The following is a 44098-nucleotide window of genomic DNA, read 5'->3' on the forward strand; positions in this document are numbered from 1 at the left end:
GGGCAGGAGAGCGTTTCTTGAAAGTTGCAGCGTGCCGATGCCAGCCAGCGCGGTTTCATTAGTAGCACATACTGATACTGATTACCGAGTGAAGCGACGGCCGCCGCTCTGATCCACCAACCTTTCAAGTGATCCGGGCTAATGGGTATCGGCGGGTGATAATCTTGCCAGTGGGCATAGGGATAAAACAGATAACCACGTAGCAGTAATGAGTGCCGTTCGGGTAGCAGGCCAAGGGCTGTGGCTCGGTCTTTACCCGCCTCGGTCAGGGATAGCTGCAGTTGATGACCGGTGAGACGCTGCCATTTTTTATCCAATCGATCGGAGCGGTTAGGGCCAATAAAATCGTCCAGTGCGCAGTGATTAGGGTCTTCTGAGGTGCATAGATAAAACTTTACGGCGGCTTCAAGGTGGGCTTTTATGCCATCTTTAAGAGCCATCAGAAAGTCATATTCACCCACGGTCGTTTTGTCTCTTGAAACTTGTATATTACATTTAAGATCAGTGGGTTGTATAAATGTGCTAAGATAGATTCTAATCAAATCTTCAAAGTAATAACCGAGTCTAAACTTCGCCTGTTGGCGTAATGCGTTAAGCAGTGGTTGGGGATTGCGATCCAGGTCGGCAAGGTATTCATCGATGGCAGGGTGATTGAATAACCAATCCGGCAACTGCTTGTGTGGTAACTGCATCAACGAGGGACTATGGATTAGCCAGTGGAGATCGCGAATGATCTCATGCTGATAGACCGAAGCGGATTGATGAGCGGAAACGAGACGGTCATCAGATGGATGATTTGAAGATTGGCTCATAGCTTAAATATTCACATTAATGTGAAAAGCTCATAAAGTAATAAGATACCATTAACTCTACTCCACTTTTTTCAGGATGTCTCATGGCAGCAAATAAACGCGCGGTTGATTTGAATCATTCACTCACGGAGAAGGATCGCCATCCCCTGATGAGCGATTCTGATATCAACACCATTATGCTCAATGGCGCAATGATCTCCCTCTCTAAGTTGAAACGGGCGCAAAGCTTTAATGCCCGGCTCTATTACTATGCTGAAATCAGTGTGTATTTGGAGGTTAGTCTGTCACGGGGGGCCGGCATTTCAGATGATACCCGTCAGCAATTGGAAGAAATTCATCGCGAAGCTACCCATTTCCATATGGATGCTAATAAGTTATTGAATCTCCTTGAGGAGTAGAAGGGCGCGCAGTTAGAATAGCCGCATGAATGATACTTCTGATAATGACTCCCTCGCGGCGCTGAATAGCCAATCAGATCAGCCCGTCGCTGCATCTTTTGATAGCAAGGAGTTTCTCTCCCGTTTAACTCGCCGGCCCGGCATCTATCAGATGTTTAACCGTGAGGGAGAGATTCTCTATGTCGGTAAAGCGAAAAACCTTAAGAACCGTGTCAGCAGCTATTTTCGGCCCACTGGGCTAAATATTAAAACCCAGGCGCTCGTCAGTCGGATTACTGATATTCAGGTGACGGTAACGAATAGCGAAACCGAAGCGCTGCTGCTCGAACAGAACCTAATTAAAACCAATCGTCCGCCCTATAATATTTTATTGCGTGATGATAAATCCTATCCCTACATCTTTGTCTCAACTGGTCAGGAATACCCTGCGGTGCGCTTTCATCGCGGCGCAAAGCGGCAGAAAGGGCGCTATTTCGGCCCATTCCCCAGTAGCGGTGCGGTACGCGATAGTCTTGCGATTATGCAGCGAGTGTTTCGTATACGTCAGTGTGAAGAGAGTTTTTTTAAAAACCGTTCACGTCCTTGCTTGCAATACCAGATTAAGCGTTGCAGTGCGCCTTGTGTGGGCCTGCCGACAGCCGAAGCGTATCAGACAGATATACGTCATGCGATGATGTTTTTGGAAGGTAAGAACAGCACTATTATGAACGAGCTGGCTGAGCAGATGGAGCAGTCTTCCCAGGCGCTGGATTTTGAAAATGCGGCTATTTATCGGGATCAGATTTCCAGCCTACAGCAAGTGCAAGAGCAGCAGCATGTGAGTGGCCAAACCGGCGATGCTGATGTGATTGGTTGTGCACAGCAATCGGGTTCCGTTTGTATGCATATGCTGTTTGTACGTGGTGGTCGAATAATCGGCAGTAAGGTTTATCATCCCCGTTTTGGTATTGAAGAGACACCTCAGGAATTGCTATCGGCCTTTATCGCCCAGTGGTATCTCGGTGGAGGCCGTGAAATTCCGCCGGTATTGATTACCGTTGAGGAAGCCGCCGATCATGATGTTTTAGAGGAAGCTCTTAGCGAGCGGGGCGGGCGTAAAGTAACCCTCGTTCACCGGGTGCGCTCTGATAAAGCGGCGTGGCAAAAGCTCGCGCAAACCAATGCCGAGCAAAATCTACAAAGTCACCTCGCCAGCAAACAGAGTATTTATAATCGCTATCTGGCACTGCAAGAGGCTTTGCAATTGGATGCGATCCCGCAGCGGATGGAATGTTTCGACATCAGTCATAGCTCGGGTGAAGCGACCGTAGCTTCCTGCGTGGTGTTTGACCGTAACGGTCCTCTGAAATCTGACTATCGTCACTTTAATATTGAAGGCATTACCGGTGGTGATGATTATGCGGCTATGCATCAGGCGTTAACTCGCCGCTATACTCGGTTAAAAAAAGGTGAAGGCAAGCTGCCCGATATTCTTTGGATTGATGGCGGTAAAGGGCAGGTGGCCCAAGCGGTCGAAGTGTTGGCTGAGTTGCAGATAGAAGAAGTGCTGATTGTGGGGGTGGCCAAAGGAAGTGATCGTAAAGCCGGGCTAGAAACCTTGATCATGGGGGATAGTGGTGTCGAAATTGCGCTGCGCGCGGATTCTCCCGCACTGCATCTGATCCAGTATATTCGTGATGAATCGCACCGGTTTGCCATTACAGGCCACCGTGCTAGACGTGGTAAAGCGCGGCGTAAATCGTCTCTCGAAGGCATTCCCGGCGTTGGTCCGAAACGACGGCGGGAGCTGCTGAAGCATTTTGGTAGTGTGCCATCGATAGAGACAGCAAGTGTTGAAGAAATTGGAAAAGTCTCTACTATAAGCCGCAAAATTGCAGAAGATATTTATGCAGCGCTACATCACGACCCTTAAATCACAATGAATACCGTGGTTATGGTCGTTCTACTCACTCAAGTTCCATTGAACAGGAAAATTTGAACATCAATGAAAATACCCAATATCCTGACATTGCTGCGCATCATTCTGATTCCTGTATTTGTTTTAGTCTATTACTTGCCCTACGCTTGGGGCCCGATGGCCGCGGCGTTCGTATTTGCCTTCGCCGCAGTAACGGATTGGTTTGATGGCTATTTGGCTCGTAAACTAAACCAGACATCGCCCTTTGGTGCATTTCTCGACCCGGTCGCGGATAAGCTTATGGTGGCGACTGCGTTGGTGTTATTGGTGGATACCTATTCCGTTTTTTGGATTACCGCCCCGGCGATTGTGATTATTAGCCGAGAGATTGTAATTTCGGCGTTGCGAGAGTGGATGGCGGAATTAGGCAAGCGTGCGAACATTGCGGTTTCTTATGTCGGCAAGTTAAAGACCGCACTACAAATGCTGTCTATCATGATTATGCTGGGCTTTGAGCCCTATACAACATTGGCGTGGGTCGGTATTGGTGCGCTCTATTTGGCATCAGTGTTGACCCTTTGGTCGATGTACATCTATCTAAAGGCGGCATGGCCAGACCTGACCGAAGATATTTGATCAATCGTTATACAGATCTAACTTATTAATCTGATTGCACTTTTTTACACTGAAAAGTTGTTGACATAAAAGGAGAGCTGTCTATAATACGCACCACTTCTTAGGAAGACGCGGAATTAGCTCAGTTGGTAGAGCGGAACCTTGCCAAGGTTCAGGTCGTCGGTTCGAGCCCGATATTCCGCTCCAATCCTTGCGATATAGCAGGGTTGGATGGTAAATTAGTTTACCAATTAGGCGCGGTGGCAGAGTGGTCATGCAGCGGACTGCAACTCCGTGAACGCCGGTTCGATTCCGACCCGCGCCTCCATGTTTTATGTTTGCCCGGATGATGGAATCGGTAGACATAGGAGACTTAAAATCTCCCGACTGAAAGGTCGTGCCGGTTCAAGTCCGGCTCCGGGCACCATTTGTTACTCGATCTAATCGACAGTAAGTGGTGATAAAGCAAGTGATGCGGAATTAGCTCAGTTGGTAGAGCGGAACCTTGCCAAGGTTCAGGTCGTCGGTTCGAGCCCGATATTCCGCTCCAGCTTCACTTGTTATTCTTTTCTATACCTCTTCGATATACCTCATTTATGAATATCTATTTCTGACTTTAATAGTTTAGAAGTTAGTTCTGTGTTTCAGTCCTTTCTTGTCATCTTTCCTTGCTAGTCACTGCTCAACAGGTTCGTTCTACAGGCTTGATTGCAAAAATAACTATACTCTGGGCCTTGCCAGGTTTATCGGTTAAAGCGCATCAATGCTTCGATTTTATAGAGAATCTAGCTTTAGGCTGGGGTTCAGGTGTTCGTTGTTAAAGAGAGCGGTGGCGATCGCCTAAGCGATCGCGCGAGGGGGTGTTGTGTTATTGATCGCGAAAGATTTCGAGCGTGGTATCGAGCATTCTGTTGGAGAAGCCCCACTCATTGTCATACCAAGCAAATACTTTAACGAGTCCGTCCATCACATGGGTCTGATTACTATCGAAAATAGATGATGCTGGATGGTGGTTAAAATCCACCGATACTAATGGAAGCTCATTATACTCGAGTATATTTTTTAAACTGCCTTGTGATGCTTGTCGCATCAATTGATTGATCTCCTCGACTGAGGTTTTACGACTAGGTTTAAAGCACAGATCGACGAGTGATACGTTGGCTGTCGGTACTCGCACGGCAAGTCCTGTCAGTTTGCCTTTAAGCTCAGGCATTACAATGCCAACGGCCTCGGCGGCGCCGGTACGAGTCGGGATCATTGATAGGCCGGCGGCACGCGCGCGATAGATATCATTACTGTAAACATCCAGCAGGTGCTGGTCGTTTGTATAGGCGTGAATGGTCGTCATGATTCCTTCGGTAATGCCGATATTGTCGTTTAAAATTTTGGCGACAGGCGCTAGACAGTTAGTGGTGCAGGATGCGTTGGAAATGACTCGATGCTCTGATGTTAGGGTGTCGTGGTTGACACCGTAAACAATGGTTGCGTCGGCATTCTTGGTGGGCGCTGAAACGAGCACCCGCTTGGCGCCTTGGTCTAGATGGACAGCGGCGGCGTCGCGGCTGGTGAAATGCCCCGTGCATTCATAAACAATATCAATATCCAGCTCAGCCCATGGTAGGGCATGAGGGTCGGCTTGGTTCACGATTTGAATGATATCGCCGGCGACGGTCATGGTGTTCCCTTCGGCGTTCACTGGGAAGTTAAAATGTCCATGCACACTGTCAAACTCAGTGAGATGGGCGTTGACCTTGCTACCGCCAAGATCATTAATGGCAATAATCTTAATTTGTTCACTCTTGCCTGATTCGTAAAGGGCGCGCAGAATATTGCGCCCGATGCGACCATAACCATTAATTGCGACTCTAATCGGCATGGCGTGCTCCTGATGTTGCATAAGTATAATTTCAGCATAAAACGATAATCGTATAATGCAATGTTGGCGGCTAATTAAAGTCAAAACGATTGTTTGACTAAGAAGTCTCGGTTAACGCAAGGCGATTAGGCGTATAGCGGTAGTAACCAAAGGATAGTACTGGCTGCAAAAGACTTAGTGGGTTAATATCAATACCTAATATGTATTGTGTATTTTTAATATCAATGTGATCCGCTAATGACGCCAACAACACAGCCAAAAACCTATGGAAAAGTATTTGAGATTGCTGATAAACTTCTCGCTGAAGGGCGCAAGCCGACCCAGCAGATGGTGCGTAATGAGTTGGGTTCCGGCAGTCTAACGACCATCAATAAAGCGCTGAACGATTGGTGGCAAGGGCTGGGGAAGCGACTGCTGGAGCAAAATGCCCGGCCCGATATTCCTGAGCCGGTTTTTGTAAGTGCTAATACACTCTGGCAGCAGGCGCTGGCCTATGCCGAACACCAATTATCTGGCGAACGGGAACAGCTGCAACAGCATTATGAAGCGCTTGAAGCGGAGCTAAAAGGGCAGCAATCGGCGGGCCGTTATGATCTACGTCGTCTTCAGGACTTATCCGACAAACTAATGGCTGAAAATCAGCGCAACCTTGCGTATATTGCTGAGCTACAAAAAAAGCAGCTCGCACAGGATGAGCGTGAGATGCGGCTTGAGGCGCAAAACCGCGATTTTAATCGTCAGGTCAAAGAGTATGAGATAACGCTTGAGCAGCTAGAGCGTAGTGGTGGCGGTAATCAGCAGCAGGAATTACTGGAGTATCGGCATAAAACTCAGTACCTTGAAGGAGAGTCTGCTCGGCTAGAAAAACAGTTGCAGACCTTGCAAGATGAAAACCGTCAGCTCAGAGACTCGCTATTTGCTGTCGAACGCAGCAGCATCAAAGAGAAGCATCAGCTTGAGCAAGTCATTAGTCAGCAGGATCTGCGCTATCAAGAGCTAGAGCAGCGACTCTCCTCAGAGTCAGCTGAACCCCTGCTGGAAGCCAGGTTAAAAGAAAAAGAGAGTGAAGTTGAACGGCTTCATTCTTTATTAGAAAGCTTTAAGTTAAAGTCATAATTTATTGAATTATAGGGATTATGGATACATATCTGGATAAAGGCTCTGCGTACGGAGAGATTCTTGAGGGGATTAAAAGTTGCGATCCTGACGGGTCTGTTTGTTGTACGGATGAAGCGGTGTTTAATCTTGGCAAGATCGTTTTGGTTAAAGAAAAACTTGCAGGCATTACGTTACAGCTGGTCGATGAGCAAGGCTATGCGATACGTCAGGTAACGAGTAAGCGGCCCGCTGACGATAAGCCCAGCGATCGACACCTAAGCACACGCCAGGCGGCGGTCATCAGAGCGCTTGAGAAGGTGTTGATGCACTGTAAGAAAGAGGGTATTCAGCTAGTAGGCTACAGTGACGAACTGGTTGCGATGCCGGTGGTGGTGCGCTCAGATGATGTCTCACCAGCGGTAGCGTTGGACATTGAGACTCACGGTGTCTATCGGGGCGCGGATAGCATGATCGAAAGCGATAACAATTGATCTGATCGCTATATTCTTGATGATTGATTGGTATAATCACTGAATATGATAATCAAATGGATCTGAGTTAGACATGAGTGCGATCAAAGTATTATTAGTCGATGATCATCCTGTTGTTAGGGCGGGGTTTCAGCGCTTATTAGATAATGATAGCCAGATTGATATCATTGCTGAGGCCAGCAGTGGCCAAGAGGCCGTAGAGAAGTATTTTTCAAAGCGCCCGGATGTGGTGATTATGGACCTATCCATGCCAACGGATCCTGCTGATAGTGGTGGTATCCAGGTCTATGGCGGCCTCGAAGCAATTCGTGTTATCCGCGCCAAGGATCCTGACGCCCGCGTACTGGTGTTGACCGTTATGGAAAACCAGCCATTTCCAGCCCATGTAGTGCAGGCTGGAGCCTCTGGTTATCTAACCAAGCGCTGCGCGCCTGACGAGTTACTAAAGGCCGTGCATATGATTTCAGAAGGGCGCACGTACTACGCGGAAAGTATCCGGGATATGATTGTTCCCGGTGGTAACGATTCCGGTTCACCCTTTGTCAAACTCACTAAACGTGAATTCCAGGTGTTCTCTTGCTTAGCGCAAGGACAGTCTGCGGCACATATTGCCGAAGAGATGTTTCTCAGCCCTAAAACCGTTCACGCTCATCGTGCTAATATTCTGCGCAAACTGAGTATCAATAACAATTCTGAACTTGTACATCTGGCAATTCGACATAATATTGTAGAAGCCTGAAAAATCTGTTTCGGGCTGCGAATAGCTTATCAGTAGTTGCTGCTGGGTTGTTCCTACATGTTTATCTGAGGCCCAATTTATGTATAGTCAGGATCAATCTGAGCTTATCCTCGAAGCTGATTTCCTTTGGCGTGAAATAAACGTCGGTGATGAAATCTATCTTGATGCCGATTTTTATAACGCTAATCGACGCTTGTTATGTCGGGGGGCGCCATACCAAGTACTTGCTAAAATGGACAAAACCTGTGGTGCTCAGGAGTTGATTGTACAGTCCTATGAAACCCAAGAACTGGTCGCTGTATCGCCATATTTAGTGTGTAATTATGAGTGTCCAGAGCAGCCCGTTTTAATCTCATAAGCGCCAAGTTAGCCTCCTTGAAAGCGCTCTTCGATAGAGTGCTTAGGCAGTTCTAAACTGCTAATTCCTACCACCTCAATCCTTTCCAAATATACACCCTTAAACCTAGCTAAGTGCTTAGAGTAGGCTGCTATTGAGAGTCTAGCTTTATATCCACTAGCGTTTGAATTTCATGAATCTTAAAAGTAATTCAGAGCATGCATGTGCAACATAAGCTTTGGCGATGATGGCTGCCAAAAGCGTCGAAATTTTCACATAGTGCACGCTGATTCTTAGTGTTAATTCCTTTAGTAATGCCAAAGTGAAGTGAGTAATAGCAGTCTCTAAAACATCCAAATAGCGGTTATTTCCATAATTATATAACTTCGTATAATGTATATTATGTTAAATAGAATAATTATTAATCGGACTACCTGAGCAGGTTATGCCGTCTTGCTTCACCTCTACTCTATTTAACGTAATCTAAGTTATGGGTAGTAGATTTATTCTTGTCACCTACCGAGTAGATTGTTCTATATCCTGTTAATTCTGTTTGAATTATTTGAGCGTATGTAGAGGATGTTGTTGTTTTGCATTGGTGCGAAAATCAGTCGTGCGGAGAAGCCCGCTAAATCTTTTTTCGTGGGTAAATAGCCTGGTTTCAGGCACACAGCGCACATCATTTTTTAATGCTGCTATTCCGTCAGCGGACAACTGTCAGCTTGCTGTGTTTTGTCATGAATGAGCCTGAGTGTTGCCTGACTATGCCAAGAGCGGTTTGTTACTTGTTTCGACGCTAAAGTCGCTAATCGCCTTGAGCGGCATTCTGTAAACGTAGACCTGCTCGTTACCCAGCTGCTTAACTCTTCTCTTAAACTTATGTGTCAGAGGACCAAATAGTTTTTCAGGTGAGCGTTGCTGTTTAGCAACCTGAGACAGTCACCCCATTGTTAAATCTCAACATGTTAACGATCGAACAGTCCTGAGGAGAAATATTTTCAGTCATCAGATAGCCGAACCTCAGCATAAGGTAATCATGCTAGTCGTAAACGCAGTTATAAGACATTGTGTCTCACTTCCAGTAGTAAACACTACTGGAAGTGAGATCGTCTAATCGCTATAATAGCGTCCATCCTACATTGCTCATTGAGGCTCAAGCCCGTGTCGAACAAAAACTTTCCCGGCATACCCTTGTTTGATTCTGCTAAACACTTTAATCAGATTCCTCGCAACGCGACATTTCCCGATCAGTCACCTGCGGTTGAGGACTTTGTATTAAACGTTGGTGTTGATGATGCAATAGATGATTACCGCTATACCAAAGACTTTCTCTGTAGCTATAGTAAGAAAAGTCGAGATACCTATGATAAGTTCAGAGGCGATGCTGAGCGGCTTCTCCTTTGGGCTTGGTTAATCAAAAAGCGATCCATTGCCACATTGCGGCGTCGTGATTTGGAAGAATACATGGACTTCGTTGCCAAGCCTGACCCTTTATGGCAATCACAACATATTGAAAAACGCTTTATTGATAGCCATGGACGGCGTCAGCCGAACCCTAACTGGCGACCCTTTCGTCTTGTTGGTGCAGGCATGGGCAGACTCAACACAAAATCCTGGCAAGGTTTGTTCTCTAATCTCAGTGTGCTGTTTAACTATCTAATGGCTGAAGATTATGCTCCAGGCAACCATATTCCGATTGTGAAGAAAAACTGCCCCTATCTACGTCAAGAAACCGGTATCAACACCGCTCGTCGCTTATCCGAATTGCAGTGGGAATATCTGCTCAGTGCCGCTAAAGCGATGGCTGATGGTGATGCCGAACATGAAAGAACACTGTTTGTGGTGGCCACGCTTAAATCCCTTAAGTTACGTATTTCTGAGCTTTCTGAACGACCTAACTGGTTGCCGGTGATGTCCCACTTTCATCGGGATCACGAGGGCAACTGGTGGTTTCGCACCTATGGTAAAGGCTCTAAAGAACGGGATGTGTCGATTTCTAACGAATACATCCAATTCCTACAGCGCTACCGTCTTTATCGAGGTCTGAGCCCCCTTCCCTCAAAAGACTCCTCAGAGCCGGTGATTGAGTCTCGTGTTAAAAATCGAGGCATTGGTAGTCGTCAGTTGCGTAACATCGTTGAATGGGCGCTGCAAGAAGGTTGTCATGCCCTTATTCAGGATGGCTTTGATGTCGAGGCTTCAGAACTTCGTGCTGCTACCACCCATTGGTTAAGACACACCGGTGCTTCAATGGAAGTGGCAGCCGGTCGTAACCTTGCGCATGTTCAAGCTGATCTAGGCCACGGCAGTATCAGAACCACCGATGAGCTTTATGTTGATTCTGACAATATGGAACGGGCTTCGAGCGCCAAAGATCAAGGTGTTTAATTAATGAATCATTAATCTTTATAATCATATAACTATATCAATTTATTAATGTTAATTATTGCTTTTTAATGGTTGCTTGTCTGTTTTTTGGACGTTATTGCTGTTTTTTTTTCTAGCCCAAAGTATTAATCCCTCATAAGCCCTTCCGGTTAGCGCTATTGGTGTTCTAGCGCAATGTTATCTATGAAACGGCATTTTTTCATTCCCGTTTTTCCTGCGTTTATCGCGTTTTTTTCAACAAAAACAATCACTAATAATACTGTTCTTCGATTAAGTTTCGATTGCGAAATAATGATATTCATCTACTATTGTTAGGGTATGACTAGAGCAAAGGATTCTTTATGTCAGAGTTAGAATTATTCCACTTCTCGGAAGACTCAAGCTTCAGTGAAGTGGCCGCCTCACCTTGGAAAGTGCTTAGTGTCGAGGATGATGTTACCTACCAAGCGTCTCTAATCTATAGCTTAAAAGATTTAACTGTTTACGGTCGTCCGGTCGAGGTGTTAACCGCTAACTCTATTAGTGAAGCGGCTGAGGTTATTTCCCATAACAGCGATATCTGCGTCATTCTGCTTGATGTGGTTATGGAAGAAGATGATGCTGGCTTAAGGTTGGCTGGGACTATTCGAGATGTTCTGGGTAATTCAACGGTGCGCATTATACTCGTCACGGGGCAACCAGGGATGGCGCCCCGTAATGAGGTTATGGCCCAATATGATATTGACGAATACTGGAATAAATCTGATCTAGTGCAGGATACCCTGCATACCGTGGTTAGCAGTCATATCCGTACTTGGCGTTATCTTTCAGAGCTGATTGAGGCCAAGCATGGCCTACAGATGGTGGTTGATGCAGCCCGTAGTATCAGCAACAAGCAAAACCTAACCAGCTTTACTGAAACGGTTCTTAATGAAATCGGGCGTATCATTGGGATTCAGCAAGGCGGCATTGTTTGCTTCTCCTATCAGGGAGGTCAGTTCTCCCCTGATGCCCGAATACTCGCTGTCAGTGGCAGCTTTAGTGACTCTGGTCAAAAATATAAACGCCTTGCAGAACTGCAACTCGAAGAATATCACCCGGCATTTGTTATGGCTTCTGCCGAACGCCGCCACCTGTTCAATGAAAACTATACCGTGTTGCATTTCGATACACCGAAAGTCGACACCACCCATTATATGTTATTGGTGCGCACCAGTAACAAACTCACCGATAGCCATATCAATCTGCTGCAAGTTTTCAGTGAAAATATCAACAGTGGCTTTACGGCGGTGGCTTTGGTTAACCGCTTAACTGATCTTGCTTATCGTGATCAGGTGTTGAAATCCTATAATCGTAACTGGCTGTTGCGTGAGTTATCAGCCATGACCCTTGAGGAAAAGCAGCAAAGTGAACTTATGGTCGTTGTCATTAATGACTTTACCGGCATGATGGTGACTTTTGGCGAGCGTTACTGTGAAGATATCTTGGCCGCCCTACTCAGTAATATCTACACCCTTTTTCCTAATAATGTTATTGCCCGTACGGGTGACTGCACTTTTGCTATGCTGCTGGGTAAAGATAAAACCCTGAGTGAAGAGCATCTGCTCAACATTATCGATCAACGATTGACCCTCAATCATACCATTCATCGCTTAACCTTAACTGCTGCGCGGGTCGATCTCAGCCTGCTGACGGAACTTAAGGCCGAACAGATCCTACAACTTTCTGAATCGACCGTGAATATGGCTCACCTTAAGGGGCTACGGGTGATTAACTATGAGCCGGAAATATTAGGCTCAATCTTGGCTAGTCACCACCTGCTAATGGATCTGCATAATGCTATCGATCATCATGAATTTTTCATTATGCTGCAGCCCAAAGTTCATATGGGTAGTGGCAAAGTAGCCGGTTTTGAAGCCTTACTTCGCTGGCGTAAATCCGATGGACAGATTATTCCACCGGATCGTTTTATTCCTCTCGCTGAAACAGCAGGTCTCATTAGTCACCTTGATCTTGAGGCGGCTAAGCAAACCATAGCTGCGGCCACCCTGATACAGCAGGCCGGTTTTAACCTACCCATATCGTTCAATGCCAGTTGTGCCGACTTAAACCAGAAAGATTATGTCGATACCTTGTTAGATATGATTGTCGCCAGTGGTCTTGATGGTCGATTACTCGATATCGAGGTAACTGAATCAAGTGCGATGCTCAATTATGAGTTTATTAATCCAATTCTCAAACGGTTTTCTGATCGTGGGCTTGGAGTGAGTATCGATGATTTTGGTACCGGCTATTCATCCCTCGCTCATGTGGCTAACTTGGCGGCAACCACCTTAAAAATCGATAAAAGCTTTATCGACCATCTGGGTGAGGATAGTGCTGGCGATCATGTGGTTGAAATGGTGGTTCAACTCGGTGAGCAATTTGGTTTTGCCATTGTGGCAGAGGGCGTTGAAACGGAAATTCAGCGGCAACACTTGTTGAGTCGAGGGTGCCATATTGCCCAAGGGTATCTATTTGCCCATCCGATGCCTGTCGATGAAGCGCTTGAGTGGCTGAGGGCACAGCAGAATCTATGAATACATCGGTCTCAAGGATTGACACCGCTCAAGCGAGTGATGCCCAGGAATGGCAACAACGGTTTAACCGTAAGCGTCTGACTTTTGCTGCTGCATTAGTTTTATTTGCACTACTCAGTGGCGTGATGCTGTACAACACTATCAAAGAGGAGCGCACCACGGCGCTACGAGAGCAGCATGAAGAACAGATCACCCTTGCGGTCATTGATATTAACCGAGAGCTAGGTGATATACGTAATATTCTGCGGTTGCTTTCAACTGATAGCGATATCTTGGACAGCTTGTCGCAACCCTCCCCTGACATCGACCGTATTGCAACGGTGTTTAATCAGTTTGGCCGAGCGGTTGATCACCTTTTGCAGGTGCGCTGGCTTGATAGCCGGGGTTATGAGCGTGTCAGAGTCAATATCAATAAGGGCAAAACCGAAATCGTCACGGCGAGTGCCTTGCAGGACAAAAGTAATCGGTATTATTTTCAAAGTGCCATGCAGGTGCTTCCGCCAAACATCTATATCTCACCAATTGATTTAAATATCGAAAACGGCCAAATCGTCAAACCTTTTCAACCGGTGGTGCGCATTGGATTTCAAACCACTGACGCAGATGGGTTACAGCCTGGCGTACTGATGATTAATTACGATCTCACAACGCTGATTGCGCAAATTAGAGCGTTGAGCACCGAACATGCTGAGATTATGTTGGTGGATGCTTGGGGTAACTGGTTAGAACACCCCAATACGGATCTTGAATGGGGTGCGCTGCTAGGCCAACCCAAGCATAGCCTCAAGCTAACCGACCCACAGCTCTGGTCACGTATTAGCCGTGAGAAAAGTACCATCCTTCAACCTTACAACGGTGAGCTATATAGTTCCCGGCGAATCACTCTTTCCAGCAAAGATGCGCCCGAGGTAGCTGAAAACGTTTATATGGTGGTTTGTACTCCAGGCGAGATGGTCAAAGATATTCAATGGGCAGCGCTTCAGCCTACCCTATTGCTCGAACTATTTATTCTCTTGGTGGGTGGACGCATATTGTGTCGTGATTTCAGTATGCAAAATAGTTTGCATGATTTAACCCAAACACTGGAGCATGAGAAGCATGAGCTTAAACTACTTAATGATGAGCTAGATAGTTCATTATCGAGGCAACAGCTATTACAAAACGAACTGGTTGAAACTCGTAAATTATCGTCATTGGGAATGATGGTAGCAGGTGTTGCCCATGAGCTAAATACGCCGATTGGAGGGGCTGTTATTGCTAATTCAAGTTTACAAAGCGTGCACCGTTCGTTGAAACAATCCATCAATGAGGGGCTTAGTCGCCAAGCGCTCGACAACTATTTAATGAATACCGATGAAGGACTAAAGCTGGTTGATACCAACCTAAAAAGGGCCGCGGGTTTAGTTAAGAGTTTTAAACGGCTGGCATTGGATCGAGCCAATGAAGAGGTGCTTGCGTTCAGTCTGACTCAGGTGGTCAACGACCTGCTTTGCACCCTTAGTCCTAAAATTAAAAAATCCCCCACCCGAATAACCAACCATATCGAAACCGAGTTCACCCTGATTGGCTATCCCGGCATCGTTTCTCAGATTTTACAAAACCTTATCATTAATGCCCTCACCTATGGTACGGCGGCTATGCAAGGCGGCGAAATTATCTTAGATGCCAAACTCAAACATGATTGGGTGGTTATCACAGTGACAGACAATGGCAGTGGTGTCGCTTTAGAGCTAAGAGATAGCTTGTTTGATCCCTTTGTTACCAGTGGTCGTGGCTTGGGCCATACTGGGCTAGGATTACATCTAGTGCATCAATGGGTGACGGATTTAATGCATGGCCGAATTAGTGTTGAATACCCCGATGCCGGTGGCACCCGCTTCGTCATTGAACTGCCACAACAAATAGAAGCAAGGCCCCAATGTATTTAGCATGTGCGCTCACACCGAGTCCATAGAACATGATTTAGCGGATTAAATAAACCGATAGACCAATAATCATCGTGAACACCGCGTTTCAATATGTTTAATTTCAGGATTATGTTTCAGGCAAATTCAATGCGGTTACGGCCTTTCTGTTTAGCGCTATACATTGCGCTATCCGCCTCTGAGATGATGTGATTGATGGTATGGCTAACGTTGTGGTCCGACTCGAAATTAACCGTTGTAACACCAAAAGACGCGGTCACAGAGATAGTTATTTCACTGTCTAACGCGATAGAAAGCGATTCTATCCCCTGCCGTAGTCGTTCGGCGGTCTGTGCCGCTGCTTCAGTACTGCTTTGTATGAGTAATACGACAAACTCTTCACCGCCCAAACGCGCGAGAATGTCGGCCTCGCGAAGGGTGCTTTGACTGATAGCGGCAACTCTTTGTAGCACCAGATCACCAATGGCATGTCCGTAGGTATCGTTGACCTGCTTGAAATGATCTAAGTCGAACATAATGAGCGACAACTGATTATGGTAGCGACTGGCAATGGTCAGTTCACGGTTCGCCAGTTCAAAGAAATAGCGCCGATTAATCAGTTGGGTTAAGAAGTCTGAGCGGGCCTGCTTTTCAAGCTTTTGTTCCATCTCGTGATGCAAGGTGACATCGCGGCCAATGGCGAGTGCCCCAGTACCGGTTTCATGTTCTTCAGCCACGATGCTGAACATGAGATAACGCTGGCTCGAACCAGTAGGAATCTTGATCTCCACTTGTTGAGGTACACCGTTACCAATCACGCGGCGGATGACCGAGTGGTAACTTTCCAGAAAGCTGTTATCCGCCGTAGGTATATAGGTAAAGGTGAATAAGGCATCGAAATTGGGGTTGGTATAGATCAGCTTGGCATGCTGATCATAGCGAGCGATAGCATCAGGGGCGTTTTCCGCCAAACTGCGATATGCGAGTTCGCGTCGGCTCAACTCTTCATGGTTATGAAGGTTTTCAATCGCCAGCGCTGCTAGGTTGGCGGCAAAGGAGATGCGTTCAATATCATCGTCATCGGGTGTACTCGGTGTTGCATGGTAGATTGCAAAACTACCTAGCACTTTCCCTTTAGAGGAGATAATCGGCTCAGACCAACAGGAACCCAGACCGGCACTGCTGGCCAACTCACGATAAGGTGTCCAGTATCGGTGGGTGCTGATATCTTCGACGATAACGCGTAGGCCTAAAAAGGTGGCGGTACCGCATGAGCCGACACCCTCGCCTATTTCGATGCCATTAATCGCATCACTATAGAAGGCCGGTAAACTTGGCGCAGCACAGCTCAGTAGGTGTTTTCCTTCTGCATCTAATAGCAAGATACTACAAAGATTGTCGGGTGCATCCGATTCAATATCAGTGATCAGCTGATACATGATGTCATTAAGCTCTTCACCCTGGGTCACCCGGCGTAACATTTTATTTTGGGTGATATTACGCTGTTCACTACGCCACTTTTCGGTGATATCGGTACAGTTGTAAAGGTGCTTGTTGTTGACTAGCGATACCTGCGCCGAAATACGTTTGATGCTGCCGTCTTTGCAATGAACCGCACTTTCTACGGTATAAAGACTGGTGTCGCTGTGTGTTCTTGTGTCTGTTTGTGTCTGCGCTTGAAACCATTGCTTCCAATTTAATTCATACTCTTCGCGGTACTTTAGATCCGGATAGGCTTTTTCATGCCACGCTTTGGTGTTGGGTAGATCCTCAAGGGTATAGCCAAACATACGCACGAAGGTGTGATTCACATATTCGATCGTCCCCTGTGCATCACACCAACTGATACCCGTTGGGGAGTTGTCCAGCAAGTCGGTGATTTCAATACGTTGTTTTTTACTCTGTTTCAGAGCCTTCTGAAGACGCTGCTCTCTCATACTGCTGAGGGCGCTGTTCGCTAGCACGGTGGTTACTTGGGCCATATGTCTTAGCTGTTTTTCAACCCGCTCTCTGGGTATCACTGGAATTTGCTGAATGGCGGTGAGATAAGCCTCTTTATCGAAGCCATAAGCTTCAGCCTGCTGTTCGAATTGGTGTCGATCAGGGGCTGAATGTAACAACTGTCCCATATAGAGGGTGGCTATTTTTCGGTCTTCAATAATGATGGGCATGGCATAGTCATACAGGCCATTTTTGCAGAGCGAATAGCTGAGTTGCTGTTCGGCTTGCTTAAGCAGTCCGCTATCACTGTCGTTACAACAGCGGCTGCTGGCTTCATGCGTGCGGTGAAAATTGCTACAGGCATCGGTCCAACCGGCTTTTGTTAACACCTCACCGGTTGGCCCCATTAAACTGTTGGGAATGCCTGTTGCTTGGTAGTAGCCTTCCAGGATTTCGGCAAAGCTGGGGAGATCGATTAGCGCTTCGATACGATAAACATCATCCAAATTGGCAACTGAGATTTTATTCATTCATGACATCTCTTAACAGCCGTCCTAGCAAATAATCGTTAATGCTCAAGTCAACGGTAAATGGTTTATAACCATCTTAATTAGCCTATCTCAAGCTTATGCACCTAGGTAAGACAGGTCAACTGCGAAAGCCTGTCCGTTTTCGTATTTTTATCGAATGTGCTTTGCTACATTCATAGCATGTTCTGAAGCATATCGAGAATACAATGCCAACCTATTGTTATTAAATGAATAAGTATTTATGTAAACACATATTTTTGCTTCGCTATGGTGCCGATCTCAGCGATTATATTGTCCCAATATATATCCTATTTTGTGGATTTTGGATCATTCCCACTGTCAGTATTGGCATTGTTTGTCCTTGATGATGACTAAAATATAACGTCAGAATTGATAAAATAGGAATTTGTCCTAGATACATGAACCCCGTTTGAATCTAATATGGCGCACATGTTCAGGGCAATCAGGGAATTGATTGCAGAACTCAGCAGAGTAGCCCGGGGGATTGCAGGACGCATTGGCTACACGGAAATGGATTGCTGAATAAAGGAAGCTAGGTAGGGACACTATCACTTCCTTATTTTTTTGCCTGTAAATCTCGTTAACGCTGTCACACTCAGTATCATTCGCCTACTAGCTGGCGCTTTCCTCGTTATATTTCAACCAAAGCCTTCCCTTTTATTGATCTTCTCTATTCGTCTTATCTACCCAAACCGTATTTATCTTGTCATTTTGACGTGCTGCTATTTTCCATAATAGGCTTCACCCGCTCTCTTTATCCGCTATTAAGACCAAGCGGGGCTAGGTAATCGATACCAGCCCCCCGCAGGCTATTTAGTCGGCTTAAAAAGATTTTTGATATGGCTGAGCATCGGTGAAATTACCGATTTCAACTTAGGTTTATTCTGACTGTTAAATTCGATGGGACGGCTGACGGCCATGGCAGCAATACCAATGCGCGCCGTGTAGATACCCGCACCAACGCCCTGGCCTATTCGGGTACTAGTCATCGTGGTTAGGGAGGCAGCGCCGAACTCGCTCATCAGTTGATCAATCATAATATCCGTCGCACCGACAAAGATAAGCTGATGAGTGACCTGTTTTAACAGTTTATAGCGGTTTGTTAATGAGGGGCGAATACCGTAGACCTGAGCGACTTCATCGATCATTTTCAGACTGCGCCATAGGGATAGCAACATATCGAGGGATGCCCAAGGGCTTACCGCTACGGCGGCCCCGGTTTGCAGACTAAAAGACGACACTCGGCGCAACGCTTCACTATCTAGCGGCTGGACAAAGACACGCTCGATATGTTCGATGATTTCACGATCATTACTATAATCCGGTAGCTGATCGATGCAGCGTTGATAAAAAATCGCTTGGGGCTTGTCGGCATAGAAGTCCTGTAAGCGTTGAATAAAAGGTCCCGCGTCACCAAAATCATTCGCACTTGTTAAGCGCTGGGCATCCTGTTGAATATCATTGAGGCTTTCGAGAGTGTCGCGATCGCGAGTATAGCGCCATAATAAGCGTAACCCCTGCCCGCCGACGAGTGCCACCAGCAGTACAAAGGCGCTTGCCGCAAGCCAGTGAAGCGCTAAGGCGCTTCGGAAGACATCATATATATCCCAGCCAAGCAGTATTAGTAGCAGGACCCCGGTGACTTTAAAAAAGTTTTTTAGCCCCTTAAGTGGTAATGCCTGTAGCTCAATACCTGAATATTCAGAGATGCGAGGCAAGCGCTCCCCGGCGGTAATGGTTTCCGGTGCAGCGGATAAGCGTTCTTCCTCGTCAGGCATAAACGTTTTTGCCTGGCGCGGCTGTTCCCTATCGGTCTCTGCGTGATCAACACTTGGATCACTGTCTACTTGAAAGGTATGCCCTGAGGTGCGGGGTGTAACATCGTCATGCGGGTTATGGCTCATACACATTTATCTCCGATCAGTGCGTTGAGTATGCTGTCGAGGCGGATATGTGGAATGGCATCATCGTTTTGATAGGAGATACCCTTAGGTGGGTTCAGTGGTGGAATCTTCCATGTCAGAAAGGCCGCCCACTCGTCCCCTTCGGGAATGCGATTGGGAATTTTAGGATGGATATAGCCGATGGGGTTTCCATCGGCACCAAAACCGCTAATCCCCAATTGGTTTTCATGTTTCACCTCTTTGCTCGAACGAACCGCCGCTGTGGCTTCACAGATCGGCTGTATGCCTTCATGTTGCGCGTTGCGATAGGCTTGTTTAACAATGACCGATAATAATTGGCGCACGGCTTCATGATCTTCCGATAACACCTGATCGATTTTGGTTGCGGCAAACACCACTTTATCGATTTTTGGGCTAAACAACTGTAACAATCGGTTGCGACTACCGTAGGCAAAGCTATCGGTGATATTGGCCAAGGCTTGGCGCATATCATCGATATAATCAGGCCCGGCATTTAAGGCATTGACCACATCAACCAATACCAACTGCCGATCAATACGACTGAAAAACGCTTTATAAAAGGGTTCCACTAGCTCTTTGATATAACGTTTATAACGGCGCTGACAGACTTTGTAGTAGCTATTCTTTGCTGCGGCATTGAGCTGCCCTTCGGTATACCCACCACATTTTAACAATGGCAAAAAGGTCAGTATCTCTGGATCATCTATTCGTCCGGGAATCAGAAAACGGCCTGGCTGAATAAGACTGAGGCTTTTGCTGTTGTATTTACAGGCGTTTAAAAACGCGACGTAGCGCTGATTGAGTGCTTTAAGGATTGCTTCATCGGCTTCGGCCAATGGATCGAGGTGCTGCAGCTCCGTTAACAACTCGCCTAACAGTTCGGCTCGAGGGGCTTGGGTGTATTGCGCATTGCACTGAGCGCACCAACGGGAATAACTCATATCCCGTAGCGGCAAATCCAGTAACCATTCGCCGGGGTAGTCCCTGATTTCGAGATAGAGAGAAAACTGTTTACGGCTAAATGGGTTGAATTTAGCCCCTGTGTTTTCCAACCTGAGTTCTAGCAAGCAGCCGCTAGCGTCTTCAGTCGAAGGCGGCCAATGCGGTTGCGGCGAAGCTAAGCCACGATAGGCGTCATCATAAGGAAACTGTGGCAACTCAGGGGCATCTAAGGGGTGGATTTTCACGCCCAATAAACGATCGGTTAGCACCGGTGAAAAACCAGGTAAGCTGGCGGTATCATGTTGCAATAGCTGATTGATCAGGCTGGTAATAAAGGTAGATTTACCACTCTGGCTCAAGCCAGTAATGCCGATACAAAAACGTTGATCACGCAGTTTGTCAAACTGAGTCGACGCACCGTTCATCCCCTCATCTGCGAGGTCTAACACGGCTTTAATGGGGTTCGTGAAAACGCTGGATACCAATCCTTCCGATTCTTTCATTCGATCCTTAATGTTAAGCGTTTAGCAGCAGCGTGAATCTATCCTGCGCAGCCCGCTAGGGTATGCAGGCGGCTCGGCGATCTCAATGCGCTAGGCTAACAGGCTTATCGACTCTGCTTATTAATCAAACTCTGCGTGATAGACAGATTATTTATCACACAGTTCCACCGGTACCCATTTAGTGAGGCACCATCACGCTACTACGTTTTAGCGATCGGCGTATGCGCGATTAAGGTTTCCAAGTGCTGATCCGTAATACCCGTGATCAGTAGATCGGCGACCGTAACAAGTCGGGATAGATCATGCAGCTCATTGATCCAGCGCGCTGGAATGGCGCTATAACCCCAAAATGCGCCAGCAATTTGCCCATAAATGGCGCCAATGGTATCGGCATCATCACCCAGATTAACCGCCAATTTGGCCCCTTCCTCAAAACTTGAAGCATGGTAAAAGGCCCATAACGCAGCTTCTAGCGATGTCACCACATAGCCACTCGATTCTACTTGCGACTCGGTCAGCTGGTTATAGGAACCTTGGGCAACATGATTCACTTCAACATCAAGGGTATCGGCAAAGTATTCCGTGACAGCTTCGGGAGACAGCACCTGAGCTTTATCGGTACTTTTAAGGGCACGCAGCAACAGAAAGGTAAACACTCGATTAGCATCGATACAGCGGGGTTCGGTATGGGTTAGTGCAGCATTGTCGGCGGCAGCATCAATTGCTTGGTCTAGACTCGCATGGTATTTCATTGCCACTGGAGCCAAACGCATTAGTGCGCCATTGCCGGCACTGTCGGTATCATCCGGGTGTACACCGCTGTGTAAGGCAATACCACTTTGCTCGTACCGCTGAATGGCTTTACGTGTTTGATGGCCGATATCAAAACAATGGCCAGTGCTCGACATATACCCCTCACGATACCAACGTTGATAGCGACGCATCTGGTCATCAGGGTCATGGGTATTACATTGGATTAAGCTCGCCCCAGAACACAGCGCCATCGAGGTATCATCGGTCCAGTAGCCCGCGTCAAGATTGTGTGGCCCTCCCGCGCGATAGTCGTCCACTGGTTTGAACGACCCGCGTGGCATAAATTCGACCGCGGCCCCTAAGGCATCACCGACCGCTAATCCGACCAACATGCCTCTTAACTTATCTAAAGTGGGCATAGATATCTCCTTGTATGGTGATCGTTTTGATCATGCCTCTTATCTTACCTTTATTTCCTAGCGGTATCGCTTGCCTTGGTGTTCTAACCAGCCATGAGCATGCCGACCGCCGGGGTCATGATGGGTCCAGTGAACCACACCGCCCCGATTGTTCCACTCATATTCACCGTAAAAGCTAACCTGGTCACCCTTTTGCAGTCCGTTTATTCGCGGCGCTAAATCAATATTATGCGCCACCAGCACCGTAATGCCTGATGGCAATCTGAGAATAAACCGCTGGTGCTGACTGCCTTGGCGATCGTCCGGTAGTACTTGGCTGACAATGCCGCTGCCGTGCACCTGGAGGTTGCTTTGCTGGTTGCGATAAGCCTGCAGAATAAGGCTGTCGTTATCGCTAAGTTGACTAGTGGCAGGTGCCGTGTCATCCGGCATAGATCGGTAAATAAGTACGAGCAGTAGCGCGACAATAATCACCGCGATAAGTTTGAGCGGGGTAACAATGTTGATTGATTTATGTGGGCCCTGACGGCGTCGAGGCTTTTTGCTCAGCTTGTGTGGTTGTTGGGTAAGCCCTTCAATACGGACATCGGCGGCACGAAACCGCCCTTGGTTATCTCGCATCGGTTGAAAGTGAACCCTATCGCCAACATGAGGTGAGCGAGGAATATGACCAAAATCGCGGATGTGAACAAACAGATCAGGCCCATCTTGACGCTTAATAAAGCCATAACCTCGGTCATCTTTCCAGACCACTAACGTCCCTGTCTGGTGCTGCATAAGGGGCATTCCCTCGGTTGTATGGCTTAATAATTAGCGTGTGATCGGGATCTGCATATGGAAGGTCGATCCCACTTCTGGATCAGAGGTTACCGCCATATGGCCCTGATGCTGTTCAGTGATAATGTAGTATGAGAACGACAGATGTTCGCCGGTATCAAAGTCTTCAGCGGGCTGGCTGTTACTGAAGAACGGTTCAAACAGACTCATCTGTTCTTCGCTGGTCAGGCCGATGCCATTATGCTGAATTTTAATCCACATATTGTCATAGCTTTCTGACAAAATGATTTTGATGGTTGGCTCAAACCCATCGGTACCGACCTTCTTCTGCAAGGCGGCACAGGCATGCCGGAACAGACTGAGAAAGACTTGCTGCAGTTCGGTGATATAACAAGGCACCTGTGGCAGCCCCTTCTCGACCTGCCATTCGAGTTTGACCTGATTAAACATCAGTCCATCCGATACCGAGATCACCTCTTTACCGAGGTTGACCGTATGTTCCATCACATCGACGATATCCGCCATCTGTTTTTCGCTATTGCGATTGCGGGCAAAGGTCAGCAAGTTATGAATGATCTTCGCAACTTGATCGCCTTTATCTGACATATCGCTGTAGATCGACTCGAGCAGCGCGGTTTTGTCACCAACCCGCTGGCTATCCGCCATAATATTTTTAAACCGCTTGAGGTCCATTAGAATGGCCTGCAAAGGGATATTAATATCGTGAGCCATGGACGATGCGAGTTCGCCCATAAACGACATTTTGTCATTGTGAATCAGCAGGTTTTCAGCGGTGGTTTCTTTTGAGACATCATCCACCAGAATTACCACACCCGGCTCAGGTCCCTGCAGCGGATAGATGGTAATATCAAAGTGCGACAGGCTGCGCAGACTTTGTTTCAGATGGATGATTTTATTTTGTTCAATGGCCTGCTGAATATGTTCAGGCACAATAGTCATGGTGGGATAGGCTTCCCACAGGGTTTTACCCAGTGCTTTTTCCGATGGTACACCGGAGAGTTCTTCGACCCGTCGGTTCCATTGGGTCACCTGCCCGTCTTTATTCAAACCCACCAGCATTAGCGGCATTGAGGTCAAAATATCTTTGACGTACAGCTCTGAGGTGCGTAACTGATTTGAGGTGATCACATGCTGGGCCACTTCTGACTCCAGCAACTGGTTACTCTGGATCAGTTTGGCATTAGATTCTTCGACTGCCGCGGTGCGTTCTTGAACCCGCTGCTCCAACTCATTTTTAATGGTGGTCAATTCACGGTTAGCTCGATGCGCCCGGCGGCTATAAATCAACAGGTATATCGCGGTGATCGAGAGAATGATAATAAGTGTGCCGCTACTGAAATTCGCGAGGTGTTGCCACTTGGTTCTACCGTTTTCATCTTTAAACCAATCGACGGCAGCGGTAGCCCATGGGCTTTGTATGCAGAGTGCGAGTACCAAAAATGCGTATTTAATCATATGAGTGTATTAACTAATTCCGGATGAATAACAAAAAACGGTGTTGCTGTTCGGTTGTGGCGGTCTTTTTCAGAGCGGTGCCGAAGCCAATCACTGTAACCTATCGTTCGTCTTGCCTGAAGTCATTAGAGTGGTTTGCTAAGCTTAGTTTCAATTTAGCCCTATTCTATAGGAATTGACGCCCATTTCGCTATTTTTATAGCGGCTTTTCACACCGCGCATCACCCTTACATGGATGGCACTTTCTAAGCTTCTAGCCAGCTATTGATTAAATACTCTACCTAAGGTCGCACTGCCGACTACCGGTTAGACGACAAAACCATTGGCAGTTCGGGTGCAATATTAGTCTGCTCAAGGTAAATGTGAGGTTAAAATAGTGACAAATACACCATCTTAAATATTAAACTAAGACATTAATATAATATTTTAATATACTGATTTAATTATCTAAAAACATCCGTTCAAACTGTTTAATATTTTGCTGAATGTAATCTAAAAAAGCCTGCATCGCAGGGGTTGGATGCTTCGCTTGGGGGTGTACAACACAGAAACTTCGTCGTAGCGGAAAGCCTTCAATATTCGCGACTTTTAAGTTTCCGAGTTGTAACTCAGAAAGGATACTGAGCTTCGGCAGTACAGCGACCCCTAACCCTGCAATCACCGCATGCTTAACCGCATCATTGGAGCCGATTTCCATGCTCGGCGCAAACCGTAAGCGATGTTCTTGACAGTGTTGTTCGAGGGCTAAGCGGCTCCCCGAGCCGGGTTCACGCACCAGTAAAAAGCTATCCAGAAATTGCTGCGCCATAATGCTCGGCTGTTGCAATAACGGATGGCCATCCGGTACCACCGGCACCAACTCATTATCTAAGAATGGCAGTGATGCCAACGGCCTATCGAGGGGGACCATCCCCATAATCACCAGATCGTCGTTGTTTTCGTTGAGCCCTTGCAACGCTGTCGCGCGGTTGACCACCTTAATGCGTACGCTGACATGGGGGTGAAGGTCGAGAAACGCCCGCAACAGGTAGGGCACCATATATTGGGCCGTATTAACCGCGACTAGCTTTAACTCCCCCGCTACATTGCCCTTCAACGCGCCAAGATCGGCTTGCAGATCGGCTAATTCAATAAAAATATGGTTGATACTCTCCGATAATCGCTCACCTGCGGCGGTACAAAACAAACGCCGGCCAACATATTCAAACAAAGGCTGGTCAACCGCCTGTTCGAGTTGGCGCATCTGACTACTCACCGCCGGTTGAGTCAGGCCTAGCAGTTCTCCGGCCTTACTATAACTTTGCAGCTGATAAACCGCCTTAAACACCTGTAACTGACGAAATGTCAGTCGTGCAGCCATATTTTTGATCGACAGTGGCACGCGATTGTCCCTCATTTCGCTTATCTATAAGCAATACCTTATAGATAAACTAAGAAATATCAATTTCTACTTATCAAAGAATGCCACTAGGATCGATTTATATTCTTACGGCAAACAGCCTAGACAGGAGAGCTTCATGATTAACAAAGTACTGATTGCCAACCGGGGAGAGATCGCGGTCCGCATTATCCGCGCTTGCGCCGAAACCGGCATCCGTTCTGTGGCGATCTATACCGAGCCGGATCGTTATGCCTTACATGTAAAGCGTGCCGATGAAGCCTATTCATTGGGTGAAGACCCTTTGGCCGGCTACCTCGACCCGCAATGCATCGTTAACCTCGCACTCGAAACCGGCTGCGATGCTATTCATCCAGGATATGGCTTTCTTTCAGAGAATGCCGAATTTGCCCGCCTGTGTGAACAGCAAAACATCGCTTTCATCGGGCCAAAATCCAGTGTTATCCATAATATGGGCGATAAAACCCAGGCCCGTGATTCGATGCGCGCGGCGGGTGTCCCCATCACTCCGGGGTCGGAGGGTAACTTAGCCGATGTTGAGGAAGCCTTAAAACTGGCGGACGAAATCAGCTATCCCATCATGATAAAAGCGACCTCTGGCGGCGGTGGCCGTGGTATTCGCCGCTGTGATACACCGCAAGAGCTTAAACTGCAATACCCGCGCGTGATCTCTGAGGCCACCAAGGCCTTTGGCTCAGCGGAAGTCTTTATGGAAAAATGCATCGTCGATCCACGCCATATCGAAGTACAAATTCTGGCTGATAGCCAGGGTAATGTGATCCACCTCTATGAACGGGATTGTTCGATTCAGCGACGCAATCAAAAACTGATCGAGATCGCCCCTAGCCCACAGCTAACCCCGGAGCAGCGCCAGTATATCGGTAGTTTGGCGGTCAAAGCAGCCGCAGCGGTTGGCTATGAAAACGCCGGCACGGTGGAGTTCCTGCTAACCGGAAATCAGGTGTATTTCATGGAGATGAATACCCGGGTGCAGGTGGAACATACCATTACCGAACAGATTACCGGCGTGGATATTGTGCGTGAACAGCTGCGTATCGCATCGGGACTACCGTTGAGCTACCGCCAAGAAGATATTAGCTATCGTGGTTATGCGCTGCAGTTTCGTATTAACGCCGAAGATCCGAAAAATGACTTTCTACCCAGCTTTGGTCGCATCTCTCACTACTATGCGCCGGGCGGTCCTGGCGTTCGGGTCGATACGGCGATCTATACCGGTTATGAAATTCCGCCCTACTACGATTCCATGTGCTTGAAGCTGGTGGTTTGGGCGCTGACCTGGGAAGAAGTCGTCGCACGGGGTCAACGGGCACTGGATGATATGCGTCTGCATGGCATTAAAACCACGGCTAATTATTATCAGCAGATTTTGCAGCATCCCGATTTTCAGGCGGCCAATTTCAATACCAGCTTTGTGCCGAACCATCCCGAGCTGCTGAGTTATTCCGATAAGCGCCACCCTAGCCAAATGGCCTTAGCCGTAGCGGCGGCGATTGCCGCTTACGCCGGCTGGTAAGCCGCTCAATCGATTAATGCCCGCGCTTAACATTAAGGCATCACTGCCGCGCGGCTATAAACAGATGAATGACAGCCAACTGCCGAAGCGGTTGCAGGAGAAACTATTGTGAACCAAGTCAATAAAATTGAAGTTACCGATGTCGTTTTACGTGATGGTCATCAGTCACTGATCGCTACTCGGATGCGCACCGAAGATATGCTGCCCATCTGTGAGAAGTTGGATCAGGTCGGCTACTGGTCACTGGAAGCTTGGGGCGGTGCAACCTTTGATGCCTGCGTCCGGTTTTTAAAAGAAGATCCATGGGAGCGCCTGCGTCAACTGCGCGCTGCCCTACCCAATACCCGCCTACAGATGCTGTTGAGAGGGCAAAACCTGCTGGGCTATCGCCATTATGCCGATGATGTGGTCGAAGCCTTTGTCGCTAAAGCCGCGCAAAACGGCATCGATGTGTTCCGCGTCTTCGATGCCCTGAACGATATTCGCAACCTTGAAACCGCTATGAAAGCAGTGAAGAAAGCCGGCAAACATGCACAGGGCACTATCTGCTATACCACCAGCCCAGTACACACGCCCGAGCTGTTTGTGAAACAGGCATTGGCAATGCGTGATATGGGTGCGGATTCAATCGCGATTAAAGATATGGCGGGCTTGCTTACCCCTTATGGCACCTATGATCTCGTCAGCGCTTTGAAAGCCGAGCTGGATTTACCTATTGTCGTCCATAGCCACTCAACGGCGGGCCTTGCTCCACTGTGCCAATTAAAAGCCATTGAAGCCGGTGCCGACCGTATTGATACGGCGATCTCCTCATTTGCCAGCGGCACCAGCCATCCGGCTACAGAAACCCAAGTGGCAGCGTTGAAAGGCACTCAGTATGACACCGGGCTTGATTTAGCACTGCTGACGGAAATTGCTGATTATTTCCGCGAAGTACGGAAAAAGTATCATCAATTTGAAAGTGAGTTCACCCGCGAAGATGTTTCGGTGCAGATCAATCAGGTGCCCGGCGGCATGATGTCTAACCTAGCGAATCAGTTAAAAGAACAGAATGCACTGGATAAAATTCGTGATGTTTTTGCCGAAATCCCACGCGTGCGTAAAGACCTTGGCTACCCACCGCTGGTCACACCCACTTCGCAGATTGTCGGCACCCAAGCGGTCTATAACGTCCTTGCCGGCGAACGCTACAAAACCATCACCAATGAGGTGAAACGTTATCTGCAAGGGGGTTATGGCGCGGCGCCAGCTGAGGTCGATAGCGAACTGCAAAAACGCGCCATCGGTAATGAAAGTGTTGATGTGGGCCGCCCTGCAGATCTGCTTAGCCCTGAACTGAATAACCTGCGGGCAGAGATCGGTGATCTGGCCCAGTCAGAAGAAGATGTACTGACCTTTGCTATGTTCCCGGATCTAGGCCGTGAATTCTTACAACAACGGGCGGCGGGGACACTCAAGCCAGAAGAACTGCTCCCGATTGATGCCGCTAATGGTATTAAACTCGGCCAAGCTAGCGCCTCTGAATTTAAGATTGAGGTACATGGTGAAGCCTATGATATTGCGGTCACCGGTGTGGGTGAGTTCGGTAGCGGCAAACGCAAAATCTATATGTCATTAGATGGTGTGCCTGAAGAGGTCATCTTTGAGCCGCAAAACGAATATATTGCCGAAGGCGGTCAGGCACGTAAGAAAGCCAGCGAACCGGGTCATGTTACTACGGCGATGCCGGGCAATATCTTCGAGGTATTGGTGAAAGAAGGCGATGTAGTCACCGCAGGCCAACCCATCTTGGTCGCCGAAGCGATGAAAATGGAGATGGAGATCCATGCCAATGTTGCTGGCACCGTGAAGGCGATCTACGTCGCTAAAGGTGATCGAGTGATCCCTGGCGAAGTATTGGCTGAAATCGAGTAATCTAATCCAACTTTATTCATGATTATTTCCCGGTTATGGCTGTCCAGCTTGTCCATAACCGGGTATTTTTAATCCTGACTATTTAATGGCCGACGTAGAGAAAACGACCGTGGAAAAAATAATAAAAGGCGTGCTTAATTTTCGCCAGCATGTTTATCCGGAACACAAAGATCTGTTTGGGACGCTAGCCGATGGGCAGAGTCCTGAAATCTTATTTGCCACTTGTTCCGATTCACGCATAGACCCTAACCTCCTGACTGGCACCTCGCCGGGTGATCTATTCATCTGCCGTAATGCCGGTAATATCATTCCACCCCACAGTAACGAAACCGGTGGCATGACCGCTTCTATCGAATACGCGGTGGCGGTTTTAGGGGTGCGTCATATTATTATCTGTGGCCATACCGATTGCGGTGCCATCAAGGGCGCACTGGATCTCAATGCACTACGAGGGCTGCCCCATGTGAAAGAGTGGCTAGGACACTGCCGTTCGGCGATGGAAATTGTCCGTGAACGCCATGATATTCCCCATGAGGAGGCGGTCGGCGTTGAGCATCTTAATGAAGCGATAGAGGAAAACGTATTGCAGCAGGTACAGCACATACGTACCCACCCGGCGGTTGCCGCGAAATTGGCCACCGATAAACTAGAGGTGCATGGCTGGATTTACGATATAAAAAGCGGCTCTATTCGCTGCTGCAAACATAATGACTCAGCCTTTGAGGACTTTGATGTGCTATATGCCGATCTCATTGCACAGGTAGATCAATAACCGTTTGCCGCAACTAAACTGCGGAAGCCGGCCTATTGCTAGGCTGGCTTCCCTCACCCTTACTCCTTTTTCTTCTCTTAACTCTTGTTAACTTAACTCAAGTGCAGTTTAAAGAAGGCCAAGGTTCGCTGCCAAGCCAGTTCAGCGCTTTTCTCATCATAACGGCCCGTCGAGTCATTATGAAACCCATGATTAACATTCGGGTAGATAAACGCACTATAGTCGACTTTCGCGGCGATCAGTGATGCTTCAAATTCTGGCCAATAACCATTCACCCGCTTATCCAGCCCCGCAAAGTGCAACTGTAGTGGTGCTTTGATATTGCCGATGGGCCCTTGCGGTGGGGTTCCGTAGTAAGGCACGGCGGCATCTATACTCTCCGGCAACATTGCCGCTAACTGGTTGGTCAGATAACCACCAAAACAAAAGCCAACCACGCCGAGTTTATCGGTAGTCAGTTCATGCTGCGTTAGCATTTGGGCGGCGGCCGCGAAATCTGCTTCTATTTTGCTGCGCTCCAGGGTTTTCTGCATCGCCCGCCCCTCGTCATCATTTCCCGGATAACCACCGAGGGAATATAACGCATCAGGAGCAAAGGCCACATAGCCCGCTTTGGCTAAGCGCCGAGCCACATCTTCAATATAGGGGTTTAAACCTCGGTTTTCATGGGCGACCAAAATGGCCGGGGCGGGATTTTCAGCACTGACGCCGGTAGGCACAACAAGATAGCCGCGTCCGGTGCCATACCCCTCGGGGGCATCAAACTCGACATAGCTGGCCTTGATATCCGCATCATTGAACGATACCTGTTCAGCCTGCGCATAATTAGGCATTAAGGCACTCGACACCACGCTCAGACTAAGTCCGATAGCCCCTAATGTCGCCAAGCGCTTAAGAAAGGTACGTCGGTCGATATCACCATGGGCATATTCGTCATACCAATCGAAAGCTTCCTGAGGGATAGCGATGGCTGACGGCCTATTCTTATCGTAATTCGAGTGCATACGGACTCCTCATTCTGATGCCCGGTGTTGGGCCGTTAAGTTAATATAACCTATGTTACGGTTATCATGTAAAAACTTATGAGTTTGGACGTTATTGGTGGTACACATTTCGTGCAAAGCGCAGTAAAGTTGCCTTCATTTTTGATCCACTTAAATCCTAAATCGGCACGCTATGAATTACATGAAACTGCAGGCAGCGTTCTTTCGGCTGCGTAACAATCGGGCTTTTGAGCTCTTTGTTGTCTCAATTATTCTCTTTTCTGCCCTCGTTATTGGCGCTAAAACCTACGATATTCCTGCCGATGTGCTGACGCTGATCGGCTGGATGGATACCGCCATCACGCTGTTCTTTCTGTTAGAGGTTTCGATTCGCTTTATAGGGGAGCCGGAGAAAAAACGTTTCTTCTTAAACGGCTGGAACACCTTCGATACCTTAATCGTGGTTATCAGCCTGATTCCGGTTGAGGATAGCGAAATGGCCCTGATTGGCCGTTTGATTCGTATCTTTAGAGTGTTGCGGATGGTTTCTATCATCCCGGAGCTTCGCCTGCTGCTGAACTCATTAATTAAAGCTCTGCCGCAACTAGGCTATGTGATCCTACTGATGTTCATCATCTTCTATATCTATGCGGCTGTGGGGGCGTCTTTCTTTGGCGAGATCAACGAGGTGCTTTGGGGGGATATCAGTATTGCTATGCTCACCCTGTTCCGGGTGATGACCTTTGAGGATTGGACCGATGTGATGTATGAAACGATGGGCGTCTATCCCTTTAGCTGGATCTTCTATCTAAGTTTTATCTTTCTAACCACCTTCGCCTTTTTGAATATGGTAATCGGCATCGTTGTGAGTGTGATGGAGGGCGAACACGCCCAAGAAGCCCGGGAACAAGCGCTGACCGATGGCACGCCAACGATCGAATCACTGCATCTTGAAATTAGAGAACTAAAAGAGCTGATCAAGGCAAAGCTATAGTCCTTTCCTGACAACAATTGCATCCAAATATTATGCCAATTAAAGCTGCACTAAAGCGTTAAATCAGCCCCGTTTTAGTGCAGTTTCTCTGCTCGTTTTATCCGTCATCATTAAACCGATATTTATCTATAAAATCCGACATTTATAGTCGATTTTTTATCGCTAAAGAGGATAATTATCGCCTGTCTAATTAAGGTGTCTGACAATGATTAAGCTGTTTCAGCCGGTGCTCTATGTATGCGGAATATTGGCATGGATTATGGCGGTATTGATGCTTATCCCGGCGGGATATGGGGCCATCTATGATGACCCAGAATACATCCCCTTTCTTGCCTCTGCCGGGCTGAGCATCTTACTAGGCTTCACCCTGATAATTATCTTCAAACCATCACGCTTTACCCTTACCTCACGACAACTATATCTGCTAACCAGTTGTAGCTGGATGCTACTCTCCTTTCTTGGCGCGCTGCCCTTAATGCTCTGCCATCACCCATTGTCACTCTCTGATGCGGTATTTGAATCGGTTTCGGGTATTACCACGACCGGCTCCACGGTTATCAGTGGCTTGCAGGACCTGCCGCGAAGCTTGCTACTATGGCGGTCATTACTGCAATGGATTGGCGGGCTAGGTGTTATCGGTATGGCGGTAACCATTTTGCCCTTTTTACGGATCGGTGGGATGCGCCTATTCCAGACAGAATCATCCGACTGGGCCGATAAATCACTGCCCCGTTTTCATGAACTAGCCAGAACATTGCTGCTCAGCTATCTATTGCTCACCTTACTCTGCGCCTGCAGTTACTGGCTCGTGGGGATGACAGTGTTTGATGCGATCAACCATGCCTTCACCACGGTATCCACCGGCGGTTATGCCACCAATGATCAGTCCATGGGGCGGTTTGGTGCCACGGTACTCTGGGTATCGGTATTCTTTATGCTATTAGGCAGCCTGCCGTTTACCCTGTTTATCCGCTTCTTGCTGCGCCCCTCACTCAAAAGTCTCGCGGACCAGCAGGTAAAGGGCTTTCTAATGATCGTTGTTGCACTGGTGATTATTTTGACAAGCCAGTTAATGCTGACCGGCGATATGCCGTTCTTCGCCGCACTGACCCATACCGCCTTTAATGTCACCTCAGTGATTACGACCACCGGCTATGCTTCGTCGGACTACACCCTCTGGGGGCAGTTTAGTATTGCGCTGTTTTTTATTGTCACCTTTATCGGAGGTTGTTCCGGTTCCACTGCCGGTGGTATGAAGATCTTTCGCTTTCAACTGGCTTTTTTGTTTCTCCGAGATCAGTTTCGCAAACTGGTTCACCCCCGCGGAGTCTTTGCCATTCACTACAATGGCAAGTTAGTACACGATGATATTATCGTTTCCGCGATAGCCTTCTCCTTTATGTTTTTTTTGACCTTAGCTGTGACCACTTTATTGCTGACCGCCATCGGCGTTGATTTCGTCACCAGCTTCACCGGCGCCGCAACAGCGTTGACCAATGTCGGTCCAGGTTTAGGCGATATCATCGGCCCCTCAGGAAGCTTTGCGCCCCTGCCAGATTTGGCCAAATGGATACTTTCGTTTACTATGATTCTCGGGCGTTTGGAACTGCTCACGGTTGTGGTTATATTCTCTCCGGTTTTCTGGCGTGGCTGATGCAATAGCCTGCCTAAAACTGGAAAAATGAAGCTTTGAAATACGAAATAACAAACCGCAAAGAAACCTCAGAGCACCACCCAGCGGGCTTGGTTGATACGATTCTTAGTGGCCGTTACTCATCAGTAATAGCAAGCCAAGAGCAGTGTTATTGCCCAGCCATTTAATCTATAGATAATCAATACAAAACAAAAGGTTATGAATTATTTCTCATAAGATAGATTGATTTTTAATAGTTTTAATTTATCGAGGTTTTTACCGTTTTTCAAGCTTAGGCGAGTTTGAAAAGACGACCAAACCAATCTTTGAGCACGCCCCAAATTCGACGCCTGAATTCTCTTCAAGTCCTCTTGATCAGCGCTCTTTTTAAGGCCCTTTGCTAAGCCTTTTTGTGAGTCTATACCTAAATTTCGCATCGAAATTCATCGCCTGATGCAGGCAAATAAAGCCTCTGAGTTCATTAGCCCATCCTACTTTTTTGACGGCTTTGGCCTTTTTTGCCGTCGGCCACTCCATTAGCGAGAGGTGTATCGATCGATTAAGGTCAGGCAATAGATATAAAAAATAATACACAATATGTATTTTGTATCATATTAAATCTTGATGTGTTTCTCTTTACTCAGGCGGTCTTCAGTTTTACTATACTGGTTATATATACAGTACATATAACATTAAAGGGTTGCATCACTTATGCAGATTTCATTTTTGGGCCATAGTCGATGCCCAAGCACGCTGATTAAAGTGCCGCTGTTTATGAGCCGCGTGATGGCGGGCTTCCCCTCGCCGGCTCAAGATTATATAGAGCGCACATTAGATCTGAACGAGCTTTGCATTGAGCACCCCGCCGCCACTTATTTTGTTCGCGCCGAAGGTGACTCTATGGAGGGGGTCGGAATCTTCTCCCGCGATGTGCTGGTGGTCGATCGTTCACTCAAAGCGGCCAATGGTGATATTGTCATCGCCTGTGTTGATGGCGAGTTTACAGTTAAAGAGCTATCGACCCGCCCAACCCTGCAGTTACTGGCACATAATCCAGCCTATACTCCCATTGAGTTTGGCCCAGAGAGCACGCTGGAGCTGTTTGGCGTTGTCACCACGGTGATTCACTCTGTGCGTCAACGGGGCTAATCGATGTTTGCGCTGGTGGACTGCAATAATTTTTATGCCAGTTGTGAGCGACTGTTTCGGCCTGACTTAGCGGGTCGCCCTATCGTGGTGCTATCCAACAATGATGGCTGTATCGTCGCCCGCAGTGCTGAGGCGAAGCGCTTAGGCATCAAGATGGCCGTGCCGTTGTATCAGGTTCAGGAGCAGATAGACCGGGAGAATATCGCGGTATTTTCATCTAATTATGCACTGTATGGCGATATTTCCGCCCGAGTGATGACCGTGCTTGAGCAGCAGGCACCGGCCATTGAAGTTTATTCCATCGATGAGGCCTTTCTTGATCTAAGCGGCCTCGAGACTCACTTTTCATTAGCCGAATATGGGCAACAGCTTAAGCAGCGGGTTTATCAGCATACCGGCATTCATGTGTCCGTCGGTATCGCCCCCACGAAAACTCTGGCAAAACTCGCTAATCATGCCGCTAAACAGTATGCCGCGACGCAGGGGGTGGTTGATCTAACCGACTCCTTGCGTCAGCGTCGATTGCTGGCTCTGGTGCCAGTGCAGGAGGTTTGGGGAGTGGGTCGTCGACTCACACGACGACTAGAGCAGCAGGGTATCCGTTCAGCGCAGGCATTAGCAGACTGTGATCTGGCTTGGATTCGTCGTCATTATTCGATCACCTTAGAACGCACGGTACGTGAACTGAATGGTCAGCCCTGCATGGCATTAGAAGAGTGCCCACCACCTCGCCAACAAATTCTCTGCAGTCGCTCATTTGCTCGACGCATTACCACCCTGCCATCGATGCGTTCAGCCATCGCCCAATATTGCTGTCGGGCGGCAGAAAAGCTTCGCCAGCAGTCGGCATTGGCTCGCGTGGTGACGGTTTTTATCCGCACCAACCCCCATGCACCTCAAGAGGCTTTTTATAGCAATAGTGCCAGCCGTATGCTCCATGTTCCCAGCGATGATTCCCGACAGCTGAATGCCGTAGCACAATCATTATTACAAGCACTCTGGAAACCCAATTGTCGCTATATGAAAGCGGGCATTATGCTGTCCGATCTATACTCACCGGGTCACTTTCAGCCATCACTATTTGAAGCCCCCGCATCACCCGCCGCAATGCGACTCATGCAAGCGGTCGACCAGATCAATCAGAGTGGTCGCGGTCAGGTGCGCTTTGCTTCAGAGATGTTAACCAGCGGCTGGCAGATGCAGCGTAATCGTCTCTCGCCAGCCTATACCACCCGCTGGGATCAACTACCCATCGTCAAAGCCTAACAACAATTGTCGACAATTTTAGTTTTCTATCTATTTCTTATATAACAATAAACTAATTAAAATTATTAATGTAATCTATAGGATTTTTAAGCATTGGGTCGGTGCTAGCCACTGAATAAAACCCATGAGAAACGGCGGCCAAATAACCGTTTTTTGAGCCCTCGCCCTTTCCGACCGATTAGCCAGAAAAACGAGACGATAGACTCTGATTATACGGGGAATAATAGCGATAGATAGGCATACAGAAAGGCCGTTGAAGCGGTTATTATTGGGTTTAATTTAACATCAAAGCCAGCCATTCAATCAGCCTCTATCTCGATCTGGAATTTGGCTTTTAAAGATGCTTAGCCGAGAGAGAAAGAAGGTTTAAAACGAGTGCCTGGCCGCTATTGATTCCGCTGGATATGGGCTAACTGCCAAGGTGATTTACAATAAAAAAACGCCGAATAAACGGCGCTTAATTATTCATTAAACTGTTTAAATTATACAATTATTTAGGGAAGCGAATGATCGCATTACCCTCCTCCCAGCGAGGATATTTTTTCATGACCGACAAAAACAGCGGTGATGTTAAATGGTAATCCAACCAGCGCTGTAGGCCAGGATAAGGCGCGCTATAAAACCAAGTACGATCAACATGAGCAAACTGACGGATAAAAGGAAAGATCGCGATATCCGCAAGACAGCAATGTTCACCGGTCAGAAACGCCGATTGCTGCAGCTGCTGTTCTAGGCGGCCCAGTGTGACTTCGCACTGTTGGCGATAATAGTCTTGAGAATGACCGGGATAGCGCTCAAAGTACTTGTAGCGATCGAGGTGCTGCTTAAAAACAGCATCGTTCTCCTGAATCAGCCCTTCGCTCTGCCACAATTGATCCGGGTCATCGGCACACAGCCAGTTATGTGGATCACTCTGGCGCAGCGCCCAGCGCATGATATCGCGGCTTTCGTCGATCACCCTGTCAGGCAGCACTAACACCGGCACGGTGGCCTTAGGGGAAGCTTGCAACATGGCGGCGGGTTTATCTTTTAGCACCACCTCTCGCAGCGCCACGGATTGACCACTGCTGGCAATCGCCAGTCGAGCGCGTATCGCATAGGGGCAGCGGCGGAAGGAGTAAAGTATCGGTGGTTGAGTCGTCATCGCGCTAGTGTACCCCAGATTATAAAAACCGCCGCATTATACGTTAATTACATCTACGTCATTACATCAGCCGCGTTAAGAAGGTGGTCGCCTTAGAGGTCTGAATACCGTTACCATTGAAGACAAACTCCACGGCAGCGTTCTGTGCACCACGGTGACTGCCGCAGATACGGAACGGCAACCAAACCGAATTACTCTCTCTTAGGTCGATCTCGGCTGGACCATGCAACTGATACTGTTCATGTTGAGCCAGAGAGATTTTAACCAGCGTCTGCTCCTTAGCAAAGCCCTCCACCTTTACTCGATAAAGATTACACACGGTGTCCTGATCAAGTTGTGTTACCAGATTAGTCCGATCGCGGCGGATCTCAACGAGCAACCCTTTCGTCTCGGTAAAACCATAGGCGACCACGCCAAAGGCACAGAGCATTATCGCCGCATAACCGGCCAGTCGGGCGCGTAAAAAGGGAGACGATTGACCGACCAACTGTTGCTCTGAGGCAAAGCGAATCAGTCCACGGGGTCGTTGCAGCTTATCCATCACCGTATCACAGGCATCGATACAGGCCGCACAGTCGATGCAAGCCGCCTGCAGGCCATCACGGATATCAATACCGGTGGGACACACCTGCACGCAGATACCACAATCGACACAGTCACCGCTATTATCACGGCTAGCTCGATGATTCGCCCGCGGCTCTCCCCGGTGAGCATCGTAACTGACAGTCAATGTGTCCCGGTCAAACATAACACTCTGAAAACGGGCATAAGGACAGGCATGCAGGCAGATTTTTTCCCGCACAAGGCCCGCATTGGCGTAGGTTAAAGCCGCCATAATCGCCAACCAGCCGAACATGGGTAGCGACATCTGCAACTGCAAGGCATCCGTGGCAATCTCTCGAATAGGCACGAAATAACCGGTAAAGGTCGCCGCTGTCAGCAACGACAGCAGTATCCACAGCAGATGCTTAGTGATTCGGCGCAATAGCCGCACACCTCTTAATGGCTGCCCTTCCGTTTTAGCTCGGTTGTTGGCCCGTCCTTCCGTCAGCGTTTCAATACGGATAAACAACCAGGTCCAGATGCTTTGTGGGCAGGCAAAACCGCACCAGATACGCCCCCATGCCACCGCCATAAAGAACAGCAAGGTCGACCCCGCAATCATCACACCCGCCAATAAAGGCAGATCATGCCAAGATAGCGCGCTGCCAAACAGAGTGATCTTGCGTTGTTCAAAGGAGAAAAACAGAATCGGCTGGCCATCAACCTGAACCCAAACTAAGCCAAAAAATAGGGCTATCAATGGCCAGGTGGTTAAACGTCTTAGGTTTTGAAAGCGCCCTTCGGTAAGGCGCACATGAAACTTGCCATCTTTAGCAAATGGTGTGACGGAGGCCGCGATAGGTTCTTGCCGTAGAGGAATTTTTTGCATGCGGTTGATCTACTCAATTTTTGATGCACGTAGATTAGGGCTGCAATAACGATAGGAGCAGGCATAAAAAAAAGATATATAATAGGCACAGTTGAACCTAATATAGACACGCCATGGCATCAGACTATTTATATCAGCAACTCGAAAGCTAGCTATTCGAAGGCATTCAAGCACAGCGCTGGCGTACCGGCGAGCGGCTTCCCTCCATTCGGGAACTGTGTAAACAGCACAGCTTATCGAAAGCCACGGTACAGCACGCTTTGCAACGGCTAGAAGCCCAAGGGCTCCTCGAAGCCCGTCCCAAAGCAGGCTATATTGCGAGTTTTTACCGTCCACACTCGAAGAAAGAAGCAAAGCCATAGCAAGTCAAAGATGCACGAATTTTTTCAAACAATTAGGAGCAGAGCCATGAGTAATTCAATGCTATATCAGGGCTATGCTGCACGAATAGAATTCAGCTCTGAAGATGAGTGCTTTATCGGCCATATTGCAGGCATAAAAGACATCATCGGCTTTCATTGTGAAACGGCTTCTAAGCTAAAAACGGCATTCGAAGAAGCCGTTAGTGATTACCTCGAAACATGTCATGCCGTCGGGAAAGCACCTCAAAAGCCTTCTTGATGATGGCGGTTGTGCCCTATTTTTTCGAGCAAGTCGCGAAGTGATGTTCGGACAAGCGACGAAGTCGCATCGAACGACGAGCAACGAATAAAGAAGAAAGGCCGATGCTCAACGCATCAGCCCTTTCCGTTTAATCATCCGTTATCACCCAGCGGGCAAACGCTGATCAGGCGAAATACTTCTCCTCTGCCTCTTGGCGGCGAATAAAGCCGTCAGTGAGCTGATACAGCGGGCCTTGGTCTTGATGCTGTTTAACGATGGCGGCAAAGTGATCTAGCCCGAGGGTATCGATATAACGTAGCGGCCCACCACGGAAACGTGGAAAACCAAGCCCCAGAATCAAGCCCATATCCACCTCTGCCGGCGTTTCGACAATACCATCTTCGAGGCAGCGCACCGCTTCTGTACATAACGGAATCATCAACCGGTCGATAATTTCTTGATCGGTCACTTCCACCTTGTCGGTGACCTCAGCGGCGATCAATTCCATCACCGGGCCTGACGCCTCTTTATAACGTCGACCACTGTCATCAACGCCATATTGATAGAAACCTTTACCATTTTTCTGCCCTAAGCAATCATCCGCCAGCAGTAATTCCATAATCACGCTGCCGTCATGGCACATACGCTCAGGAAAACCTTGCTGCATCACAGCATCGGCGTGCACCATGGTATCAATGCCGATCACATCGGCCAGATAAGCAGGCCCCATCGGCCAGCCAAACTGCTCCATCACTTTATCGATACGACGGAAATCAACACCCTGCTTCAACAGACGGTTAAAGCCATTGTAATAGGGAAACAAAATCCGGTTGACCAAAAATCCGGGGCAATCATTCACGACAATCGGCGTTTTGCCCATCGATGTGGCATAGGCAACGGTGGTCGCAATCGTCGCATCATTGGTTTTGCTACCACGAATCACTTCAACCAATGGCATCTGATGTACCGGGTTAAAAAAGTGCATGCCGCAGAACTGTTCGGGGCGTTGAACACTCTCAGCCAGCAGATCAATAGAAATAGTTGAGGTATTCGATGCCAGCACCGTGTGCTCGGGTACATACAGTTCAACATCGGCCAACACCGCAGCTTTCACCTTAGGGTTTTCAACCACGGCCTCAACCACCAGATCAGCACCGTTGAAACGCGTATAATCCAGTGTTGGGGTGATAGCATCCAGCACCTTAGTTTTACCGGCATCATCCAAACGGCCCTTTTCTAATTGCTTATCGAGCAATTGAGTGGCGGTGTTGATGCCTAGGGTTAGCGCCTCATCATTGATATCTTTCATGATGATCGGCGTGCCAGTGGAGGCCGATTGGTAGGCAACACCCCCGCCCATAATACCGGCACCCAAGACCGCGCTCTGAGCCACGGGACGTGCTTGTTTAACCCAAGTATTCGCCTGCTTTTTAAGCTGAGTCGTGTTGAGGAACAATCTTACTAGGCTCTGGGTGGCATCGCTTTTGGCGAGCGCAACAAAACAACCGGTTTCGACCTTCAGGGCCGCCTCAAATGGCAGACTCACATGCTGGCTGATCGCATCAATAATCATCTCGGCGGCGGGGGAACCCGGACGCAGATCTCGACTAAAATGCTGTTTCAACTGAGCAAGATCGAGTGTTTCAGTACGCTCGTCTATCTTGCGCGCACTGTTACTGGTGTAACAGACGTCACCACTGACCGCCTGCTGCAGAAACGCCAACGCCGCGGCTTGTAGCTCATCTGCCGCGACCACCTGATCCACGGCACCGGCGGCGAGCGCTTTAGCCGCAGCTTGTGGGCGTCCGCGAACGGCCCACTCTAATGCGTCGGTGGCACCGATCAAGCGACTCAAACGTACCGTGCCGCCCCACCCTGGACACAGGCCAAGATTAACCTCGGGGAAACCGATCTTGGCGTTATCCGCGATCACACGGAAATCTGCCGACAGCGCCAATTCAAAACCCCCGCCGAGCGCCAAACCATTAATGGCGGCGACTGTCGGATAAGGCAGATTTTCCAGTTCACAGAACAACTGATTAGTACGCCCAACCCACGTGGCCAGCTGCTCTTCCGACAAGTTAAAGTTTTCAACGAACTCAGTAATATCGGCACCGACCACAAAAGCAGGCTTGGCACTACGAATGAGCAACCCTTTAACATCGGAGGCATCGCGCAGGATAACGACCGCTTCGGCGAGTTCGGTAAGGGTATGTTGGTTCAGTTTATTAACGGAAGAACTTTGCAGATCCAGTGTTAGCTCAACCAACCCGGCATCCAGTTTATTTAGGCACAACGCCTGACCTTGATACATGGTGAAACCTCGACTCTTTAAATGGCGACAGCAGTGATGCGCACTTCTGAGCATCCTTAACAGGATACGAAAACCGGCCGCAGCAGTAAGACAACAGGAAAACAGAGAGCCCGCCATTCAATGCGAATGGCGGGATGTAGATTAGACGCGCTCGAACAGTGCGGCAATACCTTGCCCGCCACCGATACAGAGACTAACGATCGCGTAGCGACCTTTAATGCGGTTTAGTTCGTACAGTGCTTTGATCGTAACCACTGCACCGGTAGCACCGATTGGGTGACCTAACGAAATACCGCTACCATTTGGGTTTAAACGGTCGCGGGGCAGGTCTAGTTCTTGAGCGACCGCCAGTGCCTGAGCCGCAAAAGCTTCGTTGACTTCATACACATCGATATCGTTAGCCGACAGATGGTTACGATCGAAGATCTGTTGAATCGCTGCAACAGGACCGATACCCATTAGCTTAGGATCAACACCTACCACCGAGTAATCCACCAGTCGAGCCATGATCTGGCGACCTTCGGCTTCGGCTTTATCACGCTCCATCATGACCACCGCGCCGGCGGCATCGTTCAAACCGGAAGCGTTGCCGGCGGTAACCGTGCCATCTTTCTTAAACACGGGGCGCAGTTTTTTCATATCGTCGAGGGTGCAGTTCATCCGCACATGCTCATCGGTATCGAATAACTCTACACCCTTACGGGTTTTCAGTTCGACCGGCATGATCTGTTCTTTAAAATAGCCCTGCTCGATCGCATACTGCGCACGATTGTGGCTCAGTACCGCCAACTCATCTTGCTGCTCACGGGTGATGTTAAACTTCTCGGCAACGTTTTCAGCCGTCACACCCATATGAATATGGTTAAACGGACAATGCAGTGCGGCGACCATTGGATCGACCATCTGACCGTCCCCCATACGCTGACCAAAACGTGCCGTTGGCAGATGGTAAGGGGCGCGGCTCATTGATTCAGCACCGCCCGCAACCACGGTATCGCAAACACCCAGTTCGATCTGCTGGGCAGCGCTGATGATGGCCTGCAAGCCACTACCGCACAAACGGTTAAGCGTTAACGACGGTGTTTCTTCGGACAAACCACCTTTGATGGCCGCAACCCGGCCCATGTACATATCGGCAGGCTCTGAATGGATCACATTACCGAATACACTTTGTTCAACGGATTCCGGTGCAATACCTGCGCGTTTAACTGCTTCGGCGACGAGGGCGCCGGCAAGCTCGGTCGGTTTGTGCCCTTTTAAGCTACCACCATAACCACCAATGGCTGTACGTACACCGCTTACCACTACCACTTCACGTTTTTTCATTGCTTTCTCTCTTGTTATCGTGAGCCACGCATAAACTCGGTGACTGTCTTGTTTTAATGCTGTTCGCTACGTTGACGACCACTCTTCGCGCCCTATGCTCAGAGTTGTCTTTACGACGCCATTCACGATGACAGCAGCTAATGAACTTCATTCTCCATCGAATAGTCCGGTGGGACAATGATCAAAAAAGCTTATTAATTGATATAAACGGCCAGCTAAAGGAAAACCAACCGCTATCAAGGTTAGTATAAAAAACCTTATATCGTGCGGGGTTAGCACTATAACGGCGACAAATCAGGCTAATATCTGCCATTGTCACTCAGATGACGATAAAACAGCGGTCATCATAACAACCACGATAATATAAATTATTACCTTATCGGACAGATGGTGAAATTAGCCCAGTCATAAAAGTTTAGTCACAAAAACTGCCCTACTCACTATAGCAAAGACAAAAAAGGGAGCTTAAAGCCCCCTCATATAGTGAGCATCCGCTTAAACCTAAGTTCAAGCCTCTGCCCTTAGCATTACCTTCGACCTTTAGCCTTTAGACCTGATCCTTAAATTTGAGTACGGATCACTTTCTTATTGATCTTGCCGACGCTGGTTTTAGGAATATCGCTAACGACTTTAATATCCTGCGGCACGGCCCATTTATTAATATGACCGCTGTCGACATATTGCTGTAGGTGTTGCTGAATCGCTGCACCATTAAGCTCTTCTCCCGCCTTCGGCACCACTAAGGCATAAGGACGCTCGCCCCATTTTTCATCAGGCACACCGACAACGGCAACCTCAGATACGGCGGGATATTGACTGATCAGGTTTTCCAGCTCCAATGATGAGATCCACTCACCCCCGGTTTTGATCACATCTTTAATGCGGTCTTTGATCTGGATAACGTAATCTTTGTCGATAGAAGCCACATCACCAGTATGCAACCAACCATTTTCCCAAAGCTCTTCCCCTTTGGCTGCCTCTTTATAATAGCCTTGGGTCAACCATGGTGAACGCACCACAATCTCGCCCACCGCATCGCCGTCATGAGCGACATCGTTACCTTCAGGATCAACAATTTTGAGATCCACCAAGCCGATTGGCACACCGGCTTTAATACGCAGTGGTATCTGCTCACTGAGTTGTAGTTCACGTTCAGAGGGTTTGAGGAAAATGGCACTCACCAGTGGACAGGTTTCGGACATACCATAAGCCGTGAACAGCAGGATGCCTTGATC

Annotated in this window: 34 protein-coding genes and 4 tRNA genes (1 of these 38 cut by a window edge); 23 read left to right on the top strand and 15 right to left on the bottom strand. The window is 48.2% G+C overall.

The window, feature by feature from the left end; translation table 11 throughout:
- Positions 1–812 carry the 5' portion of a DUF1853 family protein gene (locus tag ACN0T0_RS03190; RefSeq protein ID WP_417223206.1) on the bottom strand. 136 nt of this gene lie to the left of the window's left edge, so the window shows 812 of its 948 coding nt (coding positions 1–812); it begins with the start codon at positions 810–812; the stop codon falls past the left edge of the window.
- Positions 813–895: 83 nt separating this feature from the next.
- Here ACN0T0_RS03190 and ACN0T0_RS03195 point away from each other — a divergent pair, with 83 nt between their 5' ends.
- From ACN0T0_RS03195 to ACN0T0_RS03225, 7 genes are all read left to right on the top strand, one after another.
- Positions 896–1210 carry an excinuclease ABC subunit C gene (locus tag ACN0T0_RS03195; RefSeq protein WP_417223208.1) on the top strand — a complete coding sequence of 105 codons (315 nt, stop codon included), beginning with the start codon at positions 896–898 and terminating at the stop codon, positions 1208–1210.
- Positions 1211–1235: 25 nt separating this feature from the next.
- Positions 1236–3122 carry an excinuclease ABC subunit UvrC gene (gene uvrC, locus ACN0T0_RS03200; protein ID WP_417223211.1) on the top strand — a complete coding sequence of 629 codons (1887 nt, stop codon included), beginning with the start codon at positions 1236–1238 and terminating at the stop codon, positions 3120–3122.
- A gap of 72 nt (positions 3123–3194) precedes the next feature.
- Positions 3195–3743, top strand: a complete 549-nt coding sequence (gene pgsA / locus ACN0T0_RS03205; RefSeq protein ID WP_417223214.1) for a CDP-diacylglycerol--glycerol-3-phosphate 3-phosphatidyltransferase — start codon at positions 3195–3197, stop codon at positions 3741–3743.
- 110 nt (positions 3744–3853) lie between these two features.
- A tRNA-Gly gene (locus ACN0T0_RS03210) sits at positions 3854–3929 on the top strand.
- A 47-nt stretch (positions 3930–3976) separates the two neighbouring features.
- Positions 3977–4050: transfer RNA gene (locus tag ACN0T0_RS03215), tRNA-Cys, on the top strand.
- 12 nt (positions 4051–4062) lie between these two features.
- Positions 4063–4149, top strand: a tRNA-Leu gene (locus tag ACN0T0_RS03220).
- A 47-nt stretch (positions 4150–4196) separates the two neighbouring features.
- A tRNA-Gly gene (locus ACN0T0_RS03225) sits at positions 4197–4272 on the top strand.
- A gap of 318 nt (positions 4273–4590) precedes the next feature.
- On the opposite strand, the gene gap is transcribed toward ACN0T0_RS03225, so the two are convergent.
- Entirely contained in the window at positions 4591–5598 is a 1008-nt protein-coding gene (gene gap, locus ACN0T0_RS03230; RefSeq protein ID WP_417223216.1) for a type I glyceraldehyde-3-phosphate dehydrogenase, read from the bottom strand.
- 237 nt (positions 5599–5835) lie between these two features.
- Here gap and ACN0T0_RS03235 point away from each other — a divergent pair, with 237 nt between their 5' ends.
- The 7 genes from ACN0T0_RS03235 to ACN0T0_RS03265 all read left to right on the top strand — a co-directional run bounded on the left by ACN0T0_RS03235 (position 5836) and on the right by ACN0T0_RS03265 (position 15137).
- Positions 5836–6714, top strand: coding sequence for a DNA-binding protein (locus ACN0T0_RS03235; protein ID WP_417223219.1), 879 nt, complete (start codon positions 5836–5838; stop codon positions 6712–6714).
- Between the two features lie 20 nt (positions 6715–6734).
- Positions 6735–7187: a response regulator gene (locus ACN0T0_RS03240; RefSeq protein ID WP_417223221.1), complete on the top strand. Its 453-nt coding sequence runs from the start codon at positions 6735–6737 to the stop codon at positions 7185–7187.
- 73 nt (positions 7188–7260) lie between these two features.
- On the top strand, positions 7261–7926 hold the full coding sequence (locus ACN0T0_RS03245) for a response regulator (RefSeq protein ID WP_417223223.1): 666 nt from the start codon (positions 7261–7263) through the stop codon (positions 7924–7926).
- 79 nt (positions 7927–8005) lie between these two features.
- On the top strand, positions 8006–8284 hold the full coding sequence (locus ACN0T0_RS03250) for a hypothetical protein (protein WP_417223226.1): 279 nt from the start codon (positions 8006–8008) through the stop codon (positions 8282–8284).
- A 1140-nt stretch (positions 8285–9424) separates the two neighbouring features.
- The gene (locus ACN0T0_RS03255) at positions 9425–10651 is read left to right on the top strand and encodes a tyrosine-type recombinase/integrase (RefSeq protein WP_417223228.1); all 1227 of its coding nucleotides are present in this window, start codon (positions 9425–9427) and stop codon (positions 10649–10651) included.
- 341 nt (positions 10652–10992) lie between these two features.
- Complete coding sequence (locus ACN0T0_RS03260; RefSeq protein ID WP_417223230.1) at positions 10993–13209, top strand: EAL domain-containing protein; 2217 nt, start codon at positions 10993–10995, stop codon at positions 13207–13209.
- Positions 13206–15137, top strand: a complete 1932-nt coding sequence (locus ACN0T0_RS03265; RefSeq protein WP_417223234.1) for a sensor histidine kinase — start codon at positions 13206–13208, stop codon at positions 15135–15137. The genes ACN0T0_RS03260 and ACN0T0_RS03265 overlap by 4 nt, the downstream gene beginning before the upstream one ends.
- A 113-nt stretch (positions 15138–15250) precedes the next feature.
- On the opposite strand, the gene ACN0T0_RS03270 is transcribed toward ACN0T0_RS03265, so the two are convergent.
- The 7 genes from ACN0T0_RS03270 to ACN0T0_RS03300 form a co-directional block, all read right to left on the bottom strand.
- The gene (locus ACN0T0_RS03270; protein WP_417223237.1) at positions 15251–17584 is read right to left on the bottom strand and encodes a diguanylate cyclase; all 2334 of its coding nucleotides are present in this window, start codon (positions 17582–17584) and stop codon (positions 15251–15253) included.
- Positions 17585–18414: 830 nt separating this feature from the next.
- A complete protein-coding gene (locus ACN0T0_RS03275; RefSeq protein ID WP_417223239.1) occupies positions 18415–19509 on the bottom strand; it encodes a TIGR01620 family protein in 1095 nt (364 codons plus the stop codon).
- Positions 19506–20975, bottom strand: a complete 1470-nt coding sequence (locus ACN0T0_RS03280) for a YcjX family protein (RefSeq protein ID WP_417223241.1) — start codon at positions 20973–20975, stop codon at positions 19506–19508. The genes ACN0T0_RS03275 and ACN0T0_RS03280 overlap by 4 nt, the downstream gene beginning before the upstream one ends.
- Positions 20976–21175: 200 nt before the next feature.
- Positions 21176–22147 (bottom strand): ADP-ribosylglycohydrolase family protein, encoded by a 972-nt coding sequence (locus ACN0T0_RS03285; RefSeq protein ID WP_417223242.1) that lies wholly within the window; start codon positions 22145–22147, stop codon positions 21176–21178.
- A 57-nt stretch (positions 22148–22204) separates the two neighbouring features.
- Positions 22205–22924, bottom strand: coding sequence for a DUF3465 domain-containing protein (locus tag ACN0T0_RS03290; RefSeq protein ID WP_417223245.1), 720 nt, complete (start codon positions 22922–22924; stop codon positions 22205–22207).
- 33 nt (positions 22925–22957) lie between these two features.
- Positions 22958–24400 carry a two-component system sensor histidine kinase NtrB gene (locus ACN0T0_RS03295; protein WP_417223247.1) on the bottom strand — a complete coding sequence of 481 codons (1443 nt, stop codon included), beginning with the start codon at positions 24398–24400 and terminating at the stop codon, positions 22958–22960.
- A 439-nt stretch (positions 24401–24839) separates the two neighbouring features.
- Entirely contained in the window at positions 24840–25796 is a 957-nt protein-coding gene (locus ACN0T0_RS03300) for a LysR family transcriptional regulator (RefSeq protein WP_417223248.1), read from the bottom strand.
- 121 nt (positions 25797–25917) lie between these two features.
- Here ACN0T0_RS03300 and ACN0T0_RS03305 point away from each other — a divergent pair, with 121 nt between their 5' ends.
- The 3 genes from ACN0T0_RS03305 (at position 25918) to ACN0T0_RS03315 (ending at position 30019) form a co-directional block, all read left to right on the top strand.
- On the top strand, positions 25918–27333 hold the full coding sequence (locus ACN0T0_RS03305) for an acetyl-CoA carboxylase biotin carboxylase subunit (protein WP_417223250.1): 1416 nt from the start codon (positions 25918–25920) through the stop codon (positions 27331–27333).
- Positions 27334–27441: 108 nt separating this feature from the next.
- Positions 27442–29247, top strand: a complete 1806-nt coding sequence (gene oadA / locus ACN0T0_RS03310) for a sodium-extruding oxaloacetate decarboxylase subunit alpha (protein ID WP_417223253.1) — start codon at positions 27442–27444, stop codon at positions 29245–29247.
- A gap of 109 nt (positions 29248–29356) precedes the next feature.
- Positions 29357–30019 carry a carbonic anhydrase gene (locus ACN0T0_RS03315; RefSeq protein ID WP_417223256.1) on the top strand — a complete coding sequence of 221 codons (663 nt, stop codon included), beginning with the start codon at positions 29357–29359 and terminating at the stop codon, positions 30017–30019.
- Positions 30020–30111: 92 nt separating this feature from the next.
- Here ACN0T0_RS03315 and ACN0T0_RS03320 read toward each other — a convergent pair whose 3' ends face one another.
- Positions 30112–31023, bottom strand: a complete 912-nt coding sequence (locus tag ACN0T0_RS03320; RefSeq protein WP_417223259.1) for a dienelactone hydrolase family protein — start codon at positions 31021–31023, stop codon at positions 30112–30114.
- A gap of 172 nt (positions 31024–31195) precedes the next feature.
- Here ACN0T0_RS03320 and ACN0T0_RS03325 point away from each other — a divergent pair, with 172 nt between their 5' ends.
- The 4 genes from ACN0T0_RS03325 (at position 31196) to umuC (ending at position 36044) form a co-directional block, all read left to right on the top strand.
- Positions 31196–31996, top strand: coding sequence for an ion transporter (locus ACN0T0_RS03325; protein WP_417223262.1), 801 nt, complete (start codon positions 31196–31198; stop codon positions 31994–31996).
- 205 nt (positions 31997–32201) lie between these two features.
- Complete coding sequence (locus ACN0T0_RS03330; protein ID WP_417223264.1) at positions 32202–33650, top strand: TrkH family potassium uptake protein; 1449 nt, start codon at positions 32202–32204, stop codon at positions 33648–33650.
- 690 nt (positions 33651–34340) lie between these two features.
- A complete protein-coding gene (gene umuD, locus ACN0T0_RS03335) occupies positions 34341–34778 on the top strand; it encodes a translesion error-prone DNA polymerase V autoproteolytic subunit (RefSeq protein WP_417223267.1) in 438 nt (145 codons plus the stop codon).
- Positions 34779–34781: 3 nt separating this feature from the next.
- Positions 34782–36044 carry a translesion error-prone DNA polymerase V subunit UmuC gene (gene umuC, locus ACN0T0_RS03340; RefSeq protein WP_417223270.1) on the top strand — a complete coding sequence of 421 codons (1263 nt, stop codon included), beginning with the start codon at positions 34782–34784 and terminating at the stop codon, positions 36042–36044.
- Positions 36045–36534: 490 nt separating this feature from the next.
- On the opposite strand, the gene ACN0T0_RS03345 is transcribed toward umuC, so the two are convergent.
- Both ACN0T0_RS03345 and ccoG read right to left on the bottom strand, forming a co-directional pair.
- The gene (locus ACN0T0_RS03345) at positions 36535–37188 is read right to left on the bottom strand and encodes a glutathione S-transferase (protein ID WP_417223273.1); all 654 of its coding nucleotides are present in this window, start codon (positions 37186–37188) and stop codon (positions 36535–36537) included.
- 61 nt (positions 37189–37249) lie between these two features.
- Positions 37250–38620, bottom strand: coding sequence for a cytochrome c oxidase accessory protein CcoG (gene ccoG / locus ACN0T0_RS03350; RefSeq protein ID WP_417223275.1), 1371 nt, complete (start codon positions 38618–38620; stop codon positions 37250–37252).
- A gap of 164 nt (positions 38621–38784) precedes the next feature.
- Between ccoG and ACN0T0_RS03355 the strand changes: the two genes are divergently transcribed.
- Together ACN0T0_RS03355 and ACN0T0_RS03360 are read left to right on the top strand one after the other, a co-directional pair.
- Positions 38785–38982 carry a GntR family transcriptional regulator gene (locus ACN0T0_RS03355; protein WP_417223391.1) on the top strand — a complete coding sequence of 66 codons (198 nt, stop codon included), beginning with the start codon at positions 38785–38787 and terminating at the stop codon, positions 38980–38982.
- Positions 38983–39028: 46 nt separating this feature from the next.
- A complete protein-coding gene (locus ACN0T0_RS03360; protein WP_417223278.1) occupies positions 39029–39241 on the top strand; it encodes a type II toxin-antitoxin system HicB family antitoxin in 213 nt (70 codons plus the stop codon).
- Positions 39242–39407: 166 nt separating this feature from the next.
- Here ACN0T0_RS03360 and fadB read toward each other — a convergent pair whose 3' ends face one another.
- From fadB to ACN0T0_RS03375, 3 genes are all read right to left on the bottom strand, one after another.
- The gene (gene fadB, locus ACN0T0_RS03365; RefSeq protein ID WP_417223280.1) at positions 39408–41537 is read right to left on the bottom strand and encodes a fatty acid oxidation complex subunit alpha FadB; all 2130 of its coding nucleotides are present in this window, start codon (positions 41535–41537) and stop codon (positions 39408–39410) included.
- A 141-nt stretch (positions 41538–41678) separates the two neighbouring features.
- Positions 41679–42863 (bottom strand): beta-ketothiolase BktB, encoded by a 1185-nt coding sequence (gene bktB, locus ACN0T0_RS03370; protein WP_417223282.1) that lies wholly within the window; start codon positions 42861–42863, stop codon positions 41679–41681.
- Between the two features lie 560 nt (positions 42864–43423).
- A partial coding sequence (locus ACN0T0_RS03375; protein ID WP_417223285.1) for an AMP-binding enzyme occupies positions 43424–44098 on the bottom strand: 675 nt, incomplete at its 5' end.

This window comes from Amphritea sp. (assembly GCF_048266285.1).
In the GTDB taxonomy this organism is placed as follows: Bacteria; Pseudomonadota; Gammaproteobacteria; order Pseudomonadales; family Balneatricaceae; genus Amphritea.

Coding starts and splice junctions, on each gene's coding strand:
- ACN0T0_RS03275 (WP_417223239.1), bottom strand. CDS start 19,509: ATGAGCCATAACCCGCATGACGATGTTACACCCCGCACCTCAGGGCAT.
- pgsA (WP_417223214.1), top strand. CDS start 3,195: ATGAAAATACCCAATATCCTGACATTGCTGCGCATCATTCTGATTCCT.
- ACN0T0_RS03240 (WP_417223221.1), top strand. CDS start 6,735: ATGGATACATATCTGGATAAAGGCTCTGCGTACGGAGAGATTCTTGAG.
- ACN0T0_RS03295 (WP_417223247.1), bottom strand. CDS start 24,400: ATGATTAAATACGCATTTTTGGTACTCGCACTCTGCATACAAAGCCCA.
- umuD (WP_417223267.1), top strand. CDS start 34,341: ATGCAGATTTCATTTTTGGGCCATAGTCGATGCCCAAGCACGCTGATT.
- ACN0T0_RS03330 (WP_417223264.1), top strand. CDS start 32,202: ATGATTAAGCTGTTTCAGCCGGTGCTCTATGTATGCGGAATATTGGCA.
- bktB (WP_417223282.1), bottom strand. CDS start 42,863: ATGAAAAAACGTGAAGTGGTAGTGGTAAGCGGTGTACGTACAGCCATT.
- ACN0T0_RS03325 (WP_417223262.1), top strand. CDS start 31,196: ATGAATTACATGAAACTGCAGGCAGCGTTCTTTCGGCTGCGTAACAAT.
- ACN0T0_RS03195 (WP_417223208.1), top strand. CDS start 896: ATGGCAGCAAATAAACGCGCGGTTGATTTGAATCATTCACTCACGGAG.
- umuC (WP_417223270.1), top strand. CDS start 34,782: ATGTTTGCGCTGGTGGACTGCAATAATTTTTATGCCAGTTGTGAGCGA.
- ACN0T0_RS03360 (WP_417223278.1), top strand. CDS start 39,029: ATGAGTAATTCAATGCTATATCAGGGCTATGCTGCACGAATAGAATTC.
- ACN0T0_RS03300 (WP_417223248.1), bottom strand. CDS start 25,796: ATGAGGGACAATCGCGTGCCACTGTCGATCAAAAATATGGCTGCACGA.
- ACN0T0_RS03290 (WP_417223245.1), bottom strand. CDS start 22,924: ATGCAGCACCAGACAGGGACGTTAGTGGTCTGGAAAGATGACCGAGGT.
- uvrC (WP_417223211.1), top strand. CDS start 1,236: ATGAATGATACTTCTGATAATGACTCCCTCGCGGCGCTGAATAGCCAA.
- fadB (WP_417223280.1), bottom strand. CDS start 41,537: ATGTATCAAGGTCAGGCGTTGTGCCTAAATAAACTGGATGCCGGGTTG.
- ACN0T0_RS03260 (WP_417223230.1), top strand. CDS start 10,993: ATGTCAGAGTTAGAATTATTCCACTTCTCGGAAGACTCAAGCTTCAGT.
- ACN0T0_RS03235 (WP_417223219.1), top strand. CDS start 5,836: ATGACGCCAACAACACAGCCAAAAACCTATGGAAAAGTATTTGAGATT.
- ccoG (WP_417223275.1), bottom strand. CDS start 38,620: ATGCAAAAAATTCCTCTACGGCAAGAACCTATCGCGGCCTCCGTCACA.
- ACN0T0_RS03345 (WP_417223273.1), bottom strand. CDS start 37,188: ATGACGACTCAACCACCGATACTTTACTCCTTCCGCCGCTGCCCCTAT.
- ACN0T0_RS03270 (WP_417223237.1), bottom strand. CDS start 17,584: ATGAATAAAATCTCAGTTGCCAATTTGGATGATGTTTATCGTATCGAA.
- ACN0T0_RS03320 (WP_417223259.1), bottom strand. CDS start 31,023: ATGCACTCGAATTACGATAAGAATAGGCCGTCAGCCATCGCTATCCCT.
- ACN0T0_RS03250 (WP_417223226.1), top strand. CDS start 8,006: ATGTATAGTCAGGATCAATCTGAGCTTATCCTCGAAGCTGATTTCCTT.
- ACN0T0_RS03285 (WP_417223242.1), bottom strand. CDS start 22,147: ATGCCCACTTTAGATAAGTTAAGAGGCATGTTGGTCGGATTAGCGGTC.
- ACN0T0_RS03265 (WP_417223234.1), top strand. CDS start 13,206: ATGAATACATCGGTCTCAAGGATTGACACCGCTCAAGCGAGTGATGCC.
- ACN0T0_RS03305 (WP_417223250.1), top strand. CDS start 25,918: ATGATTAACAAAGTACTGATTGCCAACCGGGGAGAGATCGCGGTCCGC.
- ACN0T0_RS03280 (WP_417223241.1), bottom strand. CDS start 20,975: ATGAAAGAATCGGAAGGATTGGTATCCAGCGTTTTCACGAACCCCATT.
- gap (WP_417223216.1), bottom strand. CDS start 5,598: ATGCCGATTAGAGTCGCAATTAATGGTTATGGTCGCATCGGGCGCAAT.
- ACN0T0_RS03245 (WP_417223223.1), top strand. CDS start 7,261: ATGAGTGCGATCAAAGTATTATTAGTCGATGATCATCCTGTTGTTAGG.